This is a genomic window from Affinundibacterium amnicola, from assembly GCF_014284275.1.
In the GTDB taxonomy this organism is placed as follows: Bacteria; Pseudomonadota; Gammaproteobacteria; order Burkholderiales; family Burkholderiaceae_D; genus Undibacterium; species Undibacterium amnicola.
Genome location: NZ_JACOFU010000002.1, coordinates 173,014 through 230,684, shown reverse-complemented (window position 1 = coordinate 230,684; position 57,671 = coordinate 173,014). Strand labels below are relative to the sequence as shown.

The window sequence follows — 57,671 nt, the reverse complement described above, 5'->3', positions numbered from 1 at the left end:
TGGGAAAAAGATTTATTGGAGAGTCAGAAAAGAATTGAAGAAATGACCCCGCGCACGCGTTTAGAAAAGAAAATCCAGTGAACACTGCTGATCGATTCAAGCATGAGATTCGATGGCTGCTTATTATGCGTGCAAGCAATATCATGCAATCAGCTCAGCTCATCTCTATGGAGAGGTTTTCATGGTCAGAATGAGTACCTACAAATCGCATTTCGGTTTGCACGAAACGCCATTCGGAATCACGCCTGATACCAGTTTTTTCTTTTCTTTTGGTAGCCATTTAGAAGCGCTTAATACCTTATTGGTCGCAGCACAAAATGGCGAAGGTTTTATAAAAATCACAGGCGAAGTCGGCACCGGTAAGACTTTGTTATGCCGGCAGTTTCTAAAAACCTTAGGTGGCGATTTTGTGACGGCATATATTCCTAATCCTTTTTTGGAACCCCGAACTCTATTGCTGGTGTTAGCTGACGACTTGGGAATTCCGCAAGAAAAGGAATGCGAACAACATCAAGTATTAAAAGCAATCAACTTACATTTGTTGGAGCTTGCAAAAAATGGTAAGCGGGTTCTGCTATGCATAGATGAAGCGCAAGCACTGCCAATGGAAACTTTGGAGGCGATTCGTTTGCTCAGCAATTTAGAAACTGAAAAGCGAAAATTGCTGCAAATTGTTTTATTTGGTCAGCCTGAATTAGATAAGCGACTGGCTCGCAATGAGATTCGTCAATTGGCACAAAGGATTAGCTTTCACTATCGTCTACGGCCACTAAATCTCGATGAAACGAGTTTTTATATACAACATCGGCTAAGGATTGCCGGCTTTAGTCAAATACGCTTGTTTTCGCGCACGGCCATCTTTGCACTGTGGGTCGCGAGTGCCGGTGTTCCGCGTATGTTGAACATCTTAGCGAACAAAGCAATGATGCTTAGTTATGGTGAAGGACGTCCAGATGTGGGCGTTCAGCAAGTCATTGCCGCAATTCGTGATACCGAAGCTGCGCCAGGATTTAAACGTCTGTCTTCTCGTCTAACCTTCGCTAGCCTCATGATACTCGTCGGTGTTTCATTGATTGCAGGCTTCGGTCGAACACTTTGGACATTTTGGACACTAGGGGTATGAGTTTGATATGAGTCTTATCAATCAAATGTTGCAAGATTTGGAAAAACGCGGCGAAGCTGAAACTGCACAGTCAGGCGCGCGTTATGCACAATTCGGTAGCCATGTACCCGTACGAAACAACAGCAAATATTGGCGCCTGATTTTTTTAGGGCTTGGTTTTTTATTGATTGCATTTCTTATCTACGATAAGTTTTTTTCTAAAACCATTTTTCAACCTAATCCCTTGCCGGCGGTGAGCAAAGAGCATGCCTTGCTCGTTGCTCCTATATCGACAGCGTCGCCCGCAGCCTCGATTCCAGTAAAGGTGCAAGATGCTCAGAGTCCTGTCATGAATGAATTAGGACTGAATTTGAAATTGACTACGCAAGTTGATTCTGCACAATTAGCTGCGATTGACGACATCAGCATGCGTGGCGATCAAGGTAAAAGAACCAATCAAGCTAGTAACGCAGCTTTGAACGATACACCATTGCAGACCTCCTCAACGCAGTTGAACAAGGCGCCAATAGCAGCAAAAAACTCTGAGCTTGATCAGCAAAAAACACTGAAGCAATCAACATCCGCTGCGACCAATAAATCATTGGAGGACGCAGTAAAGTCGACAACACCGATCGCCACTTCAAATGTGATGGTGAAAGAAGTGTCAGCCCAGCAGCGTGCGGAGGGGGAATATCGACAAGCAACCGTGTATCAACAGCAAGGTCGCGTTAACGAAGCAATTCAGGTTTTGGATAACGCATTAAAATCTGATCCTATGCACAACGCAGCACGACAACTAAAAATCTCATTGTTGTTGGAAGCAAAACGACATGACGATGCGATTCGCGAGTTAAAACTGGGATTAGTGAATGAACCTGGGCAATTAAATTTTTCTATGATTTTGGCGAGACTATTGGTTGAGCGTGCCAAGCTCAATGAAGCCATTGAGGTTTTACAAAAAAATCAGGGGCTCGCGCAGGATCGAGCTGATTATCTGGCTTTTTTAGCGGCACTTCAGCAAAAAACTGGACATCATAAAGAGGCGATACAGTTATATCGTCAAGCGCTGAAAAAGCATAGTCAAAATGCTGTTTGGTGGATGGGCTTGGGTATCTCGTTGCAAGCCGATGGCGCGAACCAAGATGCTGTTGATGCCTATAAACAAGCTAAATTACAATCCGGTTTAAGCTCGGAGTTACAAGCATTTGTTGACCAAAAAATTGAACAATTGCAAAAATAATTATTTAAATCATTAGCTTAAATATTGTGGATGTGCTCAGCGTTTCACTAAGTATTTCAGTGAATTCAGATCAAAAGAAGATATTTTGGCGAGAAACGCGTGGAAATTGATCGAAAACTGCAAACTAATTCGATGCGCATGTCTGCAAGTCCGTAAAATAGCGCTTTAAGTTATTTTCGCAAAAGAAGAAAAAGTATGTCTATACAATGGTTCCCCGGTCATATGAATGCGGCACGCAAAAAAGCGGCCGAGACTATGGAAAACACCGATCTGGTGATCGAAGTTTTGGATGCCCGTATCCCACAAGCAAGCTGCAACCCAATGGTTGAGCAATTACGGACCTTTCGTCAGCGTCCTTGTCTGAAAATTTTAAACAAAAGTGATCTCGCTGATCCCCATGCGACGAAAGCATGGTTGGAATTTTATAATGCACAAAAAGGCGTGAAAGCAGTTGCAATGAGTTGCAAAAAGCCTGCTGATGTCGCCAAGGTTCCCGGTTATGCTTTGGAAATGGCGCCACATCGTGGTGTGCCGACTAAGCCTTTGCGCATGATGATTATGGGGATTCCTAACGTCGGTAAATCGACTTTGATGAATGCTCTGTTGAAAAAACGTGTTGCGAATGTGGGTGATGAGCCTGCTGTGACGAAAGTTCAGCAACGCTTATATCTCGGTAAAAATATGATTTTGACCGATACGCCAGGTATGTTGTGGCCGAAGATCCAGCATCCGACAGATGGTTTGATGTTGGCGGCAAGCCATGCGATTGGTGTGAATGCCTTGATCGAGGAAGAGGTTGCAACATTTCTGGCTGAGCTTTTACTACAACGCTATCCACAGTTTTTATCGACCCGTTATGGTTTCTCAACCGAAGGTATCGATGCCGTAAGTGTGATTGAAGCGGTCGCAAAAAAACGCGCCTACCGTTTAAAAGGTGGCGATTGGGATTTTGAAAAAGCCGCACACACTTTGCTGCTCGATTATCGCAGTGGTGCTTTAGGCCGCGTCAGCTTAGAAACACCAGCAAGTCGCGAGCATTTATTGGCGACTTATGTTCCTCCTGTTTTGTTGGGGCAAGGTAAGAGCGTTGATACTGGCATGATGGAAGATGCGCTTGAGGACGAAGAAGAATAAGTTTATAGATTTCAGTGACTCTGCATCAGCACAATTCGCATCATTTCGCTTCATTTTCCGCGTTTTTACTTTCATTTCTGATGACCACTCATGGAAGAAAATAGATTTTTGCGATTTCTGTCTAAAGTAATCTTTAGCGTCGGTATTTCTTATCTCGCATGGCATGGATTCGAAAGAATGAGATCCGGCTATGGTCCCATCGGTTTGCTACTGGTTAGCATGATTTGGGGCCGATTGTTTCCACGAGAAATCATTAGTTTGTTTTCGTTCATCAAACGTGAAGCCTATAGCTCAGCGCTGATGCATTGGCATGGCAAGTATTATAGTTTTGATGGACGGCAAATTCGTTTTTATCTAATTGCGCGCACAGTTTGGATTCCGATCACCGACATCGAGCGTATTGTCGAGCCCAAATTAGAAAAACATGAAATTGAGGCGCTTGGTTTTCAGTATGGGAAAATTCCAGAGCAACGTGCAATGGGAGTTACTGAGGGTGGTCTTTTACAGCTATTAAAGCCACGAACTGAAGGCGGACATACTAATTACAAAATGATTCGCTTTAAGCGTTGGCTTTTGGCCAGCGCTCTCGTCAATGTAAAACGTTTGCCGAAGTCGGCGATAAAAAATATTCACTAAATATAAATAAAAATGAGGGATGGTTTATGCGTGTGTTGATTGGGTTGTTGTTAGCTTCATTTGTATGTTCTGCACAGGCGCAAGTTCTGCAAGCGCCTGTCGTCAAAGAACCCGTATTACGTGCCCATTTGGCATTCTTAGCTGATGATTTACTAGAAGGACGCGGCACTGGTCAACGAGGTGGTGATCTGACCGTCGCCTATCTCGAAACGCAGGCAAAACTGATTGGTTTGCAGCCGATGTACCCTCAGCAAAAGTCTCCCTACCGACAAGCGGTTAATTTGGTCGGTTCTCAGACCTTGCCTTCCAGTCAGGTTCAACTTTCTGTTGCAGGACAAACGATTTCGCCAGAGCTTGGTGCCGACGTTTTGCTTAGTGCAACCAACGGAAAGACAGAGAACAGTGTGAATGCCGCGCTGGTATTTGTTGGTTATGGTGTACGTGCACCAGAAGAACAATGGGATGACTACAAAGGACAAGATTTACGCGGTAAATTCTTGATCATGTTGGCTAACGATCCACAGCCAACAAAAGAAGAACCACATCGTTTTGCAGGCAAAGCAATGACTTATTATGGTCGTTGGACATATAAGTTTGAAGAGGCGAAACGTCAAGGTGCAGCGGGCATTTTAATTTTGCATACAACGGAATCTGCTGCATATGGATGGAATGTGCCACAAACCAGTTTTAGTCATGAGCGATTCAATTTAGCTGGCGCAGGTAATGCAGTTGAGGGCTGGTGGCGAGAGGACAGCGCCAGAGCATTCTTTAAAGTTGCAGGATTCGAGTTAGATGCTTTGAAAGCAGCGGCTGAGCGCTGCGATTTTAGCCCCATTGCATTGCAGGCGCAGATTCAGGTCAATGTGCAGAGCAAGGTGCGTCGTGTTGAACAATTTAATGTCATGGGTATGGTGCCAGGTAGCGATCCAAGTTTGAAGCATGAAGCCGTCATTTATTCCTCACACTGGGATCACTTGGGGATGGTGGAAGAACCGGGAAAACCAGCACAGATTTGGAACGGTGCGATTGATAATGCGAGCGGAACTGCGGCTTTATTGGCGATGGCACAAGAGGCAGTGAAGCGACCAGCTAAGCGAACTCAGATATTTTTATGGCCAGCTGCAGAAGAGCAGTATTTGCTGGGGAGTTTAGCTTATGTGCGTGAACCTGCATGGCCGTTGGCGAATACCATCGCGGATTTGAATTTAGACAGCATGAACTTTGTTGGCAAAACGAAGGACATAGGAATTGCCGGCAGCGAGCGCAGTACACTCTATGATAGCGCTGTGAAAGTCGCGAAAAAAATGGGTTTGGCAATTGCCCCCCCTGTGCTGGATTTAGGTGGAGCATTTTATCGTGCCGATCATTTCAGTTTTGCGCGGGTCGGCATCCCAGCATTTAATGTGGGGTCAGCGGTGTTTTCTGGCGACGGTCATTTTCATTATCAGCACGAGCCTGATCAATCCGCAAAAAAGATGAAGCACTTTAAAAATGATTACCATACGCCGCGTGATCGTTATGATGCCAGTTGGGATTTGAGCGGAATGCAACAGCAAACGCAATTTACCTTTGAACTTGGCTACGAAATCGCGAATGCGAAAGAGAAACCAACATGGCGTAAGGGTGATCCATTGGCAAAGCTGCGCCCTTAAATATGTTCGAGAAAATTTCTCTCCCGTTTAAAGATATTAAGAGATTCTTTTTAAGAGATTTTTTCAGATAATTTTTCACTCAATAAAATTTTGTTCAATAAAAAAGCTGCACAAGATAAAAACTTGTGCAGCTTTTTTGTTTTTAGATTTGTGTCTTGCCGGTGTCAGTTCAGCTCAGCTCAGCACAACACGACATAACATAACATAACACAAGGAACTTAACCATTAATCACTTTGCGTGTGTACGATTCCAAGTAATCCATTAAGTTATCTGCGCCTTTTGCAGCAGCTTCTTCGTTACCATCGGCGATGCCTTGTGCTAATAACATGTGACAGCGCGCCGCTTCGTGCATATCACCTTCGTGTTGATAAGCGTACCAGAATCGACGGCATTTAATAATTAAAGGAATGACTGCTGCAACTGCGGAAGGGTTGCGACAGGCTTCATGTACAACATGATCTAAAGCCATATCTGCGGCCATAAACTCATCCAATTTACCATTGTGAGCCGCAACCACCATTTGCGCTCCACACGCCAAAATACTTTCACGCAATTGGGGTGTGGCGCGTCTGGCAGCGCTGCTGGCGATGAGTTTTTCTATGACTCGGCGCGTTTCAATCAAAGTGACATGTTCAGCTGCTTCAATATCTTTGACGATCAATCCACGTCGAGGCAACTGTACGATTAATCCATTCGACGACATACGCATTAAAGCTTCACGTAATGGTGTTCGTCCTAATCCGGTGATATCAATTAATTCTGATTCGACGATCGGTGCACCTGGTTTGAGTTGCAGGGTCACGATCATGTTTTCAATCGCAACATAAGCGATATCGGCAGCACGCATTTTGGCAGGTGTTGAGACTTTAGTTGATTGCATACAATGACTGTTGTGAAATTTATCATTGGATTATAAGTTATTAGCCCAATTTTCCTCAATTTTCTTTTGAATTTTGGCCTTTTTTTCATACAAAAAAAGCGACAGTGCTTTTTTTATGCTTTGTCGGATATTCAAATTGACGGTTTTTGATCTTGATTGCGCACAACAACAGTGCAACATTCACCTAATATATTTATAAAATGTCGAAATGATTTTTTTGAGATAATCTCTGTCTTGTTCGCTTTGTTAAGTCTATGTTGACTAAGTTTTAATCATTTAGTGATGCATTTAGTCATGAGATATCTGCACAAGCTAAAGCATGGCCGAAGTTTGAATCTGCGAATTTGACTATGCGTCGCTGCGCTCCAGCACGGTTACGCTTCTCGATCTAAACTTCAACCGCTCGCGACGGTTGTGTAGAGGTCTCGTCATCATAAATATGTGCAGAATTGTTTCAATTCGGAGAATTTTGTTGCAAACAAGCTACTCAATTGGATTTATTTAGGATAATATAAGTTGAAATTTAAATAATTATTTGGTTTGCGATATTCTTTTATTAAAGCTGATATATGTTCTATATGCAGCATTTATATTAATTTGGTTTTTACTTATGTTACAAAATACTATGCGAACTAAATTGAGTTTGATTGAGAACTCTGGCAAACAGCTTCTAGCCAACAGCATCGCTGACGCGTTCTTTGTGGAGCCGCTATTTGATGCGATGCCAGATCTGGTGTTCTTTGTGAAAGACATACAAGGACGTTATGTGGTGGTAAATCAAACTTTGGTCACGCGTTGCGGCTTTAAAGACAAGGAACAATTGATTGGGCGAACAGCTGACGAGGTATTTCCTGCCTCTTTGGCAGAAACTTATCGCGAACAAGATGAGTTGGTTTTACACAAGGGCTACGATGTAAAGGATCAGCTTGAATTGCATCTGTATCCCGATCGTGATCCGGGCTGGTGTCTAAGCAATAAAATCGCATTGCGCGACAAAGATCATCAGATCATTGGGTTGTGTGGCACTTCTCGCGATTTAGGAATGCCTGATCAACGGCATCCTGTGTATCACCGAATTGCCGCGGCGGTTCGACATATTCACACGCACTTCGGCGAAACTGTGCCGATGGTCGAGTTGGAGCAAATTACCAATTTATCAGTGGCGCAAATTGAACGCTATTTCCATAAAATTTTCTCGCTGACACCGCGCCAATTTATGATTAAAGTAAAGTTGGATGCAGCAACGGGAATGCTGGTTGATCGCCAACGTAGTATTACCGATATTGCTGCGACCTGTGGCTATCAAGACCACAGTGCTTTTTCAAGAATGTTTAAGTCCACCGTTGGAATGACACCTTCCGAGTACCGCGAAGTATTGTTGTCAACGACTAAGTGCGAGTGATGTTGTATTTTGTCAGTTAGCTCGTTTGACAGTTCCTGCCGCTGCATTGCCAGCATACAATCAGACCAATTTTCTACGTGATGTATGTTGAAAACAGGGAATTTATTCCCTGTTTTCATGTCCAAAGCCACTTCGTGATCATTTCTTACGTAGAGAAAATCAAAGTGGATCGGTGCCTTTGTTCTTTAATCCACTCCAGCAAGAAATTTTCATTAATGATTTATAACATGATGTGCCCATCATTGCACTGAGCTTGATGGACGCGGTGATTTTGCTTCCATTTGAGGAGACGATATGCAAGTTTGTTGGCGACTAAAGCCTGTTTCAGCTGTAATTTTTAGTGCACTCAGTTTGGCATCGGTTTGTGCCAGTGCACAGATCGCAACCGCCAGAGTAGAAGGACTACGCGAAAGTAATCCTCGTTGGCATGCCTTGACCGGAGCGCGATTGGTCGTTGCACCTGGAAAAGTGATTGAGAACGGAACTCTGGTGTTGCGCGATGGTGTGATTGTTGCGGCTGGCGCAAATCTTCCTGTTCCAACAGGTGCAAAGGTTTGGAAATTAGACGGACGTACGGTATACCCAGGTTTTATTGATATGGCGAGTACAGTGGGTGTGCCAGCAGGTTTATTGCCGGCCCCTGTTTTGTCTGGACCTGGCGCCGCTGCACGCCCTCCAGCACAACGCGTGTTAAACAGCCGCGCTTTAGCGAGTGAAAATTTTCGGGTTCGACCCGAGCAAGATGTGGCTAATCAATTAGAACTGCGTGCTGATGAGATTAAGGCTGTACGCGAATTAGGTTTTACCACTGTTTTAGCGGCGCCCGGCGCGGGTATTTTTCGCGGTCAAAGTGCTTTGCTAAACTTGAATGGCAGCGACAATGCAAAATCCGTGGTGCTGAATGCACGCGTTGCACAACATTTGGCAAACGAACTTGAGTTCGGACGTGGTGTTGGTTATCCCGGTTCACTGATGGGGGTGATCGCCCAAGTAAGACAAACTTTTTATGACGCACAATGGTATCAACGTGCGACAGACAGCAAATTAAAACAAGAGCGTCCGCAACTGAATGAATCTTTAGACGCGTTGAAGCCTGTTCTCGCTGGTCGTCAGCCGATCATTTATGCGACAGATAATGAGCAAGCTTATCAACGCGTGGCGAAAATTCGTGATGAATTTAAATTGCGCGTGATTTTGCAAGGCAATGGCTATGAATATCGTCGTACTCAGCATTTAAAAACCGGTGGTATGCCAGTCATCGTTCCACTGCTGTTTCCAAACGCACCTGAGGTTGATAACCCAGATATGTTGCTGGATACCTCCTTAGAGGCAATGCAGCATTGGGAACAAGCTCCGGCAAATTTGGCGATGTTAGATAAAGCTGGTGTCGAGTTTGCGATTACGTCGGCAGGCTTAAAAGATCCGAAGAAAGATTTCTGGAATCGTCTGCGTCAGGCAATTCGTCGAGGTTTAAGTGTAGAGCAAGCCTTAGCAGGTTTGACGACCACGCCCGCGAAATTATTGGGTGAACAAAAACGACTCGGTAGCTTAACACCAGGTCATCTCGCTAATATTGTGGTGACCAGTGGTGATATGTTTAGCGATGACAAAGCGAATATTGAGATTACCTTTGTTGATGGCAAGCCTTTTGTGACGGAACACTATAATCGTTTCGAGTTACGCGGTAGCTGGAATGTCAACGCCGGCGGCAAGGCCCAAGTTTGGAACATCACAGGCGTCGCTGCGAAACCGATGCTGAATATCGATGGCGTGAATGTTGACCTTAATTTGCGTGATAATCAGCTATTAGCGCGTTATGCAGATACGGCGATTATTGCTGAAGGACGTGGCGATAGTTTGACGGGTACTATTCAGCAAGGGCAGGGCAAGGCAGTCAGCTGGAGCGCAACACGGGCAAAAGCTGTCGCCGCCGATACCACGCCAGCAAAAGTAGAAAAGCCAGCAGCGGTATGGAACCAACTTTATCCAGCAGGTCCTTATGCGATAAACGCACCTGAACGTCCAGCTGCGATTTTGCTCAAAAATGCAACCATCTGGACCAGTGGAAAAGCTGGCAAATTGGAGCAAAGCGATATGCTAGTCCTTAACGGCAAAATCAGTGCAATTGGTAAGGATTTGAAAGCCCCTGCAAATGCAGAAATCATTGATGCAAGCGGCAAGCATATTAGTCCAGGCATTATTGATGCACATTCTCATACTGCGATGATGCAAGGTGTTAATGAAGGTAGTAGCTCGATTACCGCAGAAGTTCGAGTTGGCGATGTCATCGACGCAAGTAGCATCAATATTTATCGTCAATTAGCTGGTGGTGTGACCACTGCGAATGTCTTACATGGCTCTGCCAATACGATTGGCGGACAAAATCAAGTGATCAAAATGCGTTGGGGATCTGATGCCGAAGGATTGAAATTGGACGGCGCTTTCCCCGGGATTAAATTTGCGCTTGGCGAAAATGTTAAACAATCGAACTGGGGTAATGATGCGACTGGACGTTATCCGCAAACACGTATGGGCGTTGAGCAAATATTGCGTAGCGGATTCTTAGCCGCACGTGAATACGAAGCGGAACGTGAGGCATGGCGTAAATCACCATCAACGATGGTGGAGCCTCGTCGCGATTTGCAAATGGATACTTTGGTTGAATTGCTGGATCGTAAACGCATGATCCATATTCATTCCTATCGTCAAGATGAAATTTTGATGTTTGCACGTGTGGCGAAAGAATTTAACTTATTGGTCGGTACTTTCCAGCATGTGATGGAAGGCTATAAAGTTGCTGATGAAATCGCTGCACTTGGCGCTGGCGGTTCCACATTTTCTGATTGGTGGGGCTACAAAATGGAAGTGAGTGATTCAGTGCCATTTAATGGTGCATTGATGCATAAAGCGGGTGTCGTCACGAGTTTTAATTCTGATAGCGATGAGTTAGCGCGTCACCTCAATACCGAAGCTGCAAAAGCAGTCAAGTATGGTGGTTTGTCTGAAACAGAAGCCTTGAAATTCGTGACCTTAAATCCTGCAAAACAATTGCAGATTGATGATAGAACTGGGTCATTAGAGATTGGTAAAGATGCTGACTTTGTGATTTGGAATACCAGTCCCTTGTCGACGTTTAGTCGGGCTGAGCAAACTTGGATTGATGGTCGCCGGTACTTTGACTTGTCAAGTGATGCACGCTTGCGTCAACAAACGCAAGAAGAGCGTCAACGTATTGCTGCGAGTGTGATTGCTTCACGTACGCCGCAGGCAGCGCCTACGAACCGTGCAAAAGATGCTGTTTCAGAAAAAGTCAGTGCGCCGAAAACTGCGGCTGAAATGCTTGAAGCAAATCGCGCCTATTTGGAATTGCAACATTGGATGCACATGCTTAGCAAGCACCGTACGGGTTATTGGGTGGGTGCTGAAGAGCATGAATGTACAGGAGCAGAGTAATGAATCACTTAGAAAAAATATACTCTTCCAAATTAACTCTACAAACAAAAAATATGATGAAGAAAACTTCACTGACTCGTCGTTTGACCAAAGTTTTTGGCGCTAGTGTTTTTTTATTCTTGAGCGCTGGCGGAGCTGCGCAAGCCTCAGATAATGTTCCGGCTGCGGCCCAGAAAACGCCTCTGCTATTTAAGGGCGCGACATTGCATACGGTAAGTGGGGAATCCATCGCCAATGGCAATATGTTGGTTGATAAAGGACGCATTGTGGCTTTAGGATCGCAGTTCGCGATTCCGGCAAATGCGAAAGTAATTGATGTCAGTGGTAAGCATATCTACCCAGGAATGATTGCTGCGAACACCGTGATGGGTTTGGCTGAAGTGCAATCCGTTCGTGCCACGTTGGATTATGCGGAAGCCGGTGCAATTAATCCTAATGCACGTGCATTAGTTGCGGTTAATCCTGATTCTGAATTAATCACGACGGCAAGAGCAAATGGGGTATTGGCGACTTTGTCTGTGCCTAATTCGCCAGCGGGATTAATTAACGGCACTTCAGCATTGATTCAGCTAGATGGTTGGACGTGGGAAGAAATGTCGGTGCAATCAGAGGTGGGTTTGCATATCAGCTTACCCAATTTACGCTTCAATCCTGAGTTATTTCCCGCACCATTTGATGCGCGCTTAGAAGAAATCCGCAAAGCGAGCGCGCAGCGTCTAAAAATGCTGGAAGAGGCATTTGATTCTGCAATCGCTTATCGTGAAGCGCGTGCGCAAAATGATGGTACGAAGATTGATGTGCGTTGGGAAGCGATGTTGCCTGCAATTGCAGGAAAACGTCTGGTATTTTTTCATGCGCAGGATGTGAATCAGATTCGCTTCGCTTTAAATTTCGCTAAACGCTATCAATTGAAAGCCGTCATCGTTGGCGGTGCTGATGCCCCAGTGTTAGGGGATCTCTTAAAGCAGCAGCAGGTGCCAGTGATTGTGACCGGCATTCATAAATTGCCAATGCGTCGCGGGGCTGATTACGATGCTTATTACACCGTAGCAGCCAAACTAGCACAGGCAGGCGTGCAATTTTGCATCGCCCGTGCTGGTACCGATGACGATGCTCCCAACGAGCGTAATTTGCCGTACGAGGCCGCTGTCGCAGCAACGTTTGGTTTGGATGCAAAAGAAGCCTTAAAGGCAATTACTTTGTACCCGGCCCAAATACTTGGTGTTGCCGATAAACTGGGTTCATTGGAATCAGGGAAGTTGGCGAATTTCTTTATCACCAATGGCGATCCCTTGGAGACCACAACACAAGTTGAGCAAGTGTATATTCAAGGAAGGGCAGTTGATACCAGTACCAAGCAATCACGTTTGACTGAGAAATATCAGCAAAAATATTTACAAAAAGCACAGCCTTAATTTTATCAAGGCAAGTCGTTATAGCCTGAATAAAAAAACTTGAAGCGTCTGGATAGATGCTTCAAGTTTTTTTTATGTCTTTTACCTTTGAATTGTCTCATTCGGGTATGTTGTATAGCATCCTTCCCTTGTCTGTGAGAAACTATTGCAAACATTGGTAAGCAATTAACCCTATATCCTCGAACGTTTTTTTCATGTAGTGATCGGTCTCAATAGGACAAGATAAGACAAAAAATAACGATGCCAAATCTACTCTCTAATCTGACTAAGATCATCAATGATACTAGCTTGCATCATGTTTTCTCAGAGTGCTTGAAGCTAATATCCTTAGACGGTCGATTAATGCAAATGAATACGGCTGGCTTGGCCTTGGTCGAGGCTGATCGATTTGAACAGATTCACAATGTCAGTGTTGATAGTTTGGTCGATGAAGCGTATCGGCCCGCATTTGTTGATATGCATCGTCGTGTCTGTAACGGTGAGCAGCTTAGTTTGAGCTTCAAAATTACAGGTTTAAGAGGGCGTTCAACCTGGATGGAAATGCGCGCCAGTCCGGTGCGTGCAGAATCTGGTGAAATTGTTGCTGTGTTTGGTATTAGCCGAAATATTACAGCTAGAAAAAACATCGAGCAGGCTTTACAAGATAGTGAACAACGCTTTCGCACGTTGATAGAAACGATTCCTCAACAAGTCTGGACCGCCAATCCTGAAGGTGGTATTACCTACGTCAATCAGCGTACGCTGGAATATTTTGCCGTTCCGTCTGAGCATATTTTTGGATCAGGCTGGGAGCACCTGATTCATTCTGATGATTTGCCAGAAGCGCGCAGACGATGGCATCTGGCGGTATCCGATGTTAGTCCTTACGAAGTTGAGTTTCGTTTACGTCGACATGATGGCGAATATCGTTGGCACTTAGCTTCTGCATTACCGCTGCGTAATCAGGCTGGTGCGGTATTGCAATGGTTTGGTACGAATACCGATATTTCCCTCAGTAAGCAACATGCAGCTGCACTACGTGATAGCGAACGTAACTTAATTGCAGCGCAGGCGCGTGCAAAGATTGGTAGTTGGCGACGAGATCTGCAAACGAATTCTTCGGTCTGGTCAGCGGAGATGTATCGGATTTTTGGCTTTGATGCAGATGCTACTCCGCCTGCAATTGAACAATTGATAGCGAAGGTACACCTTGAAGATCAAGCCCAATTTATCGCGGTATACGAAACTTACTTAGATGGGCAGCGTGCATGTCAGCTAGATTTTCGATATTTCTCGCAAGATGGTGCAATGTTATGGATAGAAGCAAAGAGTGAACCCTTATTCGATTCTGCTGGAACTTTGATTGCTTTAACTGGCACAGCACAAGACATTAGCGAACGTAAACGCATAGAACAAGATTTAGAGGTTTCAAGACAATTTCTCGCGGAATGCCAATCAATTGCGCAGATTGGTGGTTGGGAAATCGATCTACAAACAAGAAAACTGACATGGACTGAGGAAACCTATCGGATTCATGATACAAGTCCAGCAGAATTTACACCGACCGTAGATGCAGGAATCAGTTATTTTTTACCTGAGTCGAGAACTAGGTTGCAGGCAGCGTTAGCCCATGCAACTGAGCGTGGTGAAGCATATGATTTAGAGCTTGAGAAATTTACCTTAAAGGGGCGCAAGATCATTGTTCGGACAACTTGCCATGTCACTATGCAAGATGGAAAAGCAATTCGCCTGACGGGTATTTTTCAAGATATCACTGAGCAAAAAATGTCGCAGCTGGCTTTAAATAATGCCTACCTTGAGTTGGAGCGTTCAAACGGTATGCTGGAGCATATTGCTCACTACGATCCCTTAACGCATCTGCCTAATCGGGTCTTGCTTGCAGATCGCATGCAACAAGCGATGCTTCAATGTCAGCGTCGAGGTAATTCTCTGGCAGTGGCATTTTTGGATCTGGATGGATTTAAAACGGTCAATGATTTGCATGGTCATAGTATGGGGGACGAACTCTTGATTGCGGTTGCAGGGCGTTTACGAACGGCCTTGCGTGAAGGCGATACGTTGGCGCGCATCGGTGGCGACGAGTTTGTGGCGATTTTGACTGATCTTGAGAATAGCAAAGATTGTGAACCAATTTTAAGTCGTTTACTCAGTGCTGCCGCGGAGCCACTCACTTTGCATCACGTTGATTTACAAGTGAGTGCAAGTATCGGTGTCACCATTTATCCGCAAGATGGTGTTGATGCGGAACAGTTACTCAGGCATGCAGATCAGGCGATGTATTTATCTAAGCAAGCCGGGAAAAACTGTTTCCATCTGTTCGATGTGGCGCAAGACACGGCGATCAAAGTGCAAAGAGATGACCTGACGCAAATTCAGCGCGCCTTGATGCATCGTGAGTTTGTTTTGTATTATCAACCTAAAGTGAATATGCGGTCGGGTCAGGTGTTTGGCGCTGAAGCTTTAATTCGCTGGCAGCATCCGGTGAAAGGCTTATTAACTCCAGCCAATTTTTTACCCGCTGTTGAAAATCATTTATTTAGTATTGAACTAGGTGAATGGGTCATTGCGACAGCGCTGGCGCAACTTCAGCAATGGCATGCTCAAGGGATAGAGATTTCAGTCAGCGTGAATGTGGGAGCTTTGCAATTGCAGCAGCCAGATTTTACGCAACGTTTGGAAAGTCTTTTATCACCGTATCCAAGATCGCTATATGCCAAATTAGAATTAGAAATCTTAGAGAGTAGTGCACTTGATGATATTGAGAAGGTGTCAAAAGTTATACATCTTTGCCAGGCAATGGGGATACGATTTGCACTGGATGACTTTGGAACCGGATATTCATCATTACGTTATTTAAAACGCTTACCAGCCGAAGTACTGAAAATTGATCAAAGTTTCGTGCGTGACATGCTTGATGATGAGGGGGATTTGGCGATCATTCATGGCGTGATAGGTTTGGCTTCGGCATTTAATCGAAGTGTCATTGCCGAAGGCGTTGAAAGTATTGAATCTGGCGAGAAATTACTGGCGATAGGCTGTGATAGTGCGCAGGGATATGGCATTGCGCGACCAATGCCTGCAGAAGCATTCCCAGCTTGGATTCGTCAATGGCAGTCGCCGTTTAAGTTGCCACAGAACTCAACGCTGAAGGCGTCACACCAGTCACTGGTTTAGTTTGTGAATTTATCCTGAAGTGCATCACACATTTCAAATATTGAATCGAATCAAATATCGAAGCGCACCAAATATCGAATCGAATAAATTCGTATAAAAAAACAGGTAGACACAATTCTGTGCTACCTGTCCAAAGTCCAAATCTGAATTTGTTGGATGCGTTATTTAATCGCCCAAGTAAAGCTGATTAAGCGAGATGCTTTGTTTTCTGGTGAATTTGCCGCATTGCTTGTATTGATGTTCTCGTTATTACTCGCTGCAGTGAAGCGACAGTTTTTGAGTGCCGCCATCGACGCACGATCTAATTTGGCGTAGCCACTAGATTCTTCGATTTTTGCATCAACAACATTACCAATGCTGTCAGTAACAAAGCGTAATTTAACGATCCCTTTTTCTTCGCCGCGCAGCATGCTGCTGTCATACTCCGGCGCACTGCAGGCATTGTTAATCCAAGGATTACTTGTTTCATTTGCGCTGGCAGCGATGGACGTTAAGCTCAAAAACAAAGCAATTAAAGTACGAGAGACGAGTGTTGAGTTTTTCATGGCAGCTCCATTTAGGTTAAGAAATAGGACGACTTCGCGCTAACTTTTGGTTAAACCCAGATGCTCTAGTAGTGCATCTGCGGTGTTCATTGCGAGGTCGATGGAGTCAATATACTTGCGGATTTTCGTTTGACGAAATTGCGATTTCGTATGTGGATTATTCGCGAATCGTATAATGTGCAGACGCAGTTATGCGCTGCATTTATCTGGTGCAAAAAAATATTTTGCGAACCTGAGATTCCCAGAACTGGTGCAAAATGGTGAAGTTACTACTTGTCAATTTGCGGGGATGTTATTTTCTGGTGCAAATTATTTTTTTGCCTGATGTTCAAAAATATGTGTTTTTTCGGTACATTTTCTCGCTAGCGATTACATTTGCTTATCGAAACTCAGTTAATACAACATCTTTAACTAGTAATTGCCGAGATATCGAAGATAATCTGACTTTGGAAAGTAAGGCAGCACAATGAGAATAATGAGAACAATTAGTATAACGAGAATGTGAATTGCAAAAGTTTAAAATTTCTTGGAAAGTGGTGATTGCCGAAATAGTGGTGGTGATGTTTGTCATTTTATTGGTGGCTATCAAATCATACAAAATTGTGAATGATGAGACGCGCTTACGGCTGACGGGCGAGTTGAATTTGACAAGTATTGCGCAAGTTCAAGCGGTATTGGACACGTCTCAAATCACGGTGAACACTTTGCAGTTTGAAGACTCTCCTGGCGCTGGCGCGGCCGCGACGATTATCTTGGATAAGCTTGAGGTGCTAATTCATCGTCATCAGTTGCGTACCGAAGCCCTTGGCTATTGTGCATCTGCTTGTGCAGCTGCATTCTTATTAGGCAATGGTCGTAGTTTATTGCCTAGCGGTGATGGCAAACCGACATATTTGATGCTGCATGCTGTACGGAATCAACGTACACGTGAAGTGAATTACGGCAAGACCGAAGCGATTAATAAGAAGATCTCGCAAAAGAGTGGGGCTAAATTTCCTTTGAAATTGTTGAACCGTATTTTTGATGATGTGCGCGGTAATGGTGATGGTGAGATTTTTATTTTCCGTGAAGCGCAGCGCACCCCGCAAGGTAAGCATCATGTGTTTGTCTGTGACGGACAGCCACATGTATTGATTAGTGAGTGCGAAGCTATTCCGAATGTCACACCACAGAGTTTGGGAATCCAAGTAAGCAAATAAAAAATCTCGATGCAAACTTGGCTTGCATCGAGATTTTAGTTTCGGCAGGAACTGAATTCCTGCCAAGATTCTGTTTAATTATTTTCTGAGCTTATTTCTTCAAGCATTTTTCCAAGAATTGATCTTGTTCCCACAGTAGATGCAAGATGTTTTCTTTCGCAGCATAGCCATGACTTTCTTTCGGTAAAATCACCATACGAGCAGGCGCACCTAAGCCTTTTAACGCTTGGAAGTAACGCTCCGTTTGCAGCGTGAAAGTACCAGGGTTGTTGTCTGCCTCACCATGCACCAACAAGATAGGTGTTTTCATCTTATCTGCATTCATGAACGGTGACATCTTTGTATAAACTTCCGGTACTTCCCAATAGTTACGTTGTTCGCGTTGGAATCCAAATGGTGTCAAGGTACGGTTGTAAGCGCCACTGCGCGCAATGCCGCATGCAAACAACTTTGAGTAAGTCAACAGATTGGCGGTCATGAATGCGCCATAGGAATGACCACCTACCGCAACTCGTTTGCGATCAATGTAGCCGAGCGCATCGACAGCATCAATTGCAGCTTCTGCATTGTCCACTAACTGGGGTACAAAATTGTCATTTGGTTCGGTATTGCCTTCACCAACGATAGGGAATGCGGCATCGTCTAGCACAGCATAACCACGCGTCGCCCAATAGATGAATGAGCCATAACTTGGCGCAGTAAACGCATTCGGATTATGTGTGCTTTGACCAGCAGAATCTTTGTCTTTAAATTCCGCAGGATATGCCCAGATTAAGAGTGGTAATTTTTCCTTTTTGCTCTTGTCGTAGCCCGCTGGTAAGTACAAAGTGCCAGACAGTTGAACGCCATCTTTACGTGTGTATTTGATGACTTCTTTCGAAACATCTTTTAATCCTTCATACGGATTTTTGAACTGGGTAATCGCGTTTAACTGATTATTTTTAATATTACGGAAGAAGAAGTTAGGGTATTCATTCTTTGACTGAACCTGTACCAGCACGTCGCCTTTTGCAAAGTCTTCTATGGATTGAATATTTTCAATCTTATCTGTGTAAGTTGATTGGTATAGACGCGTTTTTTCTAAACTATCGATATTCATCGCATCGATAAATGGAAATTGGCCTTTCTTACTGTGACCAGCGCCAATCAAATAGGCCTTGTTATCGTCAATTGCCAGAACGCGGCGATCATATTGATTGCGCTTGGTTTCAAAGCGACCTGGATTTGAATAGATATCTTGTGAGTTGCGATCAAAGACTAAACGTGCTTTTTCTGCTGGATTCGACGGATTAAAGAAGTAAGTTTTTTCATTGCGCGTGTCATACCAAGAATCCGTAATCACTGCCAATTTCTCATTACCCCAGACGATGTTCGTGAATCGCTGCACAGTTTTAATCAGTGATTTTGGCGCCTGATCAAATGGCGCATCCCAACTAAAAACTTCATCGCGAAAATCTACCTTTTTTGCAGGATCACCACCATCGAGTGCCACCACATACGTCAAGCTTGCTGGTTTATCCGCGCGCCAATTCATGTTGCGTTTGCCTTCGCGTGTTGCACTGAATCCTTTTGGCATTGTTTCTGTCAGCGGGACTTCATTGACTGTTCTGATTGGCTTGCCAGCGATATCAGTAATGATTGTTTTGCTAGGGAAGCGATTGATAGGAACGATGTAGGAAAACGGTTTTTGAATCGTCGTCAACATCAGTAACTTACCGTCAGGAGAAAAACTTTCGCCTGCGTACATATCCGCTTTTTTCCATAAAGTGCTGGTTCCACTGACATGTACCTTATGTAATTCAGAGCTGGCAATGTTCTCGAAATTGATTTCGTCATTGCGATTCTTTAATAAATCTGGATAAGTGCGATTCTGTGACACGCTACCATCAGCATTAGAAATAATTGCACCCGTTGGTAAATCCTTGCTTGCGTCAAGAAGGGCAGGGCGATTTTTTGGTAATACTTTGACTAAGAGATTTTCACTGTCTTTGAACCAGACGAAAGGGTTGTCCAAATTCGCATTGAGTTTAGCAGTGCTTAAACGTTTTGCTTGCGCACTGGCGACATCAATCACCCACAGCTCTACCGCGTTGCTGGTGGTATGTGTGAAGGCGATTTTTTTCTCGTTTGGTGACCACATTAAATTGCTAATTAGTGCGTCTTTAGGCAAACCTTTGACTTGTTGTTCTACGCTATCACTGACTTTGCGTAACTTGACATTATTGATGTAATTAACTGAACTCGAGATGTTGGTTACAGGATTAATCCGCAAACCGCCCAGACGCATTTCGGATTGATTTAATTCATTCAAAGTTTTGAAGGTGCTGCGATAAGTCAACAACATCATATTTTTCTTTGAGTCCATGCTCACTGCAGGGGCACGCTCGACATCCGCTAAGGCAAGAATAGATTGTGGTGGTTTTTGGTATGGCAGATTCTCTTGTGCGCATGCTGTGGCGCTAATTCCGATACTGGCGATACTGCTTGCCAAAATCAACATGTTCAATTTTGTTTTCATCGTGTTCTGCCCCAGAGATGTTTTAAATGAAGAGTAATATTGCGAAAATTATTTATCACTAATGAGAACGATCAGAGTTCCAATTGTAATAATAGTTCCAAAAAACAGTGGAATCTTCGCGTATTGTTTGTTTTTAACTACGGTAATAGGGTGTCTTTGAATGAGGTTGTAGTTGGTTTGCTATTCATAAAGACATCTCTTTGGGCGATGAAACCACAAGCTAGATTCTTCGACCTCCGCTTTGGTCGGAAACCAGTTAACGTCGATTTTTATGGATCAGAAAATTCACTAAGTAACGGACGAAAGAGCCTGATTCAGCCGCAATAAAAACTCTTTCGCATTCGCTAAACTAAACACCATAGGTGGTTTCAGTTTTAAGACATTGTCGTAAGGTCCATCGGTTGATAACAAGATGCGATGTGCTTTTAAGAATTCAATTACTGTGTTGGCTTCGGTAGTCGCTGGTTCCAAACTGTTGCGATCTTTAACTAGTTCTACGCCTATGAATAATCCGATTCCCCTGACATCGCCAATCAAGTCGTAGCGTTGTTTTAAGTCGTTCAATCCTTGCAAAAGGAAATCGCCAACCTGTTTGGCATGTGCTTGTAAGTGCTCTTGCTGAATCACATCTAGTACCGCGAGCCCAATCGCACAAGACACCGGATTGCCGGCAAAGGTGTTGAAGTATTCCATGCCGGTGATAAAGGCTTGTGCAATTTCGGGACGAGTGACTACCGCGCCCATAGGATGTCCATTGCCTATAGGTTTGCCCATGGTCACAATATCCGGAACAACGCGTTGCGCTTCAAATGCCCAGAAATAATCACCTGCGCGGCCAAAGCCGACTTGCACTTCATCCGCAATACAAACTGCGCCAGCGGCGCGTGCATGGGCGTAGGCTGCTGGTAAATAGCCTTTGGGGAGGACAACTTGACCGCCACAACCTAAGACTGATTCACAATAAAAAGCGGCGGGCTTTTCACCGCGAGCGTGGATCGCTGTAATTGCGCGTTGCAGGTCTTCTGCATAATGTGCGCCAGCTTCAGGATCGTCTTTGCGAAAACGTCCACGATAATCGTCAGGAATCTCGGCAACTTGAATATGCGCGGGACGACCGCGCCCACCTTTGCCGTCAAATTTATACGGACTAAGTTCTATCATGGTCGGTGAATTACCGTGATAGGCATGATCGACCACGATGATGTCATTCGCTTGGGTATAGGTTTTGGCGATGCGTAAAGCGAGATCATTCGCTTCGGTGCCGGAATTAGTCAGAAATACGACGGACAATTCGGATGGAAAAGTCGCGCTTAGTCGCTTGGCGTATTCAACAATATTGTCATGCAGGTAGCGTGTATTGGTATTGAGTTGTGCCATTTGCGTCTGACCAGCGGCGACGACCGCCGGATGGCAATGCCCAACGTGGCAGACATTGTTCACCATGTCGAGATACGCGTTTCCATCTTGATCATATAAATAAGCACCTGCACCGCGCAGCATTTTTAACGGTTGTTTGTACGACATACTTAAAGTGGGATTTAAGTGCTGGCGACGCAGTGCGATGATGTCTTCTGGGCTGCGATTGGGAATAGGGGCGACAGTTGTGGGCATGATGATCTATCGGTGAATTTAAAGTACGCTTAAAAATAAGTGCTGTAATTCTTGGTAATTCATAGCATCGAGTTGACGTATCAGGCGACGCACGCCTTTTTGCGAAACCAAAATGTAATCATTGGCGGGATTGTGGCGATAAGCACGGGTTGCCATCAAGATGCTTTGACTCAATCTGGCCATGATTACGTGATACATAATCTGGATTTCTTGCTTACTCAAAGAGTATTGCGATTGATAGCCTTGTAGTATCGCCAGCATGCAATCTCGCACTGCTTGATCCTCATCCACATGCTGCAAGGCATACACGATAGTGATCGCGAGATCGACGATGCGCAGGTGACGGCACATGTCGCCAAAATCGATAATTGCGTTCACATGCGGTTTTGGATCTGTCACATTGGCGGCGACGATCACATTAAAATCATTGGCATCATTGTGGATCACCGACATTGGCAAAGTCCGTTTCCAAGTCGCTTCATGTTCGGCAAAATAATTGGTATGGCGCGTTACTAATTCGCGTAAATCGTCTTCCGCTACATGTGCTATTTCATCGCGCAAATCGGGCAAATTACTAATGCTCCAATCCACATATCTGTCCATGCTCGCGTGTTGAAAATCTTGTAAGCCACGATCTAATTTGCCAATTGCGATACCCAAACTGGTTTGCAGGTAAGTTTGATCGATATCTTCACGAATCGCCACATTCGCATAAATATTCCCTTCAACAAAGCTAAGTAAGCGCATGTGACAAGCCTGACCGCTGGCCGTGGAGTACGGCAAAATGTGCTGACCAGATCCGGTTAACATCACTTGTGGCAAAGCTAGATCGGGACAAGTTTTGGCGAGATGCAGTAGAGCTGCGTTTTCAATATCCAGATCGGCATACGACCAGTTGGGATTGGCAATTTTGAAGACGTAATTACCTTGTGGCGTATGGATTTTGAAATTGCGGTCAGCGTAAGAGGGAAGTTCTTTGGCAGTGCCGCTGAGGTGCCAGTGTTGCTCGACTAAGGTTAATGCTTGCGCTGGGGTGATGGTTTGCATTGTTGGTTTACTTTTGGTGTTACTTGAAATGTTCGCACTTCGTAGAACTAAGCCGGGGGTGGCCCGGCAGCCACTTCCTTTTCTTTGCTTCGCCAAAGAAAAGGAAGCAAAAGAAAGGCGACCGCAGACTTGCCCTTCGGGTGCTTACGCTACGCTTCAGCATAATTTGTGCATGTCAAAAAATGGGGAATTGCGAAAACTCGCTTCGCTCAGACATTCGCAATTCTTATCCCATTTTCTGCCACACACAAATTACATCGTCCCCAGCGGAAGAAGGGCGCCACCCAACGATTACACAAATTCCAAACGCTTACTTGAAATCGAAAACAAGATCTCCTGCGTACTCTGTGCCTCTGCGGTTCAAGCTTTTAAAAAACTTCTCTATCAAATATTAAATATCAAAACTAATCCCCTGAGCCAAAGGCAAAGAATGGCTGTAGTTGACTGTATTTGTAGAACGACGCATATACGCTTTCCATGCATCCGATCCAGATTCACGACCGCCGCCGGTATCTTTTTCACCGCCAAACGCACCGCCGATTTCTGCGCCTGATGGGCCGATGTTGACGTTGGCGATACCGCAGTCGCTGCCGACGTCAGACATAAATAATTCCGCTTCACGCATATCGGTAGTGAATATGCTGGAGGACAAACCTTGAGGTACTTCGTTGTTCCAGTCTATTGCCTGCTGTAAATCGGTGTAGCGGACGACATACATAATCGGTGCAAATACTTCGTGATGCATATGCGCTGTTTGGCTAGACATTTCGACGATAGAAGGACGTACATAGTAGCCAGACTCAGCGCCCGCAACGACTACGCGCTCACCACCAAAGACCTTGCCTTGCTCTGCTTTTGCTGCAGTTAATGCAGTTTGCATTGCCTCGTAAGCGGCTTGATCAACCAGTGGGCCGATCAGTGTAGATTTTTCTAAAGGATTGCCGATAGGTAGCGCTTTGTAGATTTTCTTTAAACGTGGTACGAGCGTATCGTAAATACTGTCATGGACAAATAAGCGGCGCAAGGTCGTGCAGCGCTGACCTGCTGTACCGACGGCAGAGAAGGTAATCGCACGTACTGCCATTTCCAGATCAGCACTTGGTGCGACGATCATGGCGTTGTTGCCGCCTAATTCTAAGATGGTACGTGTCAAACGCTTGGCACATACTTCGGCTACCTGACGTCCCATACGTGTACTGCCGGTGGCAGATACTAGGGCGACACGTTTGTCTTCTACCATTTGTGCTCCGGTATCGCGGGCGCCAATGATCAATTCAGCTAAACCTTCTGGTGCATCATTTCCAGTAGCACTAGTCGAATTAAAGCGTGCGACGGCTTTCATGAATAAGGCATGGGTAGCAACTGCGGTTAAAGGTGTTTTTTCGGAAGGCTTCCAAGTCACACTATTGCCGCAGACGAAGGCGAGTGCGGCATTCCAAGCCCACACAGCGACCGGGAAGTTGAACGCGGAAATCACACCCACTACGCCGATTGGATGCCAGACTTCCATCATGCGATGTCCTGGACGCTCAGAAGCGATCGTCAAACCATATAATTGACGCGACAGTCCCACTGCGAAGTCGCAGATGTCGATCATCTCTTGCACTTCACCCAAACCTTCTTGCAAAATCTTGCCCGCTTCTAAGGTCACGATTTGACCTAAGGCGGCTTTGTGCGTGCGTAATTCTTCACCGAATAAACGGATCAATTCACCACGACGAGGTGCCGGCACTTTACGCCATTCCAGAAAAGCGGCGTGTGCGCGGTCGATTTTTTGCTTTACTTGTTCTTCGGTGTCGGCGCGCAAACTAGCCAGTAGTAAACCATTGATCGGTGACGTACTAGGAATATCATTTCCTTGGTAGTCAGCCAGATTAACGCCGAGTTCAGTTAATAATTTGTGGATGTTGCTTGTCATAGCGTTCTATTATTTTTGATGGTGAAGTGAAAATACAAGGAGCAGCTTGATTGTAGTGTAGCCAATTCAGACAGAGTCAACAAAGGACATAAAGTTATGACTTGGTGAAAAAAAGGAATAATTCCACCATATTGAAATTCTGCATCGTTACTTTGTTTAATGTTCCTTGATGTAATGACCTTCAAGTCCTGGCGCATGTTCTTTGATCGCCTGATTAAAATGGTGTCTCAACTTTGCCATGGTCTTTACTTCATCCCAGTCATGGCTTTGTTTGAAGCCATGGGCGATGTGTTGGGCGATGTCACTCAAAATATTGCCCCAGACTTCTAGCTCATCAATCTCGCAATCTTCTGCATCTTCGTACATGCCGAGCAGAAGTGAAATACTGCAGGAGCCATTGCCCAGCCAGACACGGATCATTTCTGTTGCGTCTGGATCGCCGGCGTTCTCAATTGGTATAACTAGTTCACGCATTGCTAATCCTTTATTGTTTATAAGGCACACGACCTGTTGGCACGACGCTAGACGCATGCATGCAATGTCCGTGCTGATCGTCAAAAAACATATGCGGCTTAAATGCCGCCAGCACCGCAGATTTATTCACGCCACCCATGAAGAAGGTTTCATCAATCGCGATATTCCAGGCGCGCAAAGTGCGTATCACGCGTTCGTGCGCCGGTGAGGAGCGGGCAGTTACCAGAGCAGTTCGCAGAGGTAAAGCACGACCATCGGGCGCTTTGAAATTATTCTGAATATACGATAAGGCAACTAACAAACGCGCGAATGGACCTTCGGGTAAAGGTTTTTTTGCATTCTCGCGCTCGTGTTGTTCAAAGGCTTCTATGCCTTGTGATTGATAGATTTTTTCTGCTTCGTCCGAAAAAATCACGGCATCGCCGTCAAAGGCAATGCGAATTTGATCGAGGTCGGCGACGTTTTCTGCTAACTGATACAGCAGTGCGGATGCTACCCCAGCATTGATCGCAGCTTGCACATCGTCTTCGTGCAAGGATAAAAATAGGCTGACATTAAACGCCTGCAAATAAGAAGAAAGTGACGCACCACCCGCCAACACTGCGCGGCTGATATCTAAGCCGTAATGGGCAATTGAGTTAAATATACGCAAAGACGTTTCAGACGAATTGCGCGACATGATGACGACTTCGACTAATCTTTGTCCGGGCGTTAGCTGATTGAGTTTTAACAAAGCTTTGACAAGGACGAAGCCAGCGCCAGGCTTGAGAATTTCGTTTTCATGCGCTAATTGATGCTGGCGATAAGCGTCTAATCCTTGCTGCTGGAAAATGGCTTCCTCCGCTTCCAAGTTAAACAGGGCACGCGATGAAATCCCGATAACCAATAATTTGTCGAGTGAATAGGGCATGGCTGGAATATCTTTACATTAAGGAATAATCGTGTTCAGGTGCGATATCAATAGCGCGATTTCTTCTACCGTATTGTAATGCGCAATCGATACCCGCACGACTCCACCGTACTGTTGCAGATCTAAGGCCTCGATCAAATGTCGCGCATAAAAATCGCCAAAGCGTATGCCGATATTAAATTGATCGATGTGTTTTACGATCGTTTCCGATTGCGTATTTTCTACGATAAAACTGATCGTCGGTACACGACTAGCGTCGCCTTCATGAACTTGCCGCATCCCGATGATGCGCACACTGGATTTCGAATTTAAGAAATCCAGTAATCGTTGTGCCAAATAATTTTCGTGCGCTTCAAATTTATCAAACGCGTATTGCATTAATTGACGGCGCTCGCCGCTTCCGCCAAATTGCTCACCCATCGCTACCAGATAATCGGCGATTCCTTGGCAGCCGTACGACAATTCAAAATTCACATTGCCCGGTTGTAGTTTGTACGGCAGATTGTCTTCGGCGATAAAGAAATGATTTAAATTCGCGAGACTCTGCAAGAGCTCGAACCGACCCCACAACACCGCATAGTGCGGACCAAATACCTTATAAAAACTAAAGACCAACACATCAGCGCCGCTGGCTTGTACATCGACTAGACGATGCGGCGCATACGCTACCGCATCGACGCAGACACGACCGCCAACTGCATGCACACGACGGGCAACTTCAGCAATTGGATTAATTGTGCCGAGTACATTCGATGCATAAGTCATCGCCAGCCATTTGGTGTTGGTGCTCAGTAATTTTTCTAAAACGTTTAAGTCGAGTTGCAAAGTTTCTGGATTCACCTGCCAGATTTTGATGACGGCGCCAGCTTGTTGCAGGCGCTTCCAGGCACCGATATTCGCTTCGTGATCAGTGTTTGTGAGGATGATTTCATCACCTGCATGGATATTGGGCAGGATAGCCTGTATCAGTTGAAACATCAGGCCCGTGGTCGAACCACCCATCACCACTTCACGATCATCCGGGGTATTGATGAGCTCAGCAATGGCACGCCTGGCTTCTGTCACGCGTGTGCTTGCGATGGTGGAAGTTGCATACGTCGCACCTAGTTGTACGCTAGAGTTCAACAAATAATCATGAATGCGATCTGCGACACGCTTCAAGACCTGAGAGCCGCCAGCATTATCGAGAAAGATACATTGATTGGGAATTTGTAGGGCGGGAAATTCAGCACGAACCGCGCTGATTTCTTTGGAGGATAAAGCTTGCATGAGTAAGTAAATGCCAGAGTGGTAACGAGCATAAACATAACATGATTCCGGTGCGCATTGATGTTGAATATCAAGCAGCTATGACACCACCGCTATGACACCACCGCTATGACACCGGATATTTCTGATTGAAGGCAGTGATTTTAACCGGGGTGGCCATCCGCGCGGGCATTCACATAAATCGGCAGCATCAAGCCCACCCAAGTCAGTAACAATACTAGCCAGACACTAGCGGATAGCGTCATCATCTGTGGGGTCGCCGTCACGCTGGCAGCAACGCGCAATAAAGCTGCAACATGCAAGGCCAGATAAATCGCCCATAACAAATTGTTGACCTGCAAAGGACGGCCACTATGACCAAAACTCACACGGCTGACAAAGCCAACCAGCATGGTTCCCATAAAACCCAAAGCTAATGCATGCACCATCGCAGAACCAATTTGCGCGCCAAATGCACTTGCTGCTTGCAACGCGAACACAATCGCCAGCCAAGCAAACGACAAATGCAACATCGCCAACAAACGATTCTGCAAGCTGCGGAACAGACCCCAGCGCCATGAAGTATTTGCAAAACTTAAACTGAGTAAGCTGGCGATCAATGCTTCAATAACATGCGCGCCCAAAATGCCTGCGATCGCGAGTCCCCAACAAGCAGCGATCCAGGTAGCCAACAGCCAGTAAGGACGCCACATCGTATACGGCTTGATCACATTGCTGCTAAAGAACGGGAGCATACGATGACAGACAGTCAAAAACACCGGCAAGAGGAAGGCAAAAAAGGCGAACTGACGTGCTGCAATCCAGGCATCACTCAAACCCGCGCTCCATAAAAATGCAGAGAATATCGCCAACACGCCACCCGTCATTGCCAGTAGCAAAGCTTGTGGATGACGTTTATCTTTGACCTGACTCTGGATCACCAGCCGCGCCCAACGCAAAGTCACCGCACACCACGCCGCCAACATCAGCGCAAAGCCCGACATACGCAGAGGTGGCAATTCCAAAGTCGAGGCGACTAAGACCAGCATCAAACCACCAAAATACGTACCACCATGCAGTAAGAAATTATGCGGAGGCTCATCCACTGCCAACCACTTTGGTCCAGCGGTAAAAGTGAAGCCCAAAATAAACAGGGGAAATACGCCTAAAGGCATCAACAAAGCATGCAAAGGCACAGCCAAGCTGCGACCACTCTGCACATGCAACCACCACCATGAAAATAAAATCAATACAGCAATGGCACCAAGAAAAAAATACAGGCGGTGAGGGGAGAGGGCTAGGCGTTTCATGACAGTGGTTTAGCAATTAAATTATGACTAGCTTAATCTCAAACACTCAGTTGTGTATTGACCGAGAACAAGATATACACACAAGAGCGCAGAATCTGGAGATCGTTATCAGAATCCAAGGATGCTATCCGTAGGGTGCGCCGCGCGCACCAAGTCTCAGTAGCGACTGGTGTCGGTGATTGCGATGATGTTTTGGTGCGCACGGCGCACCCTACAAAGTAAAATTGCTAATACTAATTGACTAAAACTTAATATTAAAGCACTCTTCATATTTTTTTGCCATTAAGCCATGTCCCACTATCGACGCGCCTATACTCCCGGTGCGAGCTATTTTTTTACTGTCGTCAGCCATGCCCGCAAACCTATCTTTTTAGACGAACAAATTCGCCGAGCATTGCGCGAGGCAATTACGTCAACGCGAATTCATTACCCATTTGTTATCGATGCATTGGTCCTATTACATGATCACATGCATTGCATCTGGACCTTGCCAAACAATGATCATTGCTACTCAAATCGTTGGAGCATGATCAAACGGCAGGTTTCTCAAGCATGTGCTGAGAATGTTCCACTTCCTCATTTATCCAGTTCCCGCAACAAGCGCGGGGAAAGCGATTTATGGCAAAGAAGATTTTGGGAACACCAAATCCGTGATGAAGATGATTTTCAACGTCATGTTGATTATATTCATTGGAACCCTTTGAAACATCAATACGTGGACAAAGTCGTTGATTGGCCTTATTCAAGTTTTCATCGCTATGTCAAAGCTGGACTATTGCCCCACAACTGGGGAACCGCTTCTGACGAAAACGGAAAAATTAATTTCGGCGAGTAGGGTGCGCCATGCGCACCAATGATTGAGCAAGGATCGACGTTGGGGAATGAGATAAATATCTGGTGCGCACGGCGCACCCTACGGGCTCAAGGCCGCCTGTAGTAGGTCGGAGACTTAAAGATTTCTAGTAGGGTGCGCCGTGCGCACCGTGTTGTAGTTGTAACTGGCCTTGATGATAGGGAAAAAGGTTTGGTGTGCAAGGCGCACCCTACGGTTGACGTGATTTTTACACTACTTGTGCACCTATTTTTTCCGCAAGCCGATTCAACCAAGCCGGACGTTCACTCGCATCGATCCAGTATTTCACCGCAATCCCCAATTCCGTATCGCCTTCGATTTTTAAGCGGCGGCGGAAGAATAAAGTATCGGCATCTTCCAAGGCAGTTGCTAGCTTTAAAAAATCCATTGCACAGGCGCTGAGGCTGACGTCGGTGGCTTGTTGTTGGATAGCTTTAAAGCGGCCATTCCCGCAACGAAAGCACAGGCGTAAGCCAAGATCTTCGACGTGGATTTGAAACGTTCTGTCATAGAGATTTTCTGGAGCTATCAGCCAGCTGCGCTGTCGCGCCAGCTCTAACATCAACATTAAGGGTGCGCCCGCCACAGGTGAGGGCAGGCGTTGGCCGATTTTTCCAAATACGACGGGAAAGCGGAAATCAGTGAAGTTCATCATAGAATAAATTTAAATTGCTTGAATTGGTATTGTTTGCCATTGCATGCCGGAACTGCCGTTCCAATAGCCATTGCAGCGTTCCGATTGCGGCGGTAGGAATGTTGCTTCAATCACCGCCGCTTGTTCACGTCGCCGTGCGGTATCGAAGGCATGGACGATTTGTTCCATGTTGTTGGATTGAACTTGCAGACGCAAGATATCGACCTGCAAATTCTTCAGGGTAGGGATTTGTGGACTTAAATCCAGGCAATTTGCGCTTTGAGTTTGTATGCCATTAATGGTTAAGAAATCGCTGTGCTCGCGGGTTTGTAACGCCAATCCATCGGGGTAATGTTCACAGCGAAACTCGCAATTATCTTTGCGCAATCTGTGATGGCGGGCAGTGAAACAACGGGAAGAGAAGGCAAGTGCCATGCGTCCCCATACTTGGACTTCGGTTTCTAAACCTTCTGGACGTTGTGCCTGTAAGGCAGCCAGATCGGCACCGCTTAATTCTATTGGGGGCGTAAAGCGCATCGCACCTAAGTCACGCAACCAATTTAAGGTGCCGGTGTGATAGACATTTAAATGCGGGCCAGCGACAAAGGGGCGTCCTTGCATTGCGCGCACAGCACTAAAATCATTCGCTTCGATCAGAAAATTTTCAGCGAGTGCCGCATCAATTAATTTATGCATGGCACGTCGATCAGCTTCGTTATCGATCAAGGTTAAGCTTGAAAGCACCACCTGCTTACCCGCATCACGACAAGCTTTCGCCAGGCTAATCCAATCCGGCAAACGCATCACATGCCTGCGCGAACAAACGACTTCACCCAGATAAATAATATCCACAGGCCAGTGCATCGCTTCCACATAAAAGCGCATCGTGGCTTCTTTAGACCAGTAATAAGACAGTGGCGCGAGTGAGAGTTTCATAGGTTCTTTAGGTTTATATTTTCAAACAAATGGGAGAGCGATTAGCAGCGTTGTGAGTTGGTGTATCTCGATACATTTATATTTTCTGAACTTCCCTCACCCTAGCCCTCTCCCGCTTGCGGGAGAGGGGATTTGGTTCGAGGAATTTTTGTGAGTTCAATGAACCTTAATCGTGCTCAGAAATAGAGTTATCCTCCACACCAAGAGTAGTTTAGAAATTCAATGTCAGGGATGCAGTACAAGGCGCCAAGCACAGCAATACGTCGGTATTGCGAGCATTGGCAACGCCGTAATGCGCCCTGAGATTGGATTTACAAACTACTCTTACTTCCAGGGCCGCTCGAATGCCCCTTGCGTCACCTGCGCTCCTTCAGCATGTTTCGCCAAAGTCGCATTCCAATCTGGCCTCGCCGTATATCGCTCAGGATCACGTTCTGCGGAATCCAATGCCGCGCGCAAAGTACCCACCACTTGCGATACATAATTGGGACTGCGCTGACGACCTTCAATCTTGATCGCTTTCACGCCCATTTTGAGCAACTGCGGTAATAAGCCGATTGCATTCAAACTGGTCGGTTCTTCCAATGCATAGTCAACTTGCCCTTCCACTTCAAAGCGGCCTTTGCATAGAGTTGGATAACCCGCAGCTTCGTTGGGCGCATAGCGGTCGATCAGAGTGCCGCTCAATCGTGCAGATAAGACTTTGTCTTTTTCTTCCCAACTAACAGCATGACCGGGTGAGCAGACCCCTTTATTGTTTGGTGAATCCCCAGTGACATAGCTCGATAACAAGCAGCGTCCTTCGGCCATCACACACAAGCTGCCAAAACCAAATACTTCAATTTCAACATCCGTCTGACGAATAATTTTTTCGATTTCAGTCAGAGTTAATACGCGTGGCAAAACGGCGCGGCGTATGCCAAATTGTTCGCGCATTAATTCAATTGCATCTACCGTGGTGGATGAACTTTGTACTGATAAATGCAAACGCACATCAGGATAACGATGACGTGCATAAGCCATTAAACCTGGATCGGCCAAAATGATCGCATCGGCACCCAGCAGTACCGCAGTGTCGATGGCGGCGCGCCATTCGTGCGCCATTTGTGCTTGCGGATAAGTATTGATGGCGAACAGCACTTGCTTGCCACGTTGATGAGCGTATTCGACGCCAAGCCGGATATCGGCATCGGTGAAGTTTAAGCCACCAAAATTACGTGCATTGGTGGCATTGCGTAAACCTAAATAGACGGCATCCGCGCCTTTGTCGACTGCTGCTTTTAGTGCAACCAGGCTACCAGCAGGCGCTACGAGATCGAGTGTTTTCATGCGCAAGATGGTAGCGACAGGCGCGCACCACGTCTTTGTCTTAGGTCAATGAAATGGCGGATGCATTTTGGTTCTCACATGCAAAGTGCCGCATTAGCCACAGTTAGCAGGAGTGCTTTTGACGAGTTGCCTATTTTTTGAGCTATGATGAAGTGCTTAGAAATGTGAATGTCAACTTGCTTTCCTGATTGCTTAATTGAATAGGAGTCAACAATGAAAACTCGTCGTTCTGTCCGTACTATCCCTCAGCATACTTCCACTATCGGTTTGTTATTCATTGCGGCAGGTTTATCTAGCTTGCCAGCAGTCGCTGTTGCGCAAACTAAGAATAAGGCCGCAGCACCAACAAAGACCGTTGCATCCAACAAAGAAATCGTGCAAGTCGTCAAAGCGCCGATTGCTTTAGCCTACATCGATGTGGCGACCAGTGGCAGTGATATGCCGGGCGGGAATTTAATGGCGGGAGCGGCGCAAGGTGCGCAATCGGGCGGTGGATTTTTAGGAGCCTTGTCTGGCATGGCGAAAGGGGCGATGGGGGGAGCCAGTGATCGTGGTAATGTCTTTGGAAACACACACAGCCTAGGATTCGCCAGTGGTAAGTATGTTGATGTCTCGGTCTACACCAGCAAAAATCCGGGCTTGAACGAAGCCAAACAATTCATCCCTAGCGTAATGAGTTTAGGCGAGAGTCTGCAACTGAACGCACCTGTGCCAGAAAAACCTGTGCATGTGCCGGTCGATGAAACTCCGGTAGAACCTACTTATGAAAAACCTAAAGGGAAAATTTCTGTGTACTGGGGCTGTGGTGAAACCATACGCCCGGGACAACCGCGCACGCTGGATGTGGCGACGGCTTCGATGGATGACTATGCCAAATTCTTTGTGATGCGCGGCAAAACCACCAAAGGCGCACGCTCGCAACCCGGACATCCAGCTTGGCCAAACAAAGTCGATGATAGAAAAGTGCCTGACACCGCTTCGCTGATAGGGCAACATAATTTTGTCGGTAATGGGATACCCGAAAGCTTTAAGGTCAGTCTAGCTGAACCGCAGGATTTGATGCCCCCCATAGAACTCAAACAAAGCAAAAAAGACGGCGCAATCGCCCTAGACTGGAAAACGATCCCTCATGCGCGTGGCTATTTTGTGACGGTAATGGGTGGCAAGGCCGATGGCAATTCTGGCGAGAATGCGAGCGGCGAAATGATCGTCTGGACATCCAGTGAGCTGGCGGATTTTGGTTTTGGTTTGATTGATTATCAGTCGAATCAAGATATCGATAAATGGATCAAAGAAAAAGTTATCCTGCCAGCCAGCGCAACCCAATGCGCGGTGCCTAAGGGCATCTTCCCCGATGGCGGTGCAGGTATGTTGCGCATGATTGCTTATGGTTCGGATGCGTATTTTGCCTATCCGCCACGCCCCGAAGATCCTAAAATCGCGTGGGAGCCAGATTGGCAAACTAAAGTACGAGTGAAGTCAGTTTTCAGTTCTATTTTAGGTGGCATGGGCGACATGGGAGAAAAAACCGCACCGAAAAAAGACGAGAAGAAAAATAAGGCGACAGATTTATTGAAAAGTCTATTTGGAAATTAGCAAGGACTTACGCAAAACACACACTAGCGTCATTGCAGTTGCCTCGTCGTAAAAATGTACTGTCTTCGGCGACGTGCCCCCGACTAAGGCATTCGAGGGCAGGCTCTAACGAGCGCAATTTTGTGTAAGACCTATTAGTTTTCTTTAATCGTGAACCGTTTCATGCTCAGCAAGGTTTTGTAAATGTCGTCATAATCAACAGGCTTAGATTTTGAACTAAAGCTAAATCTCTTCGTTAGAAAGGTGCTAGCTTTATTATTGTATTTTTAATTTAACATGGGGAGCAATCTATGAAATTTCGTTTATCCAGTATCGCTTTAGCGGCAGCATCATTGACTGCGGTCACAAGCATTGCGAGCGTTCCAGCCTATGCCGATGCGCCAATGACGAAGTCGGCGGCACCTGGTTATTATCGTGTGATGCTAGGTGATTTTGAAGTAACAGCGCTGTCCGATGGCGTCGTCGCATTACCTGTCGATAAATTGTTAACCAATACAAAACCAGAAAAAACACTCAAAGCTCTGCAGAAGCATCATTTGAGTACGCCAACGGCAACTTCGGTCAATGCTTACTTGATTAACACCGGAAGTAAACTGGTGCTGATTGATACAGGTGCTGCGACACTGTTTGGCCCAACACTTGGACGTTTAGCAAGCAGTTTAAAAGCTGCAGGTTATTCGCCCGAGCAAGTGGATGAGGTCTATATCACACACATGCATGGCGATCATGTTGGTGGATTGATGAACGGCGATCAGCTTGCGTTTCCCAATGCAATCGTGCGCGCAGATCAACATGATGCGGATTTCTGGTTAAGCCAGTCCAATATGGATAAAGCGCCGGCAGATGCGAAGGGCGCGTTTCAAGGCGCGATGGCTTCCATCAATCCTTATCTCAAAGCGGGGAAGTTCAAAAGTTTTAACGGTGATACTGAATTAGTTCCTGGAGTAAAAGCGCTTGCTGCACGTGGTCACACGCCGGGTCACAGCGTTTATCTGGTTGAAAGCAAGGGGCAAAAACTGATGCTCTGGGGTGATTTAATGCATGTCGCCGCAGTCCAATTTGAAAACCCAACGGTGACAATTTCTTTTGATAGCGACAGCAAAGCGGCAATGGCGCAACGACTGAAAGCCTACGCAGATGCCGCTAAACAAGGCTATATGGTAGGCGCGACACATCTTTCATTTCCCGGCTTGGGCTATCTGCGCAGCGAAGGCAAGGGCTATGCTTGGGTGCCCGTCAATTACGTGCCAGTGAAATAATTCTAGCGATTGCAGTTTGGCATAGTAATTTCGTATTTCAAAAAATAGGAGCGACAGATATCATGCATATCTGTCGTTTTTTTTGTCGACACTGCGGCCAAACTTTTTTGATGGTGTTCCGTTCATGAATCTTGCTTCAAGTACTTTAACCAAAAATTTTCCCCTCATTCGTGAAATCCAAGAACAAGATAACGCTGCAATCGCAAGTGTGATTCGTACAGTTTTGATCGAAATGGAAGTGCCGAAAGTGGGCTCCGCTTATGCCGATCCTTCCTTAGACTACATGTACCAACATTATCAGCAAGATCAAGGTAAGTATTATGTTGTTGAGCTTAATGGGGAGCTTGTTGCAGGCGGTGGATTTGGTAGCTTGCCTGGCGCCCCCGCTGAGGTTTGCGAGTTACAGAAAATGTATATGCTGCCACAAGCACGAGGCTTGGGATTAGGTCAGCAATTGATTCAGCGTTGCATTGCAGATGCCAAGACGATGGCTTATTCCCAATGTTATCTAGAAACCCTGCCCAACATGCGAGCAGCACAAAGTCTGTATCAAAAAATGGGATTTACTTACATTGATCAGCCTATGGGAAATACTGGGCACAATGCTTGTCCAGTTTGGATGCTTTTGAAATTCTAAAACCGGAATAAGATAAGGCAAAACCGGATTGCTTGGGGGACTCAAGGCAATCGTAATTGAAATCTTGCACCGTGATGATTCGATAGAATAATTTCACCCGCGCGCCCATTATTTGTATGCAAGGCAACGATGCGATGGGCCAGACGCAGACCTAAACCGGTGCCGCCAGAGCTCACTGGGACGTGCTCTATTTGCGTCTCTAACATCGTTGTTGGATAACCGTTGCCATCGTCTTGAATGCAAATCTCAAGATAATCAGTTTGCGCAGTCACACTGATGATAATTTTTTTCTGCGCAAAACGTAAGGCATTTTGTAAAGCATTTGCAAGTACCATTTGAATTAAGTTTGCATCGTAAAACCACAGTTCTGGCGCTTGCGCGAGTTGTATCTCAACCAGGCGTCCGGCGGGCAGACGACTTGAATTTGCATAAACATTGACGATATCAGTAATCAACTCATGCGGATTTTGTGCTTCGATTTGCACGTGCAGATTATGCGTTTCAGAGCGATAAAAACACAGTAATTGCGTGAGCGTTTCTGATGAACGCAGCGCGAGATCCTGGTTTCTGATATCACCACGCGCTTCGGCTTCTGCCGCAAGTTGCGCGAGATTATTTTTAACATCATGAATATGTAAGGCGGCGATTTCGGAAAAGATGTCATTTGTTTTCATTCGCCGATTTCCTGTCGATATTTACCTTGAATCTTAATTTGAAAAGCATTAATTTCGGCGAGTTTGGGATACTGATCATTCTGTTTAACCACCGCATCTTGAAACTGCTTGGCGCGAATAAACTTGCTTGCATCAAAGCCATTGGTAAAGATGTCCATCAAAATTGACAGCGCAGCATTTGATAAAATCTGTAAATTATTCGGTAGGCGTAAAGCCGCTTCAGTCAACATGGTCGCCGCCTCAGCGTATTGGCCAGCACGGGCTTTTTGTACCGCATCGTTGTTAAGATTAATGACTTCTTTTACCGAACTTTCGATGAATTGTTTCGCAACGTCGGCACCTCCATGGTCTTTAAAAATAATACCGATGTCGTCTTGTAATTTGCTTGAATCGGGATTGTTTTGTACTGCCGATTTGAGAATGCTGAACGCCAGGTCTTTTTTGTTTTGTGCTAGGCAAGCCTTTGCCAATGCTAGACTGGTTGCTTCGGTGGGAATGCTGCCATCATCGGTCAGCGCCAGCTCAAGGGCTTTTTCTGCGAGATCTTTATTCCCTAATTTGCTTTGTGCCACGGCTTCATATGCGGCCAAAAATTTCATTTCGGCGGTTTCTTTAAAATGATCTTTTGCTTCTTTGATGACGCTGACGGCTCTTTCTAATTCGCCCGTTTCTGTTAGTGCATTTGTTAGTTTGGCATAATCTTTGGGATCTCGTAATGGAGAATTTTTGGTCTGTTTAACGACCACGCTGAGTGCTTTATCTACTTTGCTATAGTCGCCAGTTGACTCTGCCAGATTGGCGATAGAACGTTGGCGAGCAAGCGAGTGGGGCGCAATTTTGCAAGCATTATCGAGCACATTTAAGGCTTTCTCTGCATCGCCAGATTCGCTGTGAATTTTTCCTAATAGATCATAAGCAGCGAGCAGACGTGGATTTTCTGTAATCAGACCTTCTAATAATTGACCAGCTTGTTCTCCATCGCCTTTGAACTTGAGTGCGCGCGCTAAACCTAATTTCGCCCACGGCATATCGCGCATCTTTAAAGCATTTTGATAAAAGTTAATTGCAGCATCGGTTTGATGCAGCATCAACAGGGCATTGCCCTTAATTCGCATTGCGTCAACAATGTACTTATCTTTGCAGGCGATAATCTCGTCGCAGGCTTTTATGATTTCTGGCCAAGCGCCTTTGTCTTGTAACTTATCGATTGCGGCAAGTCGTGCTTTACGTTCGAGTAAGCGTTCGAGCCGTAGTTTTAGCGTTTCACCCGTGAATGGTTTGAGCAAATAATCATCTGGCATACATTCAGCTGCCGTGATCACGCTATTAAAACCAGTCTCTGCAGTGATCATGATGAATAAGGTGGCGCGACTAATGGCATTGTTCGTGCGCAGATATTCTAAAAACTGCTGACCATCGGTCGCTTCGCCAAGATAGTAGTCACACAAAACAATATCGAAGTTTTTTTGCTGAATTTGATTAAGCGCTTCTTTGACGTTCGAGGCCAAGCTTACGTTACTGACTCCCAGCGACTGAACTTGATTGCGCATGGTGGTGCGCATATCGGGCATGTCATCGAGTATCAGTACCTTTTTGTCTGAAAAAGAAACTACCGGGGCTTGATTGGCTGTAGTGGTTAGCATTTTGCTTCGTTTCGCCTTTACTATCTAAATCGATTTACCGAAAATGGCATCGACAATATTTCAATTAGAACTCGAACAAGATCCTTAATCATGCTGAAAACTAGCGTCATATCTGCGAGACATACTAGTCTGCATATCGCGTACGCGTTTTTATTAAAGTGTATTGAAGACGTTAGCATATAAACTGAATAGGTCAAACTACAAGCATTATTTGTATGTTGGATACATGTAGTAACTTCAGCCCAAATCAGTCTGCTGTTGGTTTAACTTGATAAATTGTTCAGTATCTTGTGCCATCAGAGGCCGGCTAAATAAATAGCCTTGTAATTCATCGCAACCTTGTTTTAGTAGAAATTCTCGCTGTGCTTCCGTTTCCACACCCTCTGCAATCGTAATGAAACCAAGGCTATGCGCTAGTTGAATAATCGCACTGACAATCGCACTGTCATCGGCATCTGTAGCAATATCCCGGACGAAGGACTGATCAATCTTAAGCTTATAGATATTGAATTTTTTGAGATAGCTGAGCGATGAATAACCTGTGCCAAAATCATCAATCGACATTCTGACGCCACGAGAATGAAGGTCGTCCATAATCCCTATCGCATGCACTGGATCACCCATGGCCACACCTTCGGTGAGCTCCAGTTCCAGATATTCAGGCGCCAGTTGGGCTTGCTCGAGAATGCTTGATACCAGACCCGGCAAATCAGGGTGTTTGAATTGAATTGCTGATAAATTGACTGCCATCACCATCGGTGGCAGCCCGCTGTCGAGCCAACGTTTAAGCTGATTGACCGCGGTACGTATTACCCATGTACCGATGGCGATAATTTGTCCGCTGTTTTCAGCCAGTGGGATAAATTCCGCTGGTGAAATCATGCCGAGTTCAGGATGCTTCCAACGCAATAAGGCTTCAACACCAATCACACGATGATCTTTAATCGACAGTTGCGGCTGATACTGTAGATAGAATTCGTTTCTCTCTAAAGCTTGGTGCATCGCGTTCTCAAGTGCCAATACGCGCGCGGTACGTAATTGCATATCATGATTAAAAAAGCGGTAGTCATTGCGTCCATCATGCTTCGCGTTATACATCGCGATATCGGCATGTTGATAAAGGGTTTCAAAATCTTCGCCATCGCGTGGAAAGCTCGCAATCCCGATGGATGCAGTGACTGTCAGATTGTGTTTTTCTAGGTGATAGGGTTTGGAAACCTTATTCAGTAATCGTTCGGCAATTCGACTCAGTTCCTGATCATCACATTGATTGATGATGACCACAAACTCATCGCCACCCATGCGTGAGATGACGTTTTCCTTCAATAAATTATCGCGCAATCGTCGGCTAATTTCTATGAGTAGCTCATCACCGGTTCGGTGGCCTAAGGTATCGTTCACATTCTTAAAATGATCGATATCCAAAAATAACAAACCCAGTTGTGCCTTGTCTTGTTGCGCCTGAAGAATTGCATTTTGTACGGTCTCTTGCAGCAGGTGGCGGTTCGGCAGACCTGTTAGTGAATCGAAGTAAATGAGCTGGCGTATTTTGCGTTCTGATTGAATTCGGCTAGTAATATCAACGATCGATGCCAAAATGTAGCGGCCTTCCTCCTTGAATATAGGTGTTAAACCGATCTCTACGCGGAATTCGTAGCCGTCTCTATGTAGCGCAAATAATTCTTTGCCTTCGCCAACGCGTCGTTCGCTGGCCATTTTCAAATAAGATTGGAAATGTAAGGCATGCTGTGCGCGCAATCTGGTGGGAATTAATTCAGCAATTGATTTTCCAAGTAAGCTGGTATTGGTATAGCCAAATAATGTATCAGCCTCGGTATTCGTTAATACGATCGTACCGCTTTCGTCCGTCATAATCATCGCGTTAGGTGATGCTTGAAGCGCACTGCGAAATCGATCTTCCGCACGTTTAAACTCTGTCAGATCGGTATGTGAACCGACAAGGCGCTGCAATCGACCTTTGTGATCGCATTCTTTTTCGCCGCGCGAAAGTATCCAATGATAGCTTCCATCTTTATGGCGAAGGCGAAATTCACTTTCGTAGATCTGCATTTGGTCAGACGCTAAAAAATCCTGAACCCGCTGCAAAGCTTGCGATTTGTCATCTGGATGCAGCAGCGATTCCCAAGTATTGAAATTATTTTCCAGTTCCGCATCGGTATAGCCTAATTGTGCTTTCCATACTGGTGAATAAATTGCGTGGCCGTTTTGTATGTTCCAATCCCACAAACCGGTATTGGAGGCACGCACTGCCAATTCCAAATTTTGTTGTGCGACTTCTAGTTTTAAATACGGCTGTTCGATGGCTTCGACCACAACCGCGCGATAGATGAAGTAGTAGCTAATAACTTTATAAATGTGACCGAGCACATTGTATGCGCCAGTTAAAGTTGCATAGAGAGTGAAAAAGAATTCACTCATCGCCATCGTACAAACTGCAGCGAACAATAATGATGCCTTGAAAGATTGTGGTTGCCGCATCTTTATCCACAAAACAACGGCAGTGCCGATGTTCATCAAGATAAACACATACTCTAAGAATTTCTTTAATGGCGTTAAACCTTGGCCTGGTATAAACCAATTCGGAAATAAATCTTGGCGATAGACCACCAGCACAGTGAACAGAGCAGTGGTGGTACAGGTTAGAGAAAACAGCACATATTGAAATTTCTTTGAGACGCTGGTTTCCCAAGGGCAGATGCTGACTAATAACAAAGCCAAGGCAGCCAGAAAGCGCGCCGACAGCCAGAAATTCAGGTGCTTATCAGTATCGTTCTGGCTCAAGAACTCAGGCATGCCCGCGTACGACACCATATGCAAAGAATCTAATACGCCAACAGCAAAAAACAAGCAGGCAAGCAAAGCCAAATTCTGTGTATTACGCGATTGTCGATAATTCCAACCCACTGCAACGACCATCATAGCAACGGTAATTGATAAGGTCTCCATCAAAGTATGCAGCGATAAATAGTATGAAATGCCTTGGTGATTAGGCGCGCTGGGGATTAACCAAGACAGAAATTGAATAAAAGCGAGGAGAGCGAGGAAGAGGACTAATTTGTAAGTGGTGACTTCGTGAGAGGGATGTAATCGCCACCAATGATCTTTATGAAAAGACTGAGACGGTTCGAGCTTGTTCATTCAATACCAAATCCTGTTGATTGGTTCGCAAATTGGCCCACTAGTTGGCTTATTAAAAAGGCCTATTAGTTGACAATAAATTTCCATTTGGAAACATTTTATCATTGCTTGGTCGTGTTGTAACAATCTTTAACGAATACAAATTTAACTGATTTTCTATGGAGAAGGCTAAAAACTTAGTGGCTAAACTGTCATGAATGGCTGGAGAGATAAGCCTGATAAGAGATCGGCTAAAAGTTGACTATACAATAGGGAATCGGAGTTTGTTGTTTTTTGAGGAAAGTGGTATTAGGCCAGCAATGAGATCGTTCAATAGCGATTAGCAAAAATCCGAAATGCTAATAACGCAGAAACACTACTAAGTCGGCGTGATTAGTATGAAGAAATCAGGGAAGCATGCATAAGTTTTGGCTTTTTGTACGGTTTTAACTTCTTTCCAAGTAAGATTGGCATTCTGTTCATTTCGCTAATCTTTACTCATGCGCTTCATCCACACCTCCGACTGGCATCTCGGCCAAACTCTGCACAATTTTGATCGCAGCTACGAACACCAAGCGTTCTTAGATTGGCTGATTGTCAGCTTGGTTAAGGAAGAGGCCGAGGCCTTGCTGATTTCAGGCGACGTCTTCGACACTGCTAATCCTTCAGCGCTAGCGCAAAAACAATTCTATCGATTCTTGCAGCAAGCCAAGCAGCAGCTACCGCATTTGAATATCGTCATCATCGCAGGCAATCATGATTCACCAGGTCGCTTAGAAGCGCCTGCGCCTCTGCTGGAAGAAATGGATGTCGCGGTGATCGGCTTCGTGCCGCGTTTACCGGATGGTAGTATCGATTTGGATCGCTTAGTTTTGCCTTTGAAAAATGCCGTAGGCGAGATCAAAGCATGGTGCTTAGCAATACCATTCCTGCGCCCTAGCGATGTGCCTAAATGTGAAGGCGAGGTCAAAGACCCCTACATGCAAGGCATCACGCTCTTGTATCAACAATGTTTGCAACACGCATTGACTCAGCGTCAGCCCGATCAAGCCATCATCGCGCTCGGTCACTGCCACATGGTCGGTGGCGAGATCTCCGAAGAATCAGAACGCCGTATCGTGATCGGCGGCACCGAAGCTTTGTCTGCAAGTATGTTCGATGCGAATGTCGCGTATGCCGCGCTAGGGCATTTACATCTAGCGCAAAAAGTCGGTAAGCAAGATCACCTGCGTTATTGCGGCAGTCCATTGCCGATGTCTTTCGCTGAGGTCGATTATCAACATCAAGTGCTGCGTGTGGATTTGGCTCAGGATAAAGTCAGTGACATTACAGCCATCTTCGTTCCACGTGCAGTCGATTTACTACGCATTCCTAAACATCCCGCACCGCTAGCGCAAGTTTTGGTGGCATTAACCGCATTGGATTTGCCCAGCGACACGCCACTAGAACGTCAGCCTTATCTTGAGGTACGCGTCAGACTAGACGCCCCCGAACCAGGCTTGCGAGCCGCGATAGAAAACGCGATTGAAGGCAAGGCGCTGCGACTCGCCAAAATCGAAACCAGCTTCGCCACGAAAAAGATTAACGAATTAGAAACTGTGACACTCACCGAACTAGAAAACCTGCAACCCGAAGATATCTTCCAGCGTTTGTACCAAAACAAATACCAGAACGAAGCTCCAGCCGAATTGCGCAGCGCTTTCACCGAACTCATGCTAGCCAACGATCGTGGTGACCTCGGCGACGAGGTGCAGTCATGAGAATCTTAGCCCTACGCGGAAAAAATCTCGCCTCACTCGCCGGCGAATTCGAAGTCGATTTTGAACAAGAGCCACTCAAATCGGCTGGCCTATTCGCCATCAGCGGCGCAACAGGTGCAGGCAAAAGCACCTTGCTCGATGCGCTATGTATGGCCTTGTATGAAAATACGCCACGCCTGATCAAAGCCGGCGGCAGCAAGACACTACCCGATGGTAACGAACTTATTTCGCAACAAGACACCGGCAATCTATTACGTCGCGGCACCGGGGAAGGTTATGCCGAAGTCGATTTCGTCGGTTGTGATCAAGTCAGTTATCGCGCCCGTTGGAGTGTGCGCCGTTCACGCAATAAAGCCACGGGCGGTTTGCAGCCAACAGCCATGACGCTGCATCAGTTGCCAGAGCTGACGCCCATAGGCGGTAAAAAAACGGAAGTCAAAGCCGAAATAGAAAAACGCATAGGACTCAAGTTCGAACAATTTACCCGCGCCGTCCTGCTCGCGCAAAATGAATTCTCCAGCTTCTTAAAAGCCGAAGACAACGAACGTGGCGAATTATTAGAAACCCTGACAGGCAGCGCGATCTATAGCGAATTATCTAAACGCGCTTTCGAACGCGCCAAGCGCGAGCAACAAGACCTGCAACGCATACTTGATCGCTTAGACGATCAAAAGCCCTTATCCGAAGAAGAGCGCACACAGCTCGACAGCGATCAACAAAACGCACAAGCACAACTGCAAAAATTAGAAGAACGCAAACTCGGCTTAGAACAAGCCATGCGTTGGTTTGAACAAGACCAAAAGCTGCAACATGATAGCCAAATCGCACGAGAACAAGTCGAGCAAACGCAGCAAGCATGGGCGCAATCCGCAGCAAGACAAGCACAGCTACAGCAAATCGAAGAGGTGCAAGTCGCTCGTCCATTACTAACTGAAACTGATCGCCTAAAAACCAGCGTAGAGCAATGTCAGCAACAAATCATCAAAGCCCAAGCGCAACTCCAAAGCGCGCAGAGCAATAGCCAACAACAAGAACAACAGCAGCAAGCCGCCAAGCAGCAGCTACAAAAAGCTGAGCAAATTCAAGCGCAAGCCGCACCGCAATTAGACGCCGCCAAAGCGCTAGAAGCAGCTATCGCTACCATGCAACCCGCGCACGAAGCGATGCAAGAAGCGCACGCCAAGTTGCAAGAAAAATGCAGTCAAACCCAAGAACAGCAGCAAGCAAAGCAAGTCGACATCAACACCAACCAAAGCCAATTGCAAGCCTGCACTACATGGCTAAGCGAACACAGAGCCTTGCAAGTCTTGGCAGACGATTGGACAAAATGGGAAGTCTTGCTGCGCCAAGCCAAACAAGCACAAGACGAACTTCAGCACTTAACACAAAAGCACGCGCAACATGCGAGTGAGCAGCAAACACAACAAGCGCAAATCGCAGACCTTAGCGAGCAACTAAGTCTCAGCCAAACGCAATTAGAAAAAGCCGAACAAGCACGCCAACAAAGCGCAGCGGCATATCTGGAATCCAGCACCAAATTAAACGCCCAGCTGCAACAAAAGCCAGCATTAGAAAAACGTCGCGAACACTTAAGCAGCCTAGAACAATTGGCGAACAACCGTGAAGATGAGAAAGCACGCCTGCATAAAACGCAGCAACAAATTCACTCGTTGCAAAGCAGTCTCAACCAAACTAAGAACGAAGCCAAACAAGCACAAGACAAATTACCGGCATTAATCGCAGCGCAAGAGCAAGCCGAACGTTCGTTCAAAATTGCTGAAAGCGCTTTCCTAAAATCTGCCGAAGATCTACGCGCCACCTTAGCGCCGGATCAAGCTTGCCCAGTCTGTGGTTCGCACGAACATCCATACCGTAGCGATCAGCCGCATGTGCCGGAGTTACCGCAGTTGCACGTAATGCTGGAGCAATTGCAAGCGCAGGTACAACAATGCCGCCTAAGCACTCAAGAGTCGCAACAAGTATTCAGCAGCAAAGAGGCGTTGGTTACGAGCTTACAAACACAGCTTCAACAAGCCCAGCAAGAAGAGGCGCAACAACAAGCGCAGGTCGCACAAACGCAAAGCGCATGGCAAACGCATCCGCTGGCGCAAGAGATCTCCGATCTCTCGCAAGCACAAAATGCACTGAGCACATGGTTAGTCGAACAAACCACCCAAGTGCAACAAGCACTGGTGAATATCGCTAACTTAGAAAATGCCAACCGCACCGCCTTACAAAGCAAAGACGGCGCACAAGCCCACTATGAACAAGCCACGCGCACGCACAACACCAATAAAGAAGCCCAACAAAATGCTCTCAACGCCGTAGAGCGCAGCAAAGCAGAACAAGCACATACGCAAGAACAATGCACACAAAGTAAAGCCAGACTCAACAGCTATTTAGAAGAACTCACACCAGCACTGCATGACCTAGGCGACGGTGCAAGCAACTGGAAAGAGCAATGGCAAAACGCGCCCGAGCAATTCACCCAACAATGCGCAGCACACGCCAAAGAATGGCACAAACAAAGCAAGCAACGCGAAGCCTGCAACCATCGCGCGAGCAGTTTGACCCTAGAGTTGAATAACTTCAGCGCTATCCTGCAACAAGCAGAGCAAGAACAGCAAAACAGCGCAAAAAGCCTAGCAGCCAGCGCGCAAGCACTTCAACAAAAGCAAAGCGAAAGAAGCGCCTTATTGCGCACTCTCATCGACTTATTCGCCGACCTAATTCAGCACACTACACCGCAAGCACAAAGACCAGAACTCAGCTTAAAACAAATCGAAGTCCAATTCACACAAGCGATTAATGCTGCCAAACAAGCGGTAGATCTAGCCACCCAAAACCACAATGCCGCAGTGCTAGCCCACAGCCGCTGCACCGAAGCATTAGCACAAGCAACAGCACGTCAAGCTACGGAACAAAGCCTGCAAGCAAACGCCGCAGCCGCATTAGCAAGCTGGTTAGCAGAGCACGGCACAAGCCTAATGAGTGGAGAAAATTCTGCAGAAAATCCAGAAACTCAACTACGTCAATTACTAAGCTACGACGCCGCGTGGATCACCAGCGAACGCAATGCCTTACTCGCCATTGCCAACGCCAGCCAACAAGCACAAACGCTCAGCCAAGAACGACAACGTTTGTGCGCAGAACACCAAGCGCAACGCCCTGATGTACACACAATCTTGGCACAAGACGAGTCAAAGAGAGATGACAATGCAGATGACAACGCAGACGCGAATGTGAATGAAAATGTAGATGAAGATGGTGAGCCAGACAGTGATGCGATTGCAGAAGAAAACGCAACAGCATCATTTAGCACGCAACTAAGCCAAGCACTACAAATCCTGACAAAACAACGCAGCCAAGCACAAGCGCAAGTCAGCCAATTACAAACCGCCATCGCCCAAGACCAAGCCCGCCGCACGCAAGCTGCCGACATCCTAAAACAGCTAAGCAACCAAGAAGCCAAAAGCAAAATCTGGGAAACCCTAAACCAACTAATCGGTGCAGCCGACGGCAAAAAATTCCGCAACTACGCCCAGCAATACACGCTCGATGTCCTAATCGGCTACGCCAACCGCCACCTACACGAACTCGCCCGCCGCTACCGCCTGCAACGCATCAACGACAGCCTAGCGCTCATGGTGATAGACCAAGACATGGGCGACGAAGCCCGCTCAGTCCACTCACTCTCAGGCGGCGAATCCTTCCTAGTCTCACTAGCCCTAGCACTAGGCCTGGCATCACTCTCCAGCAAACGCGTACGCGTCGAATCCCTCTTCATAGACGAAGGCTTCGGCAGCCTAGATGCCGACACACTACGCGTAGCGATGGACGCCCTAGACGGCCTACAAGCCATGGGCAGAAAAGTCGGCGTGATCTCGCATGTGCAGGAGATGACGGAGAGGATTGCGACTAAGGTGATGGTGGTGCGAGGGGCTGGGGGGAGGAGTTTAGTTAGTGTCGGATAGATATTGAAGCCGCCGTAGGTTGGTGCTGAGCAAAGCGAAGCTCTACAACCAACATTGACTAAGTTTTTTGCTTGCCGAAAACATTTTCAATATGAAAAAGCTGATTGCCAAGTACAGCATAATTTGCTCTTAAGTATGATGAACAATGTCATTGGAGCTTGTGACAACGTATTTGATATGAAATACTTCGTCCCTGCTATGAGTATCTTGATTCTGGTGAACAAACTAGGCGGGAAATTTTTGCAACGAATTAATTGATGAATGTAAATTATGTGATAACTTGTTTAAAAGTGAATTTAAAAAGTCGTTTTTATTAATCAACTGCAAACTTGAAATCATATGAATCGATCATCGTATTGGAATCTTTGTGAAGAGAAATTATCAATTCTTTGTACTCGTGTGGAACTTCGTGGAAAGTTAAATATTCTCGATTTTCACTTACATGCCGAGGATTTCTATTCGAATTTCTTAAATGTTCTTTTTGGCTATTCGTTAAAAAATATAAATCAAATAGCGCAAAATGCAGCAGGAATAGACTTAGTTGATTCTCAAAATTTATTGATACTTCAAGTGTCTTCCACTGCGACAAAAAGTAAAATTGAATCTGCTTTGGGAAAAGATTTGGCAGCTTATGCTGGATATAATTTTAAGTTTATATCGATCTCAAAAGATGCTTCTGACTTGAGAAAACAGACATTCCTAAATCCACATGGATTAATTTTCTCACCGGCAAATGATATATACGATGTGAAAACTATCCTGAGTTATATATTACATTTGAAAATTGAAAAGCAGCGCGAAATTTATGACTTTCTTAAGCAAGAACTAAAGTCTGATCAGGATCTACCTTTAGTAGAAACGAATTTGGCTGAAATAATAAATATTCTTGCAAAAGAAAATCTTGTTGATTGTAAGAATGACTCATTTTCAAAGGCGTTTGAGGTCGATCAAAAAATCACCTTTAATAATTTGGCTGCAGCTGCAACACTCATTGAAGATTATAAATTGCTGCACCCTAAAATCGATAAAATCTATTCTATTTTTGATACATCTGGGCAAAACAAGAGTAATTCTGTTTTGAATTGGCTACGTCAAAGTTATATAAAGTTGAGTATGCAAATCTCTGGGGATGAACTTTTCTTTGAAATAGTTGAGCAAGCCATTAAAACAATCAAAGGTAGTTCAAATTATGCTGATATACCACTCGAAGAATTGACAATGTGTGTCAATGCATTGGCTGTAGATGCTTTTATTCGTTGTAAGATTTTTAAAGTGCCACAAGGATTGTCAGATGCTATTGCCTGAAAATATTCATCCAGCAAATAGTTTGTATTTTAATGGCGGATTTGTGCTTGAAGCATTGAGACTGCATGGTGAAACTAGTCCGATGAATTTATATATCGAATCGCGTAAATTACACGAAATGCAACTGCCCGTTTTTGTCCTAGCACTTGATTGGCTGTTTTTGGCAGGTTTGGTTTCATACAATGACAATGGAAGTATTGAGCTATGTTCTTAAAATTGCTTAGAATCGAAAATATTCATGGGATGATTCGAGACATCAAGTTTCATGCTGGGCTTAATCTGATCGTTGATGAAACAAACGCAAACCTTGCTGAGGCTACCGGGAATAACGTTGGTAAAACGACTGTCTTAATGCTGATTGATTTTTGCCTAGGAGCTAGCGCTAAGGGAATTTATACCGATCCAGAAAACAAAAAAACAGAGTACAAACTCGTTAAGAATTTCCTAATCGATACTCATACGATCATTACTTTGGTTATGAGCGATGACTTAGCTAATCCTCTAGCTAATGAATTGGTGATTGAGAGAAATTTTTTATCCAGAAACAAAATGATCCGAAAGATTAATGGAAAACAGATGACTGAAGAGGAGTTTGAGGAGACTCTTACAAACCAGTTGTTTTCAGATCACTACGGAAAGAAACCAACATTCCCACAGATTATCTCTCACAATATTAGATACAAAGAGCTTGGTGTTACGAATACCCTTCGTACACTTAATCAATATACTCGTGAAGATGAATATGAAACACTACATTTGTTTCTATTAGGATGTGGTTTTGAGCAAGGCGATGCGAAGCAAAATATTCTGGCTGAGATTCGAGTCGAGACTTCGTTTAAGTCGCGACTTGAGTCAGCTCAAACTAGATCTGCGTATGAGACATCGCTAGCACTTCTTTTGGTAGATATCGAAAAACTAAATGAAAAAAAATCCTCTTTGCAGGTCAATCCAAATTTTGAGTTGGATTTGCAAAAATTGGATGAAATTAAATACAAAGTTAGTTTAATCAGTTCTTCAATTAGTAGATCAAAATTGCGTCAAAATCTTGTAGTTGAAGCGATGAATGATATTAAGTTAAATCATTTTCAAATTGACATCTCTCAACTGAAGTCATTGTATAACGATGCAACTGGTAAGTTGGATCGAGTTCAAAAAACTTTTGAGGAGCTAGTCGAATTCCACAATAAGATGGTTGAGGAAAAAGCTAGGTATATTTCTAAAGAGTTGCCCTTACTCGGTGAAAAAATTCAGAACGAAGAAAGGGAGTTAAGGAAATATCTTGAGGAGGAGAAAGTACTTGCTGAACGTATTGCAAAAAGTGACTCTTTCGAAGAGCTTGAGAGCTTAGTTATTTCTCTAAATGAAAAATACCGACGTAAAGGTGAATTTGAAATAATTATTCAGCAGATAGCATCAACTGAATTAAATCTTAAAAATCTTAATCTTGAATTGACGCAGATTGATGAAACAATTTTTTCCACTGATTTTGAATCACTAATACAAACTCAGTTAAATAAACTCAATAAACACTTTTCGGAAATTTCTGACGAATTATATGGGGAACAGTACGCTTTAAAATATGACATTATTACGAGTCGAACTGGGCAGCGGATTTATAAGTTTAGTTCGTTCAACACGAATTTTAGCTCTGGAAAGAAACAAGGGGAAATTACTTGCTTTGATATCGCATATACATTATTTGCGGACGAGGAAAATATTCCTTGTTATCACTTCCTCTTAAATGACAAAAAAGAATTGATGCACGACAATCAGTTATCAAAAATCGCAAAATTCGTCGGACGTGAAAAGAATCACGTTCAGTTCGTTGCCTCTATTCTTAGAGATAAACTTCCCTCAGATTTGAATAAAGAGGAGTACTTTATTGTTAAGTTGTCCCAAGAAGATAAGTTGTTCAGAATCGAATCGCACAGTTAAACGATCAACTAAACATTAGCTTCGTAGATTCGAATCACAAACCTAATAGACCTGCTGCGGCAGGGGGTAAGTATGACGCTATGCGTTCAAAGTTCGTGGCGCTCCAAGAATCGTGCACATCATTTTTGATTGCTGCGTAACTAGTGAATATGAAATGGGAAAAACCATGACTCAACAATACAAAACCCCAGGCGTCTACATCAACGAAGTCAACGCCTTCCCCAATTCGGTAGTCCCAGTCGCCACCGCGATCCCAGCCTTCATCGGCTACACGCCCAAAGCAGAATATCAAGGCAAGTCTTACCTCAATACGCCGCAGGTGATTTCTTCTTATGCTGAATTTGCGGCGATGTATTTGTTGGATGATCCTGCGCCGCCAGCTGATCCGGCGAAGCAGTATCAGCCTGAGTATTATTTGGTGGCGCAAGCGCCGCATTCGTCGCCACCGAGTGTTGGGCATTATGTGAATATTGGCGGTGTGGATTATGCGATCTTGCCTGATCCGAATACGCTTTATTACATGGTCAACAGCCTGCGCTTGTTTTTTCAAAATGGTGGCGGACCTGCCTACGTTGTTTCTGTCGGCACATATGGCGCGCCGAGTAAGAAATCTTTGCCCGATTCTACTGTACGGCCTGTCAATGCGAATGTATCGCTTAATGATTTGATGGCCGGCTTGGCGGTCTTGACAAGCCGACAGGAACCGACCATGTACGTGATTCCTGAGGCGACTTTGTTGTCCTTGGCGGACAATGTGACCTTAATGCAAACGGCTTTGCTGCAGGCTTCAGAAATGCAAACTGCGGTGTGTATTTTTGACGTGATCGGTGGCGATACGCCTGATCCCGTTTTGTACACCAATGACATAGAGAATTTCCGTGGCGCGACTGGTAGTCATGGTTTGAATTATGGGGTTTGCTATTACCCATTCATCGGCACCACGATTATGCAAAGTGCCGACATTGATTTTACGAATTTGTTTGGTGGTGATGTCGCGCCACTGGCTGCGCTCCTAAATCCCACGAGCAATCCTAATCCCGCTGCGGCAGCTATTTTGAATGCGATACAAAATCCTCCTGCGAATCCTTTGTCGAATAGCCAGTTGCAAGCGGCGCTATTGATCGCTAGTCCTAGCTATCAGCAAATCATGAATCAAGTGTTGGACTATGCAAACATCTTGCCAGCGAGTGGGGCGATGGCGGGTGTGTATGCCGTGAACGATAGTCAAAATGGTGTGTGGAATGCGCCAGCCAATACCAGCATCGTAGGTGCGGTGTCATTGCCGATTCGTTTAAGCGATGCACAGCAGGGGAATTTAAATGTGGATGCTGTAACGGGTAAATCCATTAATGCGATACGGTTTTTTAATGGGCTAGGTATCTTAGTCTGGGGTGCCCGTACACTTGATGGAAATAGCGATGATTGGCGCTATATTCAGGTGCGTCGCACGATCATTTACATTGAGCAATCGATTAAAGATACATTAAGAAATTATATGTTTTCGCCTAACGATGCGAATACTTGGGCAGCCGTGACTAGCATGATTAGCAGTTTTTTGACCTCGATTTGGCAAGCAGGCGGCTTGCAAGGATCTAGCCCGTCAGATGCTTTTTCTGTCGCTTGTGGTTTGGGTGCGACGATGACGGCAGCTGACATACTTAACGGATTTATGAACATCACTATAAAAGTCGCGGTGGTGCATCCTGCTGAGTTTATCGTTTTGAGTCTGCAACAGCAGATGGTGACAAGCCAATAGCCGAAAAGAGTTAGGGCGGGTTGAATTGAATGATTTCGCCACAAAGCAAAAAGCCTCTTGATTTCTCAAGAGGCTTGAATACTTTTGGTGCCGAGAGCCGGAATCGAACCGGCACGCCTTGCGGCGCTGGATTTTGAGTCCAGTGCGTCTACCAGTTCCGCCATCTCGGCAACGCATGAACAGAATTATGACAGGGTGATCCGATTTTTGCAAGCACCTGGGCTAAATTGCTGTTATATTTTATGGTTTCGTTCTTCAAAAACGCTGATTTGCTTAATTCTTCAGCATATGTTGTTTTTGATATTTTAGTCTTCTGATTCTTTCGCGATCTGCGGTTTGTCGACTTTTCTGTATAGCGTGAAGAACTCGTCTTTGTCAGCTGCGCGTTGGCCTTCCCAAATCATTTCCCAGTTGCCCGGAAAATCTTTATCGACTGGTTCTTTCGATTTTCCCTGAAAGCGGCGATTGCCTTGGGTCAGTAAGAGATCACAATTTTGCTCGTCAAAGCCTGCGAAATGAACTTTGCTGAAATAAGCAAAAGATGCGCGTTGTGATGCGCCAAGTTTGCTATCGATGCAGCGATATGGTGTAGGAATTTTTTCTGTCATCTCTTTGGCGACCGTTGCATAGCTGACGCGATGATTGACGAGTGGCAGCCACAGTGACATTAACAAGAACCAGCATAAGATGACGCCGCCACTGGAAAGCACGACTGCACGCCAGAGTACCGATGGCTGACGTGAAATGCGCCAGTACACAATGCGGAACCAAATGATGGTGATACCTAAACCGATGATGAAGGTGAATGCATTAAATTCAGGAATGTAACCAGGCGCCCAGCTTAAAACTTTTTTGCTGGTGCGTGCAGGCCAACCAGTTTGCAAGGCAATCCAGCCTAGCCAAAATAAGCCAGCTGCGCCTGTCATGACCATGACTGCAAACCAATCCACTGCATTGATGGCGCTACGCTTCATGGTTGGTAAACCAAATGCGGCAAGGATAGCGAGTGGTGGCAGCAGCGGTAGCAAATAGCCTTCTTCGTGGCTATGATTTAGTAAGGCCAGTAAGGAAAAGCAAATCAAAAAACACAGTGGCAAGGAGATATGCAGGGTACGTTCCTGCTTGCGCCAGGCATAAATTGCCCATGCGGCGAACGGCCATGCTGGCCATGCGAACCAGATTCCGTAGCGGAAGAAATAAAAGATATTGTCAATGATAGGGAAACCGATTTGACGATAATTCCATTCCATCCAACCTTGATAGGGCGAACTTGAATAGGGCTGAATTGTTTGTATAGAAAAAATCCACAAGCCTGTAACGAGCATAGCCACAGGCAAACTAATCGATAGTAATTGTGTTGTGAGTTTTTGTTGGCGATAAATGCACAAGGCGATTAGCGATAATACTATGCCAATGGGTATCACCCAGCCACGGGTTAACACTAAGAGACCGAGCACCAGACCAATCTTGAAGGCCGCAATTTTGCTCGGCGCATCGAAAAATCGTACGCAGACATATAAGCAGTAGGCGATTAAGGCAATATGCAAGGGACCGCTGCTTGAGGTGTGACTTGGGAGTAGTAAACCCAAGCAGCCAAGATAAATGAGTAGGGCACCGTCCGCTAAAGTGCGACCAAAATCGCGAGGTTCTGGTTGTCCGCCAAAAGCCAATTTTAGCGGCTGTGCTTCTGCGCGACGACCTAATAAGTAAGTGGTGTACCAAACAGAAATCGAGCTAAGAAGAAATGCCAAGCCAGTTGAGATACGCGCTGCCATTGGATCGCCAATGATGCCGCCAAATAATTTGATGCACAGTGCGCCCAACCAAAATGTCAGTGGGCCTTCTTCAGGGACAGGTAAGCCGACCACATGTGGCCACAACCAGTCATTGAGAGTGCCGTGCGCCATCGTCCACATCACACCAAATCCAGCGGCATCAGCGCCTTTCCATGGATCTCGCCCAATCAAACCTGGCAATATATAAAGTAAGCAGAGCGCGATAATGCTCCAGCGAGGAAGGGCAATTGTTGCAGCGGCAGGCAGGCGGACTGGCTTCATAGTTTTTTATTTGATAAAACTTGATAAAACTCGATGATACAAAAAAGGCAGCCGTAGCTGCCTTTTTTCTTACTGCGAATGCGAATAAATCGATTATTGATTCGAGATAGCTGTCTTGGAACCAACAGTACCGAATTTCTTACGGAATTTATCAACGCGACCTGCAGTATCAACAATTTTGTGTTTACCAGTGTAGAAAGGATGGGATTCCGCAGAAACCTCGATCTTTACTAATGGGTAAGTTGTACCTTCGAATTCGATCGTGTCACGTGTATTGATTGTAGAACGTGTGATGAATTTGAAATCGTTAGATACATCGTGGAACAAAACTTCACGATAATTTGGGTGGATACCGTCTCTCATGCTTGCCTCAAAAATTAGTTTGGTAGCCAATACGCACTTCGGCGGTCGTCTTGCTTCTTGACCCGATTGCTTATCACTTGCCAGGGTTTAAATCATATAAAAAGTTTCTTAGCGTTAAGCTAAGCGCGCAATTATACAATAAAATCATGAGATTGCACGATTTTGACCACGCTGGCTGGTCGCTAAAGGAAAGTATGTCAACGAATATTCAGACGGGAATGAGCACAGTATTGCATGTCGTTGAGGTAATCGGTGTGTTTGTCTTTGCTAGCTCTGGCTTGGTTGAGGCCAGGCGCAAGAAAATGGATTTAGTTGGCGTCTTCACAGTGGCTTTTATCACGGCGTTTGGTGGCGGAACGGTACGAGACATCTTGTTAGATAGACGGCCTTTATTTTGGATAGAAAATTATGAATATCCGACTTTGGTGTTTATTTTTTGTATTCTGGTTTCACCATTTTTTCGACAATTACGTCTGGTGGTGACAGAGCGCGTGATTTTATATGCGGATGCTTTGGGGCTGGGATTGTTTAGTGTCGGCGGTGCTTCTTTAGCATATGGTATGAAGATGCCCTTGTTTGTATGCGTGATGATGGGTGTGATCACCGGAATTTTTGGTGGCGTCTTGCGCGATATTATTTGTAATGAAATTCCTATGGTATTTCGCCGTGGTCAGCTGTACGCGACTTGCGCCTTTTTAGGGTGCTGGGCGTATCTGGGTTTGACCTTGTTGGGGAATACAGAATTGCTGGCGGTGGTGTGTGGAATCGCCGTGACTGTATTGTTGCGTTTGATGGCAGTGCGTTACGACTGGAAGTTACCGGGCTGATGCCCGGTTAGGTCTTGGTATTACGTGTTTAAACTTATATCTTTTTGAGCGGTGGTCTGTTCATCAAACCAAATAGCACAGCGTCAATCATGACCTCTGCTTGTGCCGCTAGGTTGTAGGCGCTTGGATCGATCAGCCACTCATGGACTAATCCAATCAAGAACGCATGGTTAATCTGTACTATGATCTGAATATCGGTATTGGCCGGAAGCATTCCTTTCGCCACAGCGGCGCGGAAGATATCACCAATCTTGTCCATGCATTCATTGCGACTTTCGCGCTCTTGTATAAACGATTGCATTTCTGCGGTCTTTTCGCAGCGATGAAAAATAATATCAAAGACTTTTGTTTGTCTTGAATTTGCGGTAACTTGCGCTATAAAGTGTAAGTTCAGCTCGCGTATGGCGGCAATGGGATCTTCTATCGTGCTGCTGGTAATCTCATTCAGTAAAATCTCAATCGGCATAAAAGCACGATCACAGAGTGCATGAAATAATTCTTTTTTGTCTTTGAAATGCCAATAAATCGCGCCGCGCGTCATTCCGGCTGCGATGGCAACATCGTTTAAAGTAGATTTAGACACACCTTTTTCGCAAAACACTTGCTCGGCCGCATTGAGCAGGGCTTCATAAGTTTGCTGGGTATCTTCTTTGGTTTTTCTGACCATGGTGGAGCTCCTCGATGTCGTGGTCAATGCGCCATAACTAGGCGATCTACCTGATATTTTATTTTTAGGACTTACGCAAAACAGACACTGGCGTTGTTGGTTCGCCTCGCCGTACAACCGTACTGTCTTCGGCTTCCCGCCTAGCCAGCGCAATTTTGCGTAAGTACTAATTTTAAATATTTGACGGATTTTACAATTTTAAACTATACAAACATTCGTGTATGTATATAATAGCACACTACAATCATCATTTAAAGAGGGAATTCATGAGCAAGACTTTTAATCATCATCAGAAAAGTAGCCAAAATTCGATGGCTTTTTCATTTAAATTCAATAAGTTAGCAATGGTGCTTGCCTTGGCTTTGCCGATTCTTGGTTTAACAGCATGTAATAAACAAGGCGCTTCCGGTGCGCCAGCAGGTGCAGGAATGCCACCACCAGAAGTCAATGTAGTGACTTTGCAAGGCCGTGACTTACCAGTCGATTTTGAATTTGTTGGACAAACAGCTGGCATACGCGAAACTGAAGTGCGTGCGCGTATCAGCGGTATTTTGGAACAGCGTGTCTATGAAGAGGGCGCGAAGGTCAAAGCAGGCCAAGTGTTATTTCAAATTGATCCGGGTTCTTATCAAACCCAATTGGCATCGGCCGAAGCTGCTTTGGGTGTAAGCGAAGCAAAACTCAATCAAGCAAAGCGTGAATATGCGCGTTTGACACCATTAGCCAATGAAAAAGCGATCAGTCAGCGTGAATATGACGATGCCAAATCTGCTTTGGAAATGGCTGAGGCGAGTTACAAGCAAGTGCGTGCGCAAGTGAATGAAGCGAAGTTGAATTTGAGTTATACCAAAGTAGTCGCCCCAATTTCTGGCGTCACAGGTGTTGCGGTCAAGCCGAATGGTAGCTTAGTTACACCTGCAGATAGTTTGTTGACGACCATCGTGCAGACCGATCCTATCTATGTCAATTTCAGTGTGAGTGAAGCAGATTATCTGAAACTGAACGCCGATTTGAACAACGGTAAATTGCATTTACCTGGCAAGCGCGCTAGCAATGGTGGCTTGGATTTCAATGTGAAATTGAAAATGGCGAATGGTGAAGTTTTCCCGACTGCGGGCAAGATGAATTTCTTGAGCGAGAAAGTGAACACGACAACAGGCGGTTTTGATGCGCGTGCGCAGATTGCTAATCCAGACGGTGCTTTACGTCCAGGTCAATTCGTGCGTGTGATGTTGCAAGGTGCAACGCGCCAAGCGGCAATCGCCGTTCCTCAACGTGCAGTGATTGATAGTCCTATGGGCAAGATGGTATTCGGCGTATCTCCAGATAATAAATTGGTGCCGCGTCCGGTGGAGTTAGATGGTTGGTCGCGTGGCGAATGGATCGTGACTAAAGGTTTGCAAGCGGGTGAGCGTGTTTTGGTGGACGGTTTTATCAAAGCGCATGATCCTGGCATGAC

Annotated in this window: 42 protein-coding genes and 1 tRNA gene (2 of these 43 only partly in view); 23 read left to right on the top strand and 20 right to left on the bottom strand. The window is 45.5% G+C overall.

All coding sequences use genetic code 11. The annotated features are described in order from the left end of the window. The 6 genes from mshL to H8K33_RS05250 all read left to right on the top strand — a co-directional run. Positions 1 to 81, top strand: partial view of a pilus (MSHA type) biogenesis protein MshL gene (mshL, locus tag H8K33_RS05275; RefSeq protein ID WP_186889952.1) — the 3' end only. It extends 1,656 nt beyond the left edge of the window; 81 of the gene's 1,737 nt are visible here — the last part of the coding sequence; its start codon lies beyond the left edge, outside the window; it ends in the stop codon at positions 79 to 81. A gap of 100 nt (positions 82 to 181) precedes the next feature. Beyond that, on the top strand, positions 182 to 1,123 hold the full coding sequence (locus H8K33_RS05270) for an ExeA family protein (protein WP_281387275.1): 942 nt from the start codon (positions 182 to 184) through the stop codon (positions 1,121 to 1,123). 7 nt (positions 1,124 to 1,130) lie between these two features. Then, positions 1,131 to 2,342, top strand: coding sequence for a tetratricopeptide repeat protein (locus H8K33_RS05265; RefSeq protein WP_186889951.1), 1,212 nt, complete (start codon positions 1,131 to 1,133; stop codon positions 2,340 to 2,342). A 195-nt stretch (positions 2,343 to 2,537) separates the two neighbouring features. Beyond that, positions 2,538 to 3,476: a ribosome biogenesis GTPase YlqF gene (gene ylqF, locus H8K33_RS05260; RefSeq protein ID WP_186889950.1), complete on the top strand. Its 939-nt coding sequence runs from the start codon at positions 2,538 to 2,540 to the stop codon at positions 3,474 to 3,476. A 177-nt stretch (positions 3,477 to 3,653) separates the two neighbouring features. Continuing rightward, positions 3,654 to 4,112, top strand: a complete 459-nt coding sequence (locus H8K33_RS05255; RefSeq protein WP_186889949.1) for a hypothetical protein — start codon at positions 3,654 to 3,656, stop codon at positions 4,110 to 4,112. A 26-nt stretch (positions 4,113 to 4,138) separates the two neighbouring features. Continuing rightward, the gene (locus tag H8K33_RS05250; RefSeq protein ID WP_186889948.1) at positions 4,139 to 5,764 is read left to right on the top strand and encodes a M28 family peptidase; all 1,626 of its coding nucleotides are present in this window, start codon (positions 4,139 to 4,141) and stop codon (positions 5,762 to 5,764) included. 218 nt (positions 5,765 to 5,982) lie between these two features. Here H8K33_RS05250 and H8K33_RS05245 read toward each other — a convergent pair whose 3' ends face one another. Next, complete coding sequence (locus tag H8K33_RS05245; RefSeq protein ID WP_186889947.1) at positions 5,983 to 6,645, bottom strand: GntR family transcriptional regulator; 663 nt, start codon at positions 6,643 to 6,645, stop codon at positions 5,983 to 5,985. Between the two features lie 610 nt (positions 6,646 to 7,255). Here H8K33_RS05245 and H8K33_RS05240 point away from each other — a divergent pair. The 4 genes from H8K33_RS05240 (at position 7,256) to H8K33_RS05225 (ending at position 16,089) form a co-directional block, all read left to right on the top strand. Continuing rightward, entirely contained in the window at positions 7,256 to 8,047 is a 792-nt protein-coding gene (locus H8K33_RS05240) for an AraC family transcriptional regulator (protein ID WP_246443359.1), read from the top strand. 294 nt (positions 8,048 to 8,341) lie between these two features. Then, the gene (locus H8K33_RS05235) at positions 8,342 to 11,500 is read left to right on the top strand and encodes an amidohydrolase family protein (RefSeq protein WP_186889946.1); all 3,159 of its coding nucleotides are present in this window, start codon (positions 8,342 to 8,344) and stop codon (positions 11,498 to 11,500) included. After that, positions 11,500 to 12,915 (top strand): amidohydrolase family protein, encoded by a 1,416-nt coding sequence (locus H8K33_RS05230; RefSeq protein WP_222613301.1) that lies wholly within the window; start codon positions 11,500 to 11,502, stop codon positions 12,913 to 12,915. Before H8K33_RS05235 ends, H8K33_RS05230 begins: the two co-directional genes overlap by 1 nt. A gap of 240 nt (positions 12,916 to 13,155) precedes the next feature. Next, positions 13,156 to 16,089 (top strand): GGDEF and EAL domain-containing protein, encoded by a 2,934-nt coding sequence (locus tag H8K33_RS05225; protein WP_222613300.1) that lies wholly within the window; start codon positions 13,156 to 13,158, stop codon positions 16,087 to 16,089. A 161-nt stretch (positions 16,090 to 16,250) separates the two neighbouring features. On the opposite strand, the gene H8K33_RS05220 is transcribed toward H8K33_RS05225, so the two are convergent. Beyond that, positions 16,251 to 16,634, bottom strand: a complete 384-nt coding sequence (locus H8K33_RS05220; protein ID WP_186889944.1) for an energy transducer TonB — start codon at positions 16,632 to 16,634, stop codon at positions 16,251 to 16,253. A 506-nt stretch (positions 16,635 to 17,140) separates the two neighbouring features. Here H8K33_RS05220 and H8K33_RS05215 point away from each other — a divergent pair. Next, a complete protein-coding gene (locus H8K33_RS05215; RefSeq protein WP_186889943.1) occupies positions 17,141 to 17,833 on the top strand; it encodes a hypothetical protein in 693 nt (230 codons plus the stop codon). Between the two features lie 91 nt (positions 17,834 to 17,924). Here the strand turns inward: H8K33_RS05215 and H8K33_RS05210 are convergent, their stop codons facing one another. The 8 genes from H8K33_RS05210 to H8K33_RS05175 all read right to left on the bottom strand — a co-directional run bounded on the left by H8K33_RS05210 (position 17,925) and on the right by H8K33_RS05175 (position 28,869). Then, positions 17,925 to 20,351: an alpha/beta hydrolase family protein gene (locus H8K33_RS05210; protein ID WP_186889942.1), complete on the bottom strand. Its 2,427-nt coding sequence runs from the start codon at positions 20,349 to 20,351 to the stop codon at positions 17,925 to 17,927. 288 nt (positions 20,352 to 20,639) lie between these two features. Continuing rightward, a complete protein-coding gene (locus tag H8K33_RS05205) occupies positions 20,640 to 21,962 on the bottom strand; it encodes an aminotransferase class III-fold pyridoxal phosphate-dependent enzyme (RefSeq protein WP_186889941.1) in 1,323 nt (440 codons plus the stop codon). A gap of 18 nt (positions 21,963 to 21,980) precedes the next feature. After that, positions 21,981 to 23,009 (bottom strand): phosphotransferase, encoded by a 1,029-nt coding sequence (locus H8K33_RS05200; RefSeq protein WP_186889940.1) that lies wholly within the window; start codon positions 23,007 to 23,009, stop codon positions 21,981 to 21,983. A 391-nt stretch (positions 23,010 to 23,400) separates the two neighbouring features. Beyond that, a complete protein-coding gene (gene amaB / locus H8K33_RS05195; protein WP_186889939.1) occupies positions 23,401 to 24,927 on the bottom strand; it encodes an L-piperidine-6-carboxylate dehydrogenase in 1,527 nt (508 codons plus the stop codon). Positions 24,928 to 25,083: 156 nt separating this feature from the next. Beyond that, the gene (locus H8K33_RS05190) at positions 25,084 to 25,401 is read right to left on the bottom strand and encodes a DUF5076 domain-containing protein (protein ID WP_186889938.1); all 318 of its coding nucleotides are present in this window, start codon (positions 25,399 to 25,401) and stop codon (positions 25,084 to 25,086) included. Positions 25,402 to 25,411: 10 nt separating this feature from the next. Beyond that, complete coding sequence (locus H8K33_RS05185) at positions 25,412 to 26,311, bottom strand: 5'-nucleotidase (RefSeq protein ID WP_186889937.1); 900 nt, start codon at positions 26,309 to 26,311, stop codon at positions 25,412 to 25,414. Positions 26,312 to 26,329: 18 nt separating this feature from the next. Further along, positions 26,330 to 27,580: a cysteine desulfurase-like protein gene (locus H8K33_RS05180; RefSeq protein WP_186889936.1), complete on the bottom strand. Its 1,251-nt coding sequence runs from the start codon at positions 27,578 to 27,580 to the stop codon at positions 26,330 to 26,332. A 143-nt stretch (positions 27,581 to 27,723) separates the two neighbouring features. Next, positions 27,724 to 28,869, bottom strand: coding sequence for an NnrS family protein (locus H8K33_RS05175; RefSeq protein ID WP_186889935.1), 1,146 nt, complete (start codon positions 28,867 to 28,869; stop codon positions 27,724 to 27,726). A 289-nt stretch (positions 28,870 to 29,158) separates the two neighbouring features. Between H8K33_RS05175 and H8K33_RS05170 the strand changes: the two genes are divergently transcribed. Further along, a complete protein-coding gene (locus H8K33_RS05170; RefSeq protein WP_186889934.1) occupies positions 29,159 to 29,704 on the top strand; it encodes an REP-associated tyrosine transposase in 546 nt (181 codons plus the stop codon). 226 nt (positions 29,705 to 29,930) lie between these two features. On the opposite strand, the gene ubiT is transcribed toward H8K33_RS05170, so the two are convergent. From ubiT to ubiU, 3 genes are all read right to left on the bottom strand, one after another. Continuing rightward, positions 29,931 to 30,377 (bottom strand): ubiquinone anaerobic biosynthesis accessory factor UbiT, encoded by a 447-nt coding sequence (ubiT, locus tag H8K33_RS05165; protein ID WP_281387271.1) that lies wholly within the window; start codon positions 30,375 to 30,377, stop codon positions 29,931 to 29,933. A gap of 9 nt (positions 30,378 to 30,386) precedes the next feature. Next, entirely contained in the window at positions 30,387 to 31,292 is a 906-nt protein-coding gene (gene ubiV, locus H8K33_RS05160; RefSeq protein ID WP_186889932.1) for a ubiquinone anaerobic biosynthesis protein UbiV, read from the bottom strand. 324 nt (positions 31,293 to 31,616) lie between these two features. Then, on the bottom strand, positions 31,617 to 32,621 hold the full coding sequence (gene ubiU / locus H8K33_RS05155) for a ubiquinone anaerobic biosynthesis protein UbiU (RefSeq protein WP_186889931.1): 1,005 nt from the start codon (positions 32,619 to 32,621) through the stop codon (positions 31,617 to 31,619). A 213-nt stretch (positions 32,622 to 32,834) separates the two neighbouring features. Here ubiU and H8K33_RS05150 point away from each other — a divergent pair, with 213 nt between their 5' ends. The 3 genes from H8K33_RS05150 to H8K33_RS05140 all read left to right on the top strand — a co-directional run bounded on the left by H8K33_RS05150 (position 32,835) and on the right by H8K33_RS05140 (position 36,113). Then, positions 32,835 to 34,217, top strand: coding sequence for a hypothetical protein (locus H8K33_RS05150; protein ID WP_186889930.1), 1,383 nt, complete (start codon positions 32,835 to 32,837; stop codon positions 34,215 to 34,217). Positions 34,218 to 34,507: 290 nt separating this feature from the next. Further along, positions 34,508 to 35,476, top strand: a complete 969-nt coding sequence (locus H8K33_RS05145; protein WP_186889929.1) for an MBL fold metallo-hydrolase — start codon at positions 34,508 to 34,510, stop codon at positions 35,474 to 35,476. Positions 35,477 to 35,600: 124 nt separating this feature from the next. Beyond that, a complete protein-coding gene (locus tag H8K33_RS05140) occupies positions 35,601 to 36,113 on the top strand; it encodes a GNAT family N-acetyltransferase (RefSeq protein WP_186889928.1) in 513 nt (170 codons plus the stop codon). Positions 36,114 to 36,154: 41 nt separating this feature from the next. Here the strand turns inward: H8K33_RS05140 and H8K33_RS05135 are convergent, their stop codons facing one another. The 3 genes from H8K33_RS05135 to H8K33_RS05125 form a co-directional block, all read right to left on the bottom strand. After that, on the bottom strand, positions 36,155 to 36,787 hold the full coding sequence (locus tag H8K33_RS05135) for a sensor histidine kinase (RefSeq protein WP_186889927.1): 633 nt from the start codon (positions 36,785 to 36,787) through the stop codon (positions 36,155 to 36,157). Next, positions 36,784 to 38,430, bottom strand: a complete 1,647-nt coding sequence (locus H8K33_RS05130; RefSeq protein WP_186889926.1) for a tetratricopeptide repeat-containing response regulator — start codon at positions 38,428 to 38,430, stop codon at positions 36,784 to 36,786. The genes H8K33_RS05135 and H8K33_RS05130 overlap by 4 nt, the downstream gene beginning before the upstream one ends. A gap of 237 nt (positions 38,431 to 38,667) precedes the next feature. Beyond that, positions 38,668 to 41,589 (bottom strand): EAL domain-containing protein, encoded by a 2,922-nt coding sequence (locus H8K33_RS05125; protein WP_186889925.1) that lies wholly within the window; start codon positions 41,587 to 41,589, stop codon positions 38,668 to 38,670. 479 nt (positions 41,590 to 42,068) lie between these two features. On the opposite strand from H8K33_RS05125, the gene H8K33_RS05120 reads away from it, so the two are divergent. The 6 genes from H8K33_RS05120 to H8K33_RS05095 all read left to right on the top strand — a co-directional run bounded on the left by H8K33_RS05120 (position 42,069) and on the right by H8K33_RS05095 (position 52,298). Beyond that, a complete protein-coding gene (locus H8K33_RS05120; protein ID WP_186889924.1) occupies positions 42,069 to 43,328 on the top strand; it encodes an exonuclease SbcCD subunit D C-terminal domain-containing protein in 1,260 nt (419 codons plus the stop codon). Next, positions 43,325 to 47,302, top strand: coding sequence for an SbcC/MukB-like Walker B domain-containing protein (locus H8K33_RS05115; protein ID WP_186889923.1), 3,978 nt, complete (start codon positions 43,325 to 43,327; stop codon positions 47,300 to 47,302). The genes H8K33_RS05120 and H8K33_RS05115 overlap by 4 nt, the downstream gene beginning before the upstream one ends. A 339-nt stretch (positions 47,303 to 47,641) precedes the next feature. Next, positions 47,642 to 48,607 (top strand): ABC-three component system protein, encoded by a 966-nt coding sequence (locus H8K33_RS05110; RefSeq protein WP_186889922.1) that lies wholly within the window; start codon positions 47,642 to 47,644, stop codon positions 48,605 to 48,607. Beyond that, positions 48,594 to 48,821: an ABC-three component system middle component 6 gene (locus H8K33_RS05105; protein WP_186889921.1), complete on the top strand. Its 228-nt coding sequence runs from the start codon at positions 48,594 to 48,596 to the stop codon at positions 48,819 to 48,821. The genes H8K33_RS05110 and H8K33_RS05105 overlap by 14 nt, the downstream gene beginning before the upstream one ends. Continuing rightward, a complete protein-coding gene (locus H8K33_RS05100; protein WP_186889920.1) occupies positions 48,812 to 50,542 on the top strand; it encodes a DUF2326 domain-containing protein in 1,731 nt (576 codons plus the stop codon). Before H8K33_RS05105 ends, H8K33_RS05100 begins: the two co-directional genes overlap by 10 nt. Positions 50,543 to 50,708: 166 nt before the next feature. Next, positions 50,709 to 52,298, top strand: coding sequence for a phage tail sheath family protein (locus H8K33_RS05095; RefSeq protein ID WP_186889919.1), 1,590 nt, complete (start codon positions 50,709 to 50,711; stop codon positions 52,296 to 52,298). An 85-nt stretch (positions 52,299 to 52,383) separates the two neighbouring features. Here the strand turns inward: H8K33_RS05095 and H8K33_RS05090 are convergent. From H8K33_RS05090 to H8K33_RS05080, 3 genes are all read right to left on the bottom strand, one after another. Then, positions 52,384 to 52,468: transfer RNA gene (locus H8K33_RS05090), tRNA-Leu, on the bottom strand. Between the two features lie 135 nt (positions 52,469 to 52,603). Further along, positions 52,604 to 54,355, bottom strand: a complete 1,752-nt coding sequence (locus tag H8K33_RS05085; RefSeq protein ID WP_186889918.1) for an ArnT family glycosyltransferase — start codon at positions 54,353 to 54,355, stop codon at positions 52,604 to 52,606. A 93-nt stretch (positions 54,356 to 54,448) separates the two neighbouring features. Beyond that, positions 54,449 to 54,718, bottom strand: a complete 270-nt coding sequence (locus H8K33_RS05080) for a type B 50S ribosomal protein L31 (RefSeq protein ID WP_186889917.1) — start codon at positions 54,716 to 54,718, stop codon at positions 54,449 to 54,451. 194 nt (positions 54,719 to 54,912) lie between these two features. Here H8K33_RS05080 and H8K33_RS05075 point away from each other — a divergent pair, with 194 nt between their 5' ends. After that, complete coding sequence (locus H8K33_RS05075) at positions 54,913 to 55,545, top strand: trimeric intracellular cation channel family protein (RefSeq protein ID WP_246443356.1); 633 nt, start codon at positions 54,913 to 54,915, stop codon at positions 55,543 to 55,545. 34 nt (positions 55,546 to 55,579) lie between these two features. Here H8K33_RS05075 and H8K33_RS05070 read toward each other — a convergent pair whose 3' ends face one another. After that, positions 55,580 to 56,212, bottom strand: coding sequence for a TetR family transcriptional regulator (locus H8K33_RS05070; protein ID WP_186889916.1), 633 nt, complete (start codon positions 56,210 to 56,212; stop codon positions 55,580 to 55,582). A gap of 266 nt (positions 56,213 to 56,478) precedes the next feature. Here H8K33_RS05070 and H8K33_RS05065 point away from each other — a divergent pair, with 266 nt between their 5' ends. Next, a protein-coding gene (locus H8K33_RS05065; protein WP_222613298.1) for an efflux RND transporter periplasmic adaptor subunit crosses the window boundary here: on the top strand, positions 56,479 to 57,671 show its 5' portion. It continues 106 nt past the right edge of the window; 1,193 of the gene's 1,299 nt are visible here — the first part of the coding sequence; the start codon lies at positions 56,479 to 56,481; the stop codon falls past the right edge of the window.

Excerpts from the sequence above, each read along its gene's own strand:
- H8K33_RS05110 (WP_186889922.1), top strand. The coding sequence starts at position 47,642 with ATGAATCGATCATCGTATTGGAATCTTTGTGAAGAGAAATTATCAATT.
- H8K33_RS05255 (WP_186889949.1), top strand. The coding sequence starts at position 3,654 with ATGAGATCCGGCTATGGTCCCATCGGTTTGCTACTGGTTAGCATGATT.
- H8K33_RS05140 (WP_186889928.1), top strand. The coding sequence starts at position 35,601 with ATGAATCTTGCTTCAAGTACTTTAACCAAAAATTTTCCCCTCATTCGT.
- H8K33_RS05270 (WP_281387275.1), top strand. The coding sequence starts at position 182 with ATGGTCAGAATGAGTACCTACAAATCGCATTTCGGTTTGCACGAAACG.
- H8K33_RS05085 (WP_186889918.1), bottom strand. The coding sequence starts at position 54,355 with ATGAAGCCAGTCCGCCTGCCTGCCGCTGCAACAATTGCCCTTCCTCGC.
- H8K33_RS05075 (WP_246443356.1), top strand. The coding sequence starts at position 54,913 with ATGTCAACGAATATTCAGACGGGAATGAGCACAGTATTGCATGTCGTT.
- ubiT (WP_281387271.1), bottom strand. The coding sequence starts at position 30,377 with ATGATGAACTTCACTGATTTCCGCTTTCCCGTCGTATTTGGAAAAATC.
- H8K33_RS05210 (WP_186889942.1), bottom strand. The coding sequence starts at position 20,351 with ATGAAAACAAAATTGAACATGTTGATTTTGGCAAGCAGTATCGCCAGT.
- H8K33_RS05070 (WP_186889916.1), bottom strand. The coding sequence starts at position 56,212 with ATGGTCAGAAAAACCAAAGAAGATACCCAGCAAACTTATGAAGCCCTG.
- H8K33_RS05185 (WP_186889937.1), bottom strand. The coding sequence starts at position 26,311 with ATGCCCTATTCACTCGACAAATTATTGGTTATCGGGATTTCATCGCGT.
- ylqF (WP_186889950.1), top strand. The coding sequence starts at position 2,538 with ATGTCTATACAATGGTTCCCCGGTCATATGAATGCGGCACGCAAAAAA.
- H8K33_RS05120 (WP_186889924.1), top strand. The coding sequence starts at position 42,069 with ATGCGCTTCATCCACACCTCCGACTGGCATCTCGGCCAAACTCTGCAC.
- H8K33_RS05135 (WP_186889927.1), bottom strand. The coding sequence starts at position 36,787 with ATGAAAACAAATGACATCTTTTCCGAAATCGCCGCCTTACATATTCAT.
- H8K33_RS05180 (WP_186889936.1), bottom strand. The coding sequence starts at position 27,580 with ATGCAAGCTTTATCCTCCAAAGAAATCAGCGCGGTTCGTGCTGAATTT.
- amaB (WP_186889939.1), bottom strand. The coding sequence starts at position 24,927 with ATGACAAGCAACATCCACAAATTATTAACTGAACTCGGCGTTAATCTG.
- ubiU (WP_186889931.1), bottom strand. The coding sequence starts at position 32,621 with ATGAAAACACTCGATCTCGTAGCGCCTGCTGGTAGCCTGGTTGCACTA.
- H8K33_RS05170 (WP_186889934.1), top strand. The coding sequence starts at position 29,159 with ATGTCCCACTATCGACGCGCCTATACTCCCGGTGCGAGCTATTTTTTT.
- H8K33_RS05250 (WP_186889948.1), top strand. The coding sequence starts at position 4,139 with ATGCGTGTGTTGATTGGGTTGTTGTTAGCTTCATTTGTATGTTCTGCA.
- ubiV (WP_186889932.1), bottom strand. The coding sequence starts at position 31,292 with ATGAAACTCTCACTCGCGCCACTGTCTTATTACTGGTCTAAAGAAGCC.
- H8K33_RS05150 (WP_186889930.1), top strand. The coding sequence starts at position 32,835 with ATGAAAACTCGTCGTTCTGTCCGTACTATCCCTCAGCATACTTCCACT.
- H8K33_RS05115 (WP_186889923.1), top strand. The coding sequence starts at position 43,325 with ATGAGAATCTTAGCCCTACGCGGAAAAAATCTCGCCTCACTCGCCGGC.
- H8K33_RS05080 (WP_186889917.1), bottom strand. The coding sequence starts at position 54,718 with ATGAGAGACGGTATCCACCCAAATTATCGTGAAGTTTTGTTCCACGAT.
- H8K33_RS05200 (WP_186889940.1), bottom strand. The coding sequence starts at position 23,009 with ATGCAAACCATCACCCCAGCGCAAGCATTAACCTTAGTCGAGCAACAC.
- H8K33_RS05225 (WP_222613300.1), top strand. The coding sequence starts at position 13,156 with ATGCCAAATCTACTCTCTAATCTGACTAAGATCATCAATGATACTAGC.
- H8K33_RS05095 (WP_186889919.1), top strand. The coding sequence starts at position 50,709 with ATGACTCAACAATACAAAACCCCAGGCGTCTACATCAACGAAGTCAAC.
- H8K33_RS05130 (WP_186889926.1), bottom strand. The coding sequence starts at position 38,430 with ATGCTAACCACTACAGCCAATCAAGCCCCGGTAGTTTCTTTTTCAGAC.
- H8K33_RS05190 (WP_186889938.1), bottom strand. The coding sequence starts at position 25,401 with ATGCGTGAACTAGTTATACCAATTGAGAACGCCGGCGATCCAGACGCA.
- H8K33_RS05220 (WP_186889944.1), bottom strand. The coding sequence starts at position 16,634 with ATGAAAAACTCAACACTCGTCTCTCGTACTTTAATTGCTTTGTTTTTG.
- H8K33_RS05145 (WP_186889929.1), top strand. The coding sequence starts at position 34,508 with ATGAAATTTCGTTTATCCAGTATCGCTTTAGCGGCAGCATCATTGACT.
- H8K33_RS05125 (WP_186889925.1), bottom strand. The coding sequence starts at position 41,589 with ATGAACAAGCTCGAACCGTCTCAGTCTTTTCATAAAGATCATTGGTGG.
- H8K33_RS05205 (WP_186889941.1), bottom strand. The coding sequence starts at position 21,962 with ATGCCCACAACTGTCGCCCCTATTCCCAATCGCAGCCCAGAAGACATC.
- H8K33_RS05230 (WP_222613301.1), top strand. The coding sequence starts at position 11,500 with ATGAATCACTTAGAAAAAATATACTCTTCCAAATTAACTCTACAAACA.
- H8K33_RS05235 (WP_186889946.1), top strand. The coding sequence starts at position 8,342 with ATGCAAGTTTGTTGGCGACTAAAGCCTGTTTCAGCTGTAATTTTTAGT.
- H8K33_RS05105 (WP_186889921.1), top strand. The coding sequence starts at position 48,594 with ATGCTATTGCCTGAAAATATTCATCCAGCAAATAGTTTGTATTTTAAT.
- H8K33_RS05245 (WP_186889947.1), bottom strand. The coding sequence starts at position 6,645 with ATGCAATCAACTAAAGTCTCAACACCTGCCAAAATGCGTGCTGCCGAT.
- H8K33_RS05100 (WP_186889920.1), top strand. The coding sequence starts at position 48,812 with ATGTTCTTAAAATTGCTTAGAATCGAAAATATTCATGGGATGATTCGA.
- H8K33_RS05240 (WP_246443359.1), top strand. The coding sequence starts at position 7,256 with ATGTTACAAAATACTATGCGAACTAAATTGAGTTTGATTGAGAACTCT.
- H8K33_RS05265 (WP_186889951.1), top strand. The coding sequence starts at position 1,131 with ATGAGTCTTATCAATCAAATGTTGCAAGATTTGGAAAAACGCGGCGAA.
- H8K33_RS05175 (WP_186889935.1), bottom strand. The coding sequence starts at position 28,869 with ATGAAACGCCTAGCCCTCTCCCCTCACCGCCTGTATTTTTTTCTTGGT.